This is a genomic window from Streptomyces sp. NPDC001851 (genome assembly GCF_040297165.1).
In the GTDB taxonomy this organism is placed as follows: domain Bacteria; phylum Actinomycetota; class Actinomycetes; order Streptomycetales; family Streptomycetaceae; genus Streptomyces.
The window spans coordinates 113,634-165,281 of the sequence record NZ_JBEOYR010000022.1; the positions used below are offsets into that span (position 1 = coordinate 113,634).

At 70.8% G+C, this 51,648-nt stretch carries 32 protein-coding genes and 1 pseudogene (1 of these 33 cut by a window edge); 14 read left to right on the forward strand and 19 right to left on the reverse strand.

What is annotated here, in order from left to right; genetic code table 11:
• The 7 genes from glyA to ABT171_RS29325 form a co-directional block, all read left to right on the forward strand.
• Positions 1–1,093 carry the 3' portion of a serine hydroxymethyltransferase gene (glyA, locus tag ABT171_RS29295; RefSeq protein ID WP_351248958.1) on the forward strand. 212 nt of this gene lie to the left of the window's left edge, so 1,093 of the gene's 1,305 nt are visible here — the last part of the coding sequence; the start codon falls outside the window, past its left edge; it ends in the stop codon at positions 1,091–1,093.
• Positions 1,090–2,310: a sarcosine oxidase subunit beta family protein gene (locus tag ABT171_RS29300; protein ID WP_351248960.1), complete on the forward strand. Its 1,221-nt coding sequence runs from the start codon at positions 1,090–1,092 to the stop codon at positions 2,308–2,310. Before glyA ends, ABT171_RS29300 begins: the two co-directional genes overlap by 4 nt.
• Positions 2,311–2,320: 10 nt before the next feature.
• Positions 2,321–2,617 carry a sarcosine oxidase subunit delta gene (locus ABT171_RS29305; protein WP_351248962.1) on the forward strand — a complete coding sequence of 99 codons (297 nt, stop codon included), beginning with the start codon at positions 2,321–2,323 and terminating at the stop codon, positions 2,615–2,617.
• Positions 2,614–5,472: a sarcosine oxidase subunit alpha family protein gene (locus ABT171_RS29310; RefSeq protein ID WP_351248964.1), complete on the forward strand. Its 2,859-nt coding sequence runs from the start codon at positions 2,614–2,616 to the stop codon at positions 5,470–5,472. Before ABT171_RS29305 ends, ABT171_RS29310 begins: the two co-directional genes overlap by 4 nt.
• A complete protein-coding gene (locus tag ABT171_RS29315) occupies positions 5,465–6,073 on the forward strand; it encodes a sarcosine oxidase subunit gamma (RefSeq protein ID WP_351248966.1) in 609 nt (202 codons plus the stop codon). Before ABT171_RS29310 ends, ABT171_RS29315 begins: the two co-directional genes overlap by 8 nt.
• Positions 6,074–6,348: 275 nt before the next feature.
• Positions 6,349–6,972, forward strand: a complete 624-nt coding sequence (locus tag ABT171_RS29320; protein WP_351248968.1) for a lasso peptide biosynthesis B2 protein — start codon at positions 6,349–6,351, stop codon at positions 6,970–6,972.
• 1 nt (position 6,973) lies between these two features.
• Complete coding sequence (locus ABT171_RS29325) at positions 6,974–8,797, forward strand: asparagine synthase-related protein (RefSeq protein WP_351248970.1); 1,824 nt, start codon at positions 6,974–6,976, stop codon at positions 8,795–8,797.
• Here ABT171_RS29325 and ABT171_RS29330 read toward each other — a convergent pair.
• The 5 genes and pseudogenes from ABT171_RS29330 to ABT171_RS29350 all read right to left on the reverse strand — a co-directional run bounded on the left by ABT171_RS29330 (position 8,781) and on the right by ABT171_RS29350 (position 14,480).
• On the reverse strand, positions 8,781–10,007 hold the full coding sequence (locus tag ABT171_RS29330) for a hypothetical protein (RefSeq protein WP_351248972.1): 1,227 nt from the start codon (positions 10,005–10,007) through the stop codon (positions 8,781–8,783). The genes ABT171_RS29325 and ABT171_RS29330 overlap by 17 nt on opposite strands.
• A gap of 238 nt (positions 10,008–10,245) precedes the next feature.
• A pseudogene (locus ABT171_RS29335) lies at positions 10,246–10,725 on the reverse strand (formylglycine-generating enzyme family protein); the annotation flags it as partial.
• Positions 10,721–11,254 carry a GNAT family N-acetyltransferase gene (locus tag ABT171_RS29340; RefSeq protein WP_351248974.1) on the reverse strand — a complete coding sequence of 178 codons (534 nt, stop codon included), beginning with the start codon at positions 11,252–11,254 and terminating at the stop codon, positions 10,721–10,723. The gene ABT171_RS29340 and the pseudogene ABT171_RS29335, both read right to left, overlap by 5 nt.
• A gap of 101 nt (positions 11,255–11,355) precedes the next feature.
• Positions 11,356–12,888 carry a long-chain-fatty-acid--CoA ligase gene (locus ABT171_RS29345; RefSeq protein WP_503077112.1) on the reverse strand — a complete coding sequence of 511 codons (1,533 nt, stop codon included), beginning with the start codon at positions 12,886–12,888 and terminating at the stop codon, positions 11,356–11,358.
• An 8-nt stretch (positions 12,889–12,896) separates the two neighbouring features.
• A complete protein-coding gene (locus ABT171_RS29350) occupies positions 12,897–14,480 on the reverse strand; it encodes an ANL family adenylate-forming protein (RefSeq protein ID WP_351248976.1) in 1,584 nt (527 codons plus the stop codon).
• A 246-nt stretch (positions 14,481–14,726) separates the two neighbouring features.
• On the opposite strand from ABT171_RS29350, the gene hemA reads away from it, so the two are divergent.
• Positions 14,727–15,968 carry a 5-aminolevulinate synthase gene (gene hemA / locus ABT171_RS29355; RefSeq protein WP_351248978.1) on the forward strand — a complete coding sequence of 414 codons (1,242 nt, stop codon included), beginning with the start codon at positions 14,727–14,729 and terminating at the stop codon, positions 15,966–15,968.
• A gap of 78 nt (positions 15,969–16,046) precedes the next feature.
• Here hemA and ABT171_RS29360 read toward each other — a convergent pair whose 3' ends face one another.
• Both ABT171_RS29360 and ABT171_RS29365 read right to left on the reverse strand, forming a co-directional pair.
• Positions 16,047–17,228 carry an acyl-CoA dehydrogenase family protein gene (locus tag ABT171_RS29360; RefSeq protein ID WP_351248980.1) on the reverse strand — a complete coding sequence of 394 codons (1,182 nt, stop codon included), beginning with the start codon at positions 17,226–17,228 and terminating at the stop codon, positions 16,047–16,049.
• Positions 17,229–17,430: 202 nt separating this feature from the next.
• Entirely contained in the window at positions 17,431–17,778 is a 348-nt protein-coding gene (locus ABT171_RS29365) for a winged helix-turn-helix transcriptional regulator (RefSeq protein WP_351248982.1), read from the reverse strand.
• 418 nt (positions 17,779–18,196) lie between these two features.
• On the opposite strand from ABT171_RS29365, the gene ABT171_RS29370 reads away from it, so the two are divergent.
• Positions 18,197–19,120 carry an NAD(P)-dependent oxidoreductase gene (locus tag ABT171_RS29370; RefSeq protein WP_503077114.1) on the forward strand — a complete coding sequence of 308 codons (924 nt, stop codon included), beginning with the start codon at positions 18,197–18,199 and terminating at the stop codon, positions 19,118–19,120.
• Between the two features lie 108 nt (positions 19,121–19,228).
• On the opposite strand, the gene ABT171_RS29375 is transcribed toward ABT171_RS29370, so the two are convergent.
• The 6 genes from ABT171_RS29375 to ABT171_RS29400 all read right to left on the reverse strand — a co-directional run bounded on the left by ABT171_RS29375 (position 19,229) and on the right by ABT171_RS29400 (position 26,389).
• Positions 19,229–20,983: an acetyl/propionyl/methylcrotonyl-CoA carboxylase subunit alpha gene (locus ABT171_RS29375; RefSeq protein WP_351248986.1), complete on the reverse strand. Its 1,755-nt coding sequence runs from the start codon at positions 20,981–20,983 to the stop codon at positions 19,229–19,231.
• An 80-nt stretch (positions 20,984–21,063) separates the two neighbouring features.
• Positions 21,064–21,294: an acyl-CoA carboxylase epsilon subunit gene (locus tag ABT171_RS29380; RefSeq protein WP_351248988.1), complete on the reverse strand. Its 231-nt coding sequence runs from the start codon at positions 21,292–21,294 to the stop codon at positions 21,064–21,066.
• Entirely contained in the window at positions 21,291–22,868 is a 1,578-nt protein-coding gene (locus ABT171_RS29385) for an acyl-CoA carboxylase subunit beta (protein ID WP_351248990.1), read from the reverse strand. The genes ABT171_RS29380 and ABT171_RS29385 overlap by 4 nt, the downstream gene beginning before the upstream one ends.
• A 44-nt stretch (positions 22,869–22,912) precedes the next feature.
• The gene (locus tag ABT171_RS29390) at positions 22,913–23,917 is read right to left on the reverse strand and encodes a beta-ketoacyl-ACP synthase III (protein WP_351248992.1); all 1,005 of its coding nucleotides are present in this window, start codon (positions 23,915–23,917) and stop codon (positions 22,913–22,915) included.
• Complete coding sequence (locus ABT171_RS29395) at positions 23,914–25,734, reverse strand: fatty acyl-AMP ligase (RefSeq protein WP_351248994.1); 1,821 nt, start codon at positions 25,732–25,734, stop codon at positions 23,914–23,916. Before ABT171_RS29395 ends, ABT171_RS29390 begins: the two co-directional genes overlap by 4 nt.
• A 256-nt stretch (positions 25,735–25,990) precedes the next feature.
• On the reverse strand, positions 25,991–26,389 hold the full coding sequence (locus ABT171_RS29400) for a YybH family protein (protein ID WP_351248996.1): 399 nt from the start codon (positions 26,387–26,389) through the stop codon (positions 25,991–25,993).
• A 476-nt stretch (positions 26,390–26,865) separates the two neighbouring features.
• Between ABT171_RS29400 and ABT171_RS29405 the strand changes: the two genes are divergently transcribed.
• Complete coding sequence (locus tag ABT171_RS29405; RefSeq protein ID WP_351248998.1) at positions 26,866–29,427, forward strand: ATP-binding protein; 2,562 nt, start codon at positions 26,866–26,868, stop codon at positions 29,425–29,427.
• Positions 29,428–29,516: 89 nt separating this feature from the next.
• Here the strand turns inward: ABT171_RS29405 and ABT171_RS29410 are convergent, their stop codons facing one another.
• On the reverse strand, positions 29,517–30,278 hold the full coding sequence (locus ABT171_RS29410) for a thioesterase II family protein (RefSeq protein ID WP_351249000.1): 762 nt from the start codon (positions 30,276–30,278) through the stop codon (positions 29,517–29,519).
• A gap of 14 nt (positions 30,279–30,292) precedes the next feature.
• Positions 30,293–31,885, reverse strand: coding sequence for an aspartate aminotransferase family protein (locus ABT171_RS29415; protein ID WP_351249002.1), 1,593 nt, complete (start codon positions 31,883–31,885; stop codon positions 30,293–30,295).
• 161 nt (positions 31,886–32,046) lie between these two features.
• Between ABT171_RS29415 and ABT171_RS29420 the strand changes: the two genes are divergently transcribed.
• Positions 32,047–32,541, forward strand: a complete 495-nt coding sequence (locus tag ABT171_RS29420; RefSeq protein ID WP_351249004.1) for a flavin reductase family protein — start codon at positions 32,047–32,049, stop codon at positions 32,539–32,541.
• 155 nt (positions 32,542–32,696) lie between these two features.
• Here the strand turns inward: ABT171_RS29420 and ABT171_RS29425 are convergent, their stop codons facing one another.
• The gene (locus ABT171_RS29425) at positions 32,697–33,641 is read right to left on the reverse strand and encodes an NAD(P)-dependent oxidoreductase (RefSeq protein ID WP_503077115.1); all 945 of its coding nucleotides are present in this window, start codon (positions 33,639–33,641) and stop codon (positions 32,697–32,699) included.
• A gap of 59 nt (positions 33,642–33,700) precedes the next feature.
• Between ABT171_RS29425 and ABT171_RS29430 the strand changes: the two genes are divergently transcribed.
• On the forward strand, positions 33,701–34,162 hold the full coding sequence (locus tag ABT171_RS29430; protein WP_351249008.1) for a MerR family transcriptional regulator: 462 nt from the start codon (positions 33,701–33,703) through the stop codon (positions 34,160–34,162).
• A 137-nt stretch (positions 34,163–34,299) separates the two neighbouring features.
• Complete coding sequence (locus tag ABT171_RS29435) at positions 34,300–35,556, forward strand: cytochrome P450 family protein (protein WP_351249010.1); 1,257 nt, start codon at positions 34,300–34,302, stop codon at positions 35,554–35,556.
• Positions 35,557–35,784: 228 nt separating this feature from the next.
• Here the strand turns inward: ABT171_RS29435 and ABT171_RS29440 are convergent, their stop codons facing one another.
• The 3 genes from ABT171_RS29440 to ABT171_RS29450 form a co-directional block, all read right to left on the reverse strand.
• Positions 35,785–37,263: a flavin monoamine oxidase family protein gene (locus ABT171_RS29440; RefSeq protein ID WP_351249012.1), complete on the reverse strand. Its 1,479-nt coding sequence runs from the start codon at positions 37,261–37,263 to the stop codon at positions 35,785–35,787.
• A 150-nt stretch (positions 37,264–37,413) separates the two neighbouring features.
• Positions 37,414–38,592, reverse strand: a complete 1,179-nt coding sequence (locus tag ABT171_RS29445; protein ID WP_351249014.1) for an acyl-CoA dehydrogenase family protein — start codon at positions 38,590–38,592, stop codon at positions 37,414–37,416.
• A 59-nt stretch (positions 38,593–38,651) separates the two neighbouring features.
• Positions 38,652–39,044 (reverse strand): YybH family protein, encoded by a 393-nt coding sequence (locus ABT171_RS29450; RefSeq protein WP_351249016.1) that lies wholly within the window; start codon positions 39,042–39,044, stop codon positions 38,652–38,654.
• A gap of 258 nt (positions 39,045–39,302) precedes the next feature.
• On the opposite strand from ABT171_RS29450, the gene ABT171_RS29455 reads away from it, so the two are divergent.
• On the forward strand, positions 39,303–51,648 hold a 12,346-nt coding region (locus tag ABT171_RS29455; RefSeq protein ID WP_351249018.1), incomplete at its 3' end, for an SDR family NAD(P)-dependent oxidoreductase.

The window sequence follows — 51,648 nt, forward strand, 5'->3', positions numbered from 1 at the left end:
CCGCCGCTACTACGGCGGATGCGAACACGTCGACACCATCGAGCAGTTGGCCATCGCCCGGGTGAAGGAACTGTTCGGCGCCGAGGCCGCGAACGTACAGCCGCACTCGGGCGCCCAGGCCAACGCGGCCGCGATGTTCGCGCTGCTCCAGCCCGGCGACACGATCCTCGGCCTCGACCTGGCGCACGGCGGCCACCTGACCCACGGCATGCGCGTCAACTACTCCGGCAAGCTGTACCACGTCGTGCCCTACCACGTGCGCGAGTCCGACCTGCGCATCGACATGGACGAGGTCGAGCAGCTCGCGCTCGCCCACCGGCCCAGGATGATCATCGCGGGCTGGTCGGCCTACCCCCGCCGGCTGGACTTCGCCGCGTTCCGGCGCATCGCCGACGCGGTGGGCGCGTACCTGATGGTGGACATGGCGCACTTCGCCGGCCTGGTGGCCGCGGGCCTGCACCCGAGCCCGGTGCCGCACGCCGACGTCGTCACGACCACCACGCACAAGACCCTCGGCGGCCCGCGCGGCGGTGTGATCCTCAGCCGTGCCGACCTGGCCAAGAAGATCAACTCCGCGGTCTTCCCGGGCCAGCAGGGCGGCCCGCTGGAGCACGTCATCGCGGCGAAGGCGGTGGCCTTCAAGGTGGCGGCGGGGGAGGAGTTCAAGGAGCGGCAGCAACGCACCCTGGCCGGCGCCCGCATCCTCGCCGGACGGCTGCTGGCCGACGACGTGGCCGAGGCCGGGATCACGGTGCTGACCGGCGGCACCGAAGTCCACCTCGTCCTCGTCGACCTGCGCGGCTCCGCGCTCGACGGCCGGCAGGCCGAGGACCGGCTGCACCGCATCGGCATCACCGTCAACCGCAACGCGGTGCCCTTCGACCCACGTCCGCCCATGGTGTCGTCGGGACTGCGGATCGGTACCCCCGCCCTGGCCACCCGCGGCTTCGGCGAGCCGGAGTTCCGGGAGGTCGCCGACATCATCGCCGAGGCACTGAAGGGCGGACAGCCCGACGACGAACTGCGCGCCCGGGTCGGGAAGCTCGCCGCCGCCTTCCCCCTCTACCCCCACCTGAACGGAGACGCGGCATGACCGCCGAGCCGCTCCCGGAACACCCGGACTTCCTCTGGCGCAACCCCGAGCCGCGCTCCTCGTACGACGTCGTCATCATCGGCGCGGGCGGCCACGGCCTGGCCACCGCCTACTACCTCGCGAAGAACCACGGCATCACCGACGTCGCCGTCCTGGAGAAGGGCTGGATCGCCGGCGGCAACATGGCCCGCAACACCACCATCATCCGCTCCAACTACCTCTGGGACGAGAGCGCGGCGATCTACGAGCACGCGCTCAAGCTGTGGGAGGGACTCCCGGAGGAGCTGGACTACGACTTCCTGTTCAGCCAGCGCGGTGTCCTCAACCTCGCGCACACCCTCCAGGACGTCCGCGAGGGCGTGCGCCGCGTGGGCGCCAACCGCCTCAACGGAGTCGACGCCGAGTGGCTGGAGCCGGACGAGGTCGCCGAAATCTGCCCCATCCTCAACGTCTCGTCCCGCACCCGGTACCCGGTCCTCGGCGCCACCTTCCAGCCGCGGGCCGGCATCGCCAAGCACGACCACGTCGCCTGGGCGCTGGCCCGCCGGGCCGACGAACTGGGCGTGGACCTGATCCAGGGCTGTGAGGTCACCGGCTTCCTCAAGGACGGCGACCGGGTCGTCGGCGTCACCACCGACCGCGGCCGCATCCTCGCCGGCCGGGTCGGCCTGGCGGCGGCCGGGCACAGCAGCGTGCTGGCCGAGCGCGCCGGCTTCCGCCTGCCGATGCAGTCCCATCCGCTGCAGGCGCTGGTCTCCGAGCTGCACGAGCCGGTCCACCCGACGGTGGTCATGTCCAACCACGTACATGTCTATGTGTCCCAGGCGCACAAGGGCGAACTCGTGATGGGCGCGGGCGTCGACTCGTACAACGGCTACGGTCAGCGTGGTTCCTTCCATGTGATCGAGCAGCAGATGGCCGCCGCCGTGGAGCTGTTCCCCGTCTTCGCGCGGGCGCATGTGCTGCGGACCTGGGGCGGCATCGTCGACGTCACCCCGGACGCCTCCCCGGTCATCGGCACCACTCCCGTCGAGAACCTGTACGTCAACTGCGGCTGGGGCACAGGTGGGTTCAAGGCCACCCCGGCCGCCGGCTGGACCTTCGCGCACACCATCGCCACGGGCGCACCGCACCCGCTGAACGCGCCCTTCGCCCTCGACCGTTTCGCGACGGGCGCCCTGATCGACGAACACGGCGCGGCAGCCGTGGCCCACTGAGGAGGACAACGTGCTGCTGATCAGCTGCCCGTGGTGCGGGCCCCGTGACGAGACCGAGTACCACTACGGGGGACAGGCGCACGTCCCCCACCCCGACAACCCCGCGGACCTCACCGACGAGCAGTGGGCCGAGTACGTCTTCTACCGCGACAACCCCAAGGGCCCCTTCGCGGAGCGCTGGGTGCACAGCACCGGCTGCCGCCGCTGGTTCAACGTCCTGCGCGACACCGCCAGCCACGAGGTGCTCGCCGTCTACCGGCTCGACGAGCCCCGCCCGGAACCGCCCCAGGCCGGAGGAACCCGATGACCCACCAGCAGTACAGGCTCCGGCGAGGAGGCCGCATCGACCGCGGCACGCAGCTGCGCTTCACCGTCGACGGACGGGAGCTGACCGGCCACCCCGGAGACACCGTCGCCTCGGCCATGCTGGCGAACGGCATCATCCACGTGGCCCCGTCGCTCTACCGCGGCCGTCCGCGCGGCATCGTCGCCGGGGGCGTCGAGGAGCCCAACGCCCTGCTGCAGCTCGACGGCCCGTGCTCCGAGGGCATGCTCCCGGCGACGACCGTGGAGCTGTACGACGGCCTGTCCGCCACCACTCTGTCCGGCATGGGCCGGCTCGACCCGGCCCCCGACCCCGCCGTCTACGACAAGAAGTACGCCCACACCGACGTCCTGGTCGTCGGCGCCGGACCGGCCGGTCTCGCGGCCGCCGCGACCGCCGCCGGCTCCGGCGCCCGCGTGATCCTCGTCGACGACCAGTCCGAGCCGGGCGGTTCGCTGCTCTCGGGCACGCGGGCCGACCTCGACCGGGTCGCCGGGTTCCGCGCGGTGCTCGACGCCGCTCCCGAGGCCGTCGTACTGCAACGCACCACGGCCTTCGGGTCGTACGACGACAACTACGTGCTGGCCCTCCAGCGGCGCACCGACCACCTCGGATCCGCTGCCCCCGAGGGCGTCTCACGCCAGCGCCTGTGGCACATGCGCGCCCGCCAGGTCGTCCTGGCGACCGGCGCGCACGAGCGTCCGCTGGTCTTCGCCGGCAACGACCGCCCCGGGGTGATGCTCGCCGCGGCCGTACGCTCCTACCTCAACCGGTACGCCGTCGCGCCCGGTTCGCGGGCCGTGGTCAGCACGACCAACGACAGCGCCTACGACACCGTCGCGGACCTGCACGCCGCGGGCATCGAGATCGCCGCCGTCGTGGACGCCCGCCCCGGGCTGTCCCGCCGCGCCGCCGAGGTCGGCACGGCGACCGGCGTACGGGTGCTGACCGGCAGCGCGGTGGTCGGCACCGCGGGCGACGCCAGGCTCACCGGTGTGGCCGTGCAGGGTCTGGACGCCGACGGTCAACTCACCGGCAGCGCCGAGTCGTTCGACTGCGACCTGCTCGCCGTCTCGGGCGGATGGAGTCCGGTGGTGCACCTGCACAGCCAGCGCCGGGGCCGGCTGCGCTGGGACGAGGACCTGGTCGCCTTCGTCCCCGACGGCGCCGTGCGGCACCAGCACGTCGTCGGTGCGGCCCGCGGGACGTACGACCTCGAAGGCTGCCTCGCCGAAGGGGTGCGGGCCGGTGCGCGGGCGGCGACGGACGCCGGCTTCCCGGTCGCCGTACCGCCACCCGGCGATGCCCGGCCCGCAGGCCCGGTGCGCCCCCTGTGGCTGGTCCCCGCACCGGACGGCGAACCCCGCACCTGGGACACCCACTTCGTCGACCTCCAGCGCGATGTCACCGTCGCCGACGTCCGGCGCTCCACCGGCGCCGGCATGCGCGGCGTCGAACACGTCAAGCGCTACACCTCTCTCGGGACGGCGAACGACCAGGGCAAGACGTCCGGCGTCAACGCGATCGGTGTGATCGCCGAGGCCCTCGGGGGGTCACCGGGAGAGATCGGCACCACGGCCTACCGGGCGCCGTACACACCGGTGGCCTTCGCCGCCCTGGCCGGGCGGGAGCGCGGTGAGCTGTTCGCACCCGAGCGCACCACGTCCGTCCACCGCTGGCACGTCGCGCACGGCGCGGTGTTCGAGGACGTCGGGCAGTGGAAGCGCCCCCGGTACTACCCCCGGCCCGGTGAGGACATGGACACCGCCGTGGCCCGCGAGTGCCGGGCCGCCCGTGAGGGCGTGGCGTTCATGGACGCCTCCACCCTCGGCAAGATCGAGATCTGGGGCACGGGCGCGGGCGAGTTCCTGAACCGCGTCTACACCAACGCCTTCAAGAAGCTCAAGCCCGGCACGGCCCGCTACGGCGTGATGTGCAAGCCCGACGGCATGATCTTCGACGACGGCGTGACCCTCCGCCTCGACGACAACCGCTACTTCATGACCACCACGACCGGCGGCGCCGCCGCGGTCCTGGACTGGCTGGAGGAGTGGCTGCAGACCGAGTGGCCCGAACTCGACGTGCACTGCACCTCGGTGACCGAACAGTGGGCGACGATCGCCGTCGTGGGCCCGCGGTCGCGCCAGGTCGTGGCCCGCCTCGCCCCGGACCTCGACCTGTCGGCGGAGGCCTTCCCCTTCATGGCCTTCCGCGAGACCACCCTGGCCTCCGGCATCCCGGCCCGCGTCTGCCGGATCTCCTTCTCCGGCGAACTCGCCTACGAGATCAACGTCTCGGCGTGGTACGGCCTGGCTGTCTGGACGCAGGTGTACGAGGCCGGTCAGCCGTACGGCATCACCCCCTACGGCACCGAGACCATGCACGTCCTGCGCGCCGAGAAGGGCTACATCATCGTCGGCCAGGACACCGACGGCACCGTCACCCCGCAGGACGCCGGCATGTCCTGGGCGGTCTCGAAGCAGAAGGACTTCATCGGCAAGCGGTCCCACGCCCGCGCCGACACCCGCCGCACCGACCGCAGGCAACTGGTCGGCCTGCTGCCGAGCGACCGCACGACCCGGCTGCCCGAGGGCACCCAACTGGTGGCCCCGGACGTGCCCGTCACCCCCGGGGCCGGGCCGGTGCCGATGCTCGGGCACGTCACCTCCAGCTACCACAGCCAGGCCCTCGGCCGCCCCTTCGCCCTCGCCCTCGTCGCCGACGGACGGGCAAGGATCGGCGAGACCCTGCTCGCTCCGGTGGGGGAGCAGCTCGTGCCCGTCGAGGTGACCGACTCCGTCCTCTACGACCCCGAAGGGACCAGGCGCGATGGCTGAGCCGACGATCGACGCGCGGGTGAGCCCGCTGGCACACCTGGCGCAGCGGATGCGCGCCGCCACCGTCACCGGCGCCCGCGGCGTCGCGCTGACCGAGCGGCCGTTCGTCACCATGGTCAACCTGCGCGTCGACCCCGCCTCCGAAGCGGCCGCCCGCATCGAGAAGACCCTGAACACGCCGCTCCCTCGCCAGTGCGGCCGTACCACCGCATCCGGCCCCCACACGGTCGTCTGGCTCGGCCCCGACGAATGGCTCGTGCTGTCCCGGACGGAAGCCACCGCTGTGACCGCCGGGTTGCGCGAGGCGCTCGCCGAATCCCCGGGCTCGGTGGTGGACGTCTCCGCGAACCGCACCACGCTGGAACTGAGCGGCCCGGCCGCCCGGCAGGTGCTGGAGAAGGGCTGCCCGCTGGACCTGCATCCCCGGGTCTTCGGACCGGGCCGGGCGGTGTCGACCACGGTGGGCCCCGTCGCGGTACTGCTCTGGCAGACCGACGACCGGCCGACGTACCGGCTGTTCCCGCGCTCCTCGTTCGCCGACTACCTGGCACGCTGGCTCATCGACGCGATGGGCGAGTACCGCCGCCCGGAGGTGCCCTGACGGCGCGGAGCGCCTGGACCCGAACAACCCGTGCGCCGGGCCGCTCCACCAGTGGCCCGGTTGCGGGCCATTCGTGGAGGCGTAGCCTGGAGCTGATCGGTCCTGCCCGATTCTGGAGGTAGGCGATGTTTCTCCGATTGCTGCGGCGCCGCATGCCGCGTCAGCTGGTCCTGCTCGGCAACGGCCGCCTGATCCGGGGTTTCAGCGGCGGACTCTACGACGGCCACGGATACCAGTCCTGACACCGTCCGTGGCGGAACCCTGGAGGATGTGCGGTGGCAGAGGACACCGATGCCCTGGAAGCCATGGCCAGGATCCTGTCACCGCACTGCCGTGTCACCCGGATGTCCGACGGGGCACTGATCGCCGACTGGAAGCGGACGCGTTTTCTCGGGATGGCGGCGTCGGACGTCCAGAAGTTCGCTGAGGGAACCCCTCAGGAACGCGCCGAACTCGTCACCGTTCTCGCCCGCGCCCGCTGCGCGCCCGGCCGCCGCAAGAGGCACACGGACGCCGCCGTCGGGCCCTGGCTGCGAGGAGTGCACCTGCTGATCCGGACCGTGGGATTCGGGCGCGTCCTCCGGCTGCTGTCCTTGGCGGCCCCGGGCTACGCCCGCGCCGACCTCCCCTCCGCCAAGGAGGTCCTACGGCTGAAGCGAGCGGTGCAGACCCACAGCCGCCGCAGCTGGTTCGTCAACGGTGACTGCAAGTCCGAGGCCGTGACGGCCTTCGTCCTGCTGCGGCGGCGCGGTCTGCAGGCCGTACTCCACGTCGGAGTGCGCGAACACCCCTTCGCCCTGCACGCCTGGACCGCCTCGGCCGGCCTGTGCGTTCCCGACGCCGATCCGCGCGGGCACGCCTTCACCCCCGTGCTCTCGATCGGCTGCGGGGGACAGTGACATGGATGCCGATGCGCTCCGCCTTGAGTGGGCCGGCGGCGCACCGAGGCTGCGCACCGCCGACGCCATGGCGCGTCAGGGACTCGTGACGACGGTCTCCTCGCCGGTCGGCACCGCGGCCGTCGTCGGCTGGGTCGGCTCGGCCCGCGACCGGGCGGCGGGCGCCCACGGCCTCCTCGACACCTTCGGCCGGCCGGGAGCCATCCCGCCGCTGCCGCCCGGCGACTACGCGGCCGTTCTCGTCTGCCACCACCGCGTCCTCCTGATACGCGACCAGCAGGCACGCATCCCGCTGTTCTTCAGGGCGTCCCACGGCCGCGTGAACGCCGTGAGCACCTCCGCCCGCAGCCTGGGCAGCGCCACAGAGCTGGAACCCCGCTACTTCTGCCGGTACCTCACCGGGAACACGGCCCAACCGCACACGCACCTCACCCCGTTCACCGGGGTACACCGCGTCCTCGGTGGAGAGGTGGTGGAGCTCTCCCCGACCGGGCACCTGCGCAGTCGTACACGCCAACCCGCCCCCCGGGTCACCGCCCCGCCCACGCCGACGGCCGACGGTCCGCACCTCGCCGAGGCCGCGCGGGAGGTGCGCCTGGCACTTGAGAACGCCGTCGGACGCCGTATGGGCACGATGACGGCATGCCACGTCTCGGGCGGCACCGACTCCACCAGCGTCGCGCTGCTCGCCGCACGGCTGCTGGCCGAGGGGCGGGGCGGCCCCGGGGACCTCGTCCTGCTCGCCGGACGCTTTTCGCGCGGAGAGCTGGCCGCGGAGCGGCCGTACCTCGACATCGCGCTGGAGGAGATCCGGCGGCACATACCCGCGGCCCGCCCGGTCGTCGTCGATGCCGACGACGTGGCCGACTTCGACGACTTCCCGCACCACGCGGGCGACGCGGACGAGCCGCACGCGCACGCCTTCCGCGCCCCGTTCTGGAGCAGACTCCACGGCGAGGCCGCGGAGCTGGGCTGCGACACCCTCCTGACCGGCTGCGGAGCCGATCCCCTCGCCGACGCCAACCCGTTCCACCTGCACAGGCTCGCCCGCACGGGGCGGCTGCGGCAGATGACCCAGCAGGCACGTGCCTGGGCCGAGGGGAGCGAGCGGGGCCTGCGGGACGTCGTCTACGCCTACGTGGTCCAGCCGGCCCTTCCCCTCATGTCCGAACGGTTCACCGCACTGCTCCGCGGCGGAACGGTCCTCGGCGGCCTCGGCACCTTCAACCGCCCCCGATGGCTGCGGCCCGGATTCGCGCGGGCTCACGGATACCGGGAAGCCGTCATCGAGGAGAGCCACTTCGTGTTCGGGCGCAGACCGGAACAGTCGCTGTACGACGCCGCCACCTACATGGCCGCGCCCGACCCGCTGTCCTGGCATCGCGCGCGGCAGGACGGGTTCTTCCTCTCGCACCCCTTCCTCGACCCGGAGGTCGTCGCCACGATGAGCCGCCTCCCCGCCGCAGCCGCCTTCCGGCCGGGCCGTCCGAAGGCTGTGCTCCGCGAGGCCATGGCAGACCTGCTCCCCGCCCCGATCCGCGGCCGGTCGGTCAAGGTCCCCTTCAACGACCTCTACGCCCGCGGCCTGCGGACCCACGGCGACGAACTCATCGCCCTGTGCCGCTCCGCCCGGCATCCGCTGATCGCCGAGATGTTCGACGTCGAAACGCTGTGCCGGGCCGTGCGGGAGGCGCAGCTGGGCATAGGGGACTCGTACGCCTGGGACCGGATGAACAGCTCACTCGCGCTGGTGGCCTGGCTGGAGCGACTGGACCGGCACACCGGCGCGCCGGGCGCGGCGCTCCCCGTCAGTGCTGGCTCTTGATGTCCCACAGGTTGCGCACGTAGGGGCCCGTGACGAGGTCGATGAGGCCGTACCGGCTCGCCACCTCACGTTGCTCCGAAGGGCTGGGCACGCGGCTCTCCTCACCCTCGCGCGCGATGGACGACGCCACCGTCACTCCGTGCGGGCCGAACCTCCAGTCGACGGTGACGAAACGCGCATCCCTGGTGTGCTCGTCGACCGCGTTGTTCTCGTGCACCCTGGCACGGTAGACAATGAAGTCGGAGTCCCTGTCCTTCGCCTGTTGTTTCTTCACCCATTCGGGCACCCCTTTCCCGCCCCAGGATTTCGTCAGATAATTGAGGGGTGGCTGCATCACGAGCCGGTCCTTGCGCGCTAGGCTCGCAGTAGCGTAGAGAGTCACCTGATCATATGGAGTTTTGATGGGCAGCTCCACCACCAGTTGCGTGGCGAAGGTGTCGCTCGACTCGATCCACTGTCCATAGGGCATCCATGGTTGTGCCGTCAGCAAATCGCCAGGCTGGTGTACCTCCCTGCGGGAGAGCGGGTTCACTTCCGGGAGTCTGGACCACTGATCGGCGTCGGCTCGCCACTGCTGGCGGAGGCGGTCCTTGGGGCTGAGCGCCACTCTTTGCGCCATCGCGTGGAATTCGGAGCCGAGCACATAGAAACTCCTCTCGCCCAGGTTCTGCAGGGTGATGTCGACCGGTACGGCGAACGCCTTGCGGTCCGTGCTCAGCACCGCCTTCCCCACGGACAACGTGATGATGGGCCTGGTTTCCCGCTCGTACGGCTGATAGAGGCTCTGGTAGCCGAAGTTGGCGACGGCGATGAGCGAGGGAACGATCACCGCGACGGCCACTCGCTTGGGCGCGGGAACCGTGACCGACGTCCGCCACACGGCGAAGACAGCCCATGCCGAACCCGCCGTGAGTGCGCCGAACAGCGCCTTGTAGACCGTGGAATCGCCGTCCTTCCACGTCTCGGTCAAGATCATGGCGTTGGTCAGCAAGGCCGTGAACGTGGCGATCAGTGCGACCAGGCCGGAGTAGGGGAAACAGTGCTGGACCCAGTGGTCCAGGACGGCGACGGCGCCCACCAGCGTGGTGAACGAGACCGCGAGGAGAACGGCACCGGTGACCCGGCCGGGGAACGTCAGCGCATGGAGGAAGTCCTCCCGGCCGAACCGAGCCTGCAGCCACGTGGTGATGAGGAGGACCAGCTCGATCACTCCCAGGGACACCCGTGACCGCCAGTTCCTCAGCGAGGGCCGTACCGCTTTCGGGCGCAAGCCGGAGTGAGGCCTGGGGGGAGTCCGCACCCGATCACCTCCTGAGGCCGCCGGTCGTGCGCTGCACATGCGCAGCGCGGCCGCAGGAGATCTGCTGCCGCGCCGGGGGTACGAGCACCATCGTCCGCGGTGATCCACCGGGCCGCCACCCGGAACCCCCGGACGTGGGACCTCGCGGTCAGCGCGCGATACGAAACCCCACGTCGTCGATCCGGAAGGTCGGGTGGCTGCGCCGCCGCACCGAGGCCCGGCAGCTCCAGTGCTCGTCGGCCCAGCCACCGCCACGGAGCACGCGGTAGGTGCCGTACGCCTCGGCGTCGAGCCGGCCGTGCCGAGGACCGGTGGTACCGGCGCGGCAGGCGTGTTCCCACTCGGCCTCGGTCGGCAGCCGGTAACCATCGGCAGAGGTGTTCCACGCGACCGCCTCTTCGCCGGCAGGGAGACGGTAAGCGGGTGTCAGGCCTTCCTGAGCGGACAACGCATTGCAGAACCGCACCGCGTCCCACCATGAAACGCCCTCGACCGGCAGCCGGTCGCCCTGGGCCGTGCTCGGCCGCTCACCGGTGACCCGTGCGTACAGCGACCGAGTGACCGGCACCGCTGCCATCAGGAACGGCGCGACCTCGACCGTCCAGCTCTTCTGCGTCCGCCGGTCAGTGCCTTACCGCGGCCGCGTTGCCGGTTCTCTTTTCGAGGAGCGTGAACGACTTGGTGGCGCCGTCCGGCTGAGGCTTGGCTTCCGTGCGGCCGACGATCCGGTACCCGGCGTCAAGGTAGTAGGCGGTCAGACGATCGTTGCCTGCCAGGCAGTCGAGGCGGGTCAGGATACGGCCCACCTCGGCCACGCGCCGCTCGGCGGCCCGCAGAAGCAGCCGTCCCGTTCCCGGCGGGGCGGCGGCATGGTCCACCATCAGGCGATGCACATAGCCGGCCGTCGGGGGCTGCGGGCCCCATGCGTCCGTGTCCTCCCACCACAGCTCCCAGGCTCCGACCGTACGGCCGTCGACTTCCGCCGTCCACACCTCTCCGTCCTTCATGACCTGGCGGAAGTGGTCTTCGTCCAGTTCGCCGGGCTGCCACTGGCCGGTGGTGCCACGGGAGTTCATCCAACGGGCGGCATCGTCACGCAGGCGTACGAGGGTGGAGAGGTCGGCGGAGGAAGCCGGACGGAAACGCAGATCATTCACGCACCGATCCTCACACGGCGGTCCGCAGCCGCTCCCCGCGGGTGGCCCTGGGCGCCCCCCGGTCACCATCATCGCCCTGGCCGCCACCGCCCGCCGCGTTGTCAGCGGCCGAACCGTGCCGCCAGCTCGCGTTTGAGGACCTTGCCACTGGGGCCCAGCGGGAAGCCGTCGACGAACTCCACCATCCGCGGATACTTGTACGCGGCCAGTCTCTCCTTGCTCCAGGCCACGATCTCCTCGGCCAGTGCCGCGCCGGGCACCGCCCCCGGCCGCACGGAGACCACCGCGCAGACCTCCTCGCCGAGCCGCTCGTGCGGCACGCCGATGACCGCGACCTGGGCGACTGCCGGATGCCGCATCAGCGCCTCTTCCACCTCGCGCGGGTACACGTTGTACCCGCCGCGGACCACCATGTCCTTCTTGCGGTCGACGAGCGAGAGGTAGCCGTCGACGTCCTTCACGCCGAGGTCACCCGAGCGGAACCAGCCGTCGACCAGTACCTCGGCCGTCGCCTGGGGCCGATTGAGATACCCGGCCATCACGTTGTGGCCGCGGATGACGACCTCGCCCAGCTCACCCGCCGGGAGGAACTCGATCCGGCCCTCCACGTCGGCCCTGGCGATCTCCACCTCCACGCCCCAGATCGGTCGGCCCACCGTGCCGGGCCTGCACGGCCACGCCCTCTGGTTGTACGCCACCACCGGAGACGTCTCGGTGAGGCCGTAGCCCTCGTAGATCGGGCAGCCGAAGGTCTCCTCGAACTCCTGGAGCACCGTCACCGGCAGCGCCGAACCGCCCGAGAACGCGCGGTCCAGACGAGGGCGCCGCCGCGCGTCCCCGACCGCCGCGAGCAGCGCGATGTACATCGTGGGGACGCCCATGAACACCGTGCAGTCGTGCCGCACCATGAGGTCGATCGCCCCCGCGGCGTCGAACCGCTCCATCAGCACCAGCGTCCCGCCCGCCCGGAAGCAGGTGGCCATCCCGCAGATCTGCCCGAACGTGTGGAACAGCGGCAGACAGCCGAGCAGTACGTCGTCAGGGCCCAGGTCGAACGGGGACAGCATGGTGGTGCCGACGTTCATGACCACATTGAGCTGGGTGAGCATCGCCCCCTTGGGCCGGCCCGTCGTACCCGAGGTGTACAGCACGACCGCGAGGTCGTCCGGCATGCGCGGCACCAGGCGGTCCAGCGGCGCGATGTCCCGGGCGAGCGCATCGAGGCGGGTACGACCGCCGCTGTCCGCCTCCTCCATCACCGTCAGCAGCGGCACCCCCGCCGCTTCAGCGCCCTTGGCGCCCTCGTCCAGCAGGGGTTCGGCGCACACCAGCGCCTTCGCCGCGGAGTCACCGAGGACGTAGGAGATCTCGTCGGCCTTCAGCAGGGCGTGCACGGGCACCGCCACCGCACCCAGCGCGAGTACGCCGAAGTACGCCTTCGGGAAGTGCGGCGTGTTGGGGAGCAGCAGCGCGATCCGGTCACCGGGACCGTAGCCCTCGGCGCGCAGCACGGCGGCGTACTGCCTCGCCTCGTGCCACAGCTGCCGGTACCGCAGCTCCTCGCGGCCGAAGACGATCGCCGGGTGGTCCGGCCGGCGTTCGGCGGACTCGGCGAGCACGGACGCCAGCGACATGTTCACGCTCACCTGCGCCCCCAGGCGTCAGCGCGCAGCGCCGCCTTGTCGGGCTTGCCGGTATGCCCGAGCGGAATCTCGTCGCAGTACCTGATCTCCACCGGCGCGTGGTTGGCCGAGAGCTCCCGGCTCACCTGGTCGCGCAGCTCGTCCGCCTCGGTGGCCGCACCCGCCCGCAGCACCACCGCCGCGTGGACATGTTCGACCTGGTCCTCGTCCGCGACGCCGAACACGGCCGCCTGCACCACGTCCGGGTGGGCCAGCAGCGCGTTCTCGACGGCTGCCGGATGCACCTTGATGCCCTTGGTCTTGATCACGTCGGCCAGCCGCCCCTGGAGGTGGAGGTACCCGCGTTCGTCGAGGCAGCCCAGGTCGCCGGTGTGCAGCCAGCCGTCACGGATGGTGCGCGCGTTGAGCTCCGGCGCGCCCCAGTAGCCGAGCATCGCGTACGGCGAGCGGACGCAGACCTCCCCGACCTCGCCGGAGGGCAGGTCGCGGTGGTCGTACGGGTCGCGGATGCGGACCTCCGCCGCCGTCGGGCGTCCGGCTGTGGCGAGCAGGCTCGGGTCGTGGTGGTCGGCCGGGCCCAGCTCGCTGATGGGTCCCACCTCCGTGGTCCCGTAGGTCTGCGTGAGCACGTCACCGAACACCTTCACCGCCTCGGCCAGCCGCGCCGGCGAGGCGGGGCAGCCCGAGTACGTCAGCGTCCTGAGGCTCGACAGGTCGAAGGCGCCGGTGGCCGCCACGTCGAGGAGCATGTACAGCTGCGGGGGAGAGACCGTCATCCGCGACACCCGGTGGGCCTCGACCGATGCCAGGGCCCCGGCCGGGTCGAAGCCCTCGTGCAGGACCACCGTCCCCCCGGAGACCAGTGCCATGTCGGCGACCGCGCCACTGGTGTGGCTCAGCGGCAGCGTGGACAGATAGACCGTGCGCGCGTCCTTGGGCAGCCCCGTGACGGCCGCCTGCCGTACGCCGAAGGAGACCGTGACACCCTTCGGGACGCCGGTGGTGCCGCTGGTGTAGGTCACGGTGGCGGGATCGTCGGCGGCGATCTCGACGTCCGGCGTGTCGCCGGGTCCGCCTCCGCCGTCCGCGTTGAGGTCGAGGATGTCGGTCAGGTCGAGCACGTCGTCGCCGAGAGCCCCGAGAGCGACGAGGTGCGGCGCATCGGCCATCCCGGCGCACAACTCCCGTGCGAGGGGGAGGTGTTCCTCGTCCGTGGCCAGCAGGGTCGTTCCGGTCGCTGCGAGAATCCCGCGGCGGGCGGCGGTGCTGATGCGGTCCAGCGGGTCTACGGCGTTGGCGGTCTGCAGATGCACCACCATCGCGCCGATGAGGTTCGCCGCGTACCGCAGGACCAGGGTGGCGGGCGTGTTGGTGACGGTCAGCAGACCGACCACCGTCCGGCCGTCCTTCCCTGCGCCGACCTCGCTCCGGCGGCGGTCCAGAATCTGCGCGGCGGACGTCACCGAGTAGACGAACTCGCCGGCCGTGACGGGCTTGCCCTGCCACCACAGGGCCACCCGCCCGGGGTTGGCGGACAGCTCTCTCAGAATCTCACGGACGTAATTGCGACCGACGTTCCTCATACTCACCGCGACTCCCGTCAGACTGGCCGTTTACGGAATTCAACTGCAAACGTGGGGGAGTTCGCTCTTCCGCCAGTAACTGAACCCGGTGAACTGCGGGTTACCCGCCGCTGGACGGGACACACGCCGGTGGTCTGCGGGTTACCCGGCGCTTGACGCCACGGAGATAGCTTTCCGGGAAATCGAGAAACCCAGCACAGCAGTCGGCCCGATACCGTTACGGCAAGAAGAGAGTGAGTAGACGTCATGGCTCAGCACTTGGAGATCTTTTCGCGCCAGATGGCCGAACTCGCGGACAGCAAACGGGAGTTCCTGGAGATCGGGCGCCTGGCCGGGCGATTTCCCGCCGCAAGCGCACGGACCAAGAGTGACAGCGACTCCCTCGAAATAAGCATCTGGTGCAGCAACGACTACCTCGGCATGGGGCAGAACCCGCTCGTGCTGGATGCCATGAAGGAAGCCATCGACACATTCGGGGCCGGATCCGGCGGTTCCCGCAACATCGGGGGCACCAACCACTACCACGTGCTCCTCGAAAACGAGCTGGCGGATCTGCACGGCAAGGAGGAGGCGCTGCTGTTCAGCTCCGGGTACACCGCGAACGACGGTGCCCTGACCGTCCTCGCGGGCCGCATGGAGGGCTGTGTCGTCTTCTCCGACGAGCTGAACCACGCCTCCATCATCGACGGGCTCCGGCACAGCGGCGCCGAGAAGCACATCTTCCGCCACAACGACGTCAAGCACCTGGAGGAACTGATCGCGCGGGCGGACCCCACCCGCCCCAAGCTCATCGTCGCGGAGTCCGTCTACTCCATGTCGGGTGACGTCGCACCGCTCGCCGACATCGCCGAGATCGCACAGCGCCACGGAGCGATGACCTTCCTCGACGAGGTGCACGCGGTGGGCATGTACGGCCCCGAGGGCGCCGGTATCGCCGCGCGGCTCGGCATCGCCGACCAGTTCACCGTCATCATGGGCACCCTCGCCAAGGGGTTCGGCACGGCCGGCGGCTACATCGCGGGACCCGCGGCGGTCGTCGACGCCGTCCGCAGCTTCTCGCGGGCCTTCATCTTCACCACCTCGCTGCCGCCGGCGATCGCGGCGGGCGCGCTGGCCGCCGTGCGCCACCTGCGCGGCTCGGAGAAGGAACGCGACCAGCTCTGGAGCAACGCCCAGCTGATGCACGGACTGCTGAGGGAACGGGAGATCCCCTTCATCTCGGACAACTCGCACATCGTGTCCGTGTTCGTGGGTGATGAGAAGAAGTGCAAGCAGGCGTCCGAGCTCCTGCTCAGCCGCCACGGCAGCTATGTCCAGGCGATCAACGCGCCGAGCGTGCGGGCGGGGGAGGAGATCCTCCGCGTCGCTCCCGGGGCGGTGCACACCGCCACAGCGGTACGGGAGTTCGTCGAGGCGCTCGACCAGATCTGGAAGACCGTCGACATTCCGCGCGCGTCCACGTCGCCTTCCTCCCGGGCCGTCGGCTGACGTGTAGCGGCAAGGGGGCGCCCCCGCGCCGGAGGATGACTCCGGCGCGGGGGCGTCTGCCTGGCCGGTGCGGAAGGCTCAGAGCAGCGGGGTGTCGGGGTCCATGCCGAGGATGACACGGCCGTAGACCTCAAGGTTCGCGCTCAGCAGGATCCAGCCGTGCAGCGACAGCCCCTGGATGTCGCGGTGGAACCGCTGGAGCGGAACGTCGCGCTTGATGACCGAGGCGCCGCTCGCGTTGTAGAGGATCTCCACCGCCTCCTTGGCGAGCTGGACCGCGTAGGCGCTGTGGCCACGTACGGCGGCCCGCTCCTGGAGGGACGGTTCCTCACCGGCGTCGGCCCGCTCCTGGAGGGTCCGGTACATCTCGGCCGCGAGGGCCTCCGCCGCGGCGATCTTGCTGGCCGCGGTCCCCACCTGGATCTGGGTGAGGGGGTGTTCCTTCTGTTCGGTCCAGGACGTGTAACTGATGCCGCGTCCCGGCAGCCGTTCGAGGAACAACTCGTACGCCCCGCGCGCGATGCCGATGAAGGTGGAGACCGCCTGCGAGAACAGGAAGCTGTAGAGGCCGTACCCTCGTCCGGCGGGCGGCGGGGGCAGTTCGATCCCGGCCTCGATGGCCGCGGCCGCCTCCGAGGGAATGACCACCCGGTGCGCCGGCACGAAGACGTCCTTGGCGGTTGCCGTCGCGCTGCCGGTGGCGGCCAGCGAGGAAGCGTGCCAGTCGTCCTCGATCGAGAACTCGGAGATCGGGACCATGGCGATGGCGTCGTCCAGGGTCCCGTCCGGACGCTCGACGAAGGCGAGCATCATGTTCCAGTCCGCGCCGTAGCAGCCGGAGTTGAACCCCCACCTGCCGTTGAGCGTGTAGCCGCCCTCGGTGGGGGTGAGCGTGCCGGTCGGGCTGAAGCCGCCGGACACGCGGACGGAGGGCTTCGCGAAGATCTCCTCCTGCAGCTCGCCGGGATAGAGCGTCACCATCCAGGCGCTGGACACCCAGACCATGGCGACCCAGCTGGTCGAGGCGCATCCGCGGGCGATCTCGGCCAGCACCTTGGACTGTTCCTGCAGGGAGAAACCGAGGCCGCCGAACTCACGGGGCGTGGCCATGCGGAACACGCCGGCCTTCTCCAGGAGTTCGAGATTCTCATCGGGCAGCCAACGCCGGTTCTCGGCTTCGAGGCCGTTCTCGCGGAGCTTGGGGACTATGTCCCGCACGGCTTTCAGTACGGATGCGACGTCAGTTTCAGCGGTCACCATTCAGGCTCCTCGGTCGTTTGCCTACACGGGGATTCGCGCGAGCCCGTCCCGATCCTCGCAGAGCACACCGCGACCACGGTCACGGCCGGGTAACCTCGGATCCATTTCGCCGGATGGGGCCTGTGGGTGACCTGCCAATGAGAACGGCGCCGCATATCTGCGACGCCGGGTCTTGAATTCCTGGTACGAAGGGGAGGACGGATCAAATGCTCTCGGGCACCGGTTCCGCCTTCTCGGGCAGGTACTCACGGCCCCACGCGCCCAGTGGCTTGAGAGCCTCGTTGAGGGCGAAGCCCCGCGGCGTCAGCGAATACTCCACGCGCACCGGGGGAGCCTCGTACGTCTCGCGGTGGACCACGCCGTCCGCCTCCAGCTCCCGAAGGTGCTGGAACAGGACTTTCTCGCTCACGCCCGGAATGAGCCGCCGCAACTCCCCGAAGCGCCGGTCCTGTTGGGCAAGCGCCCAGAGGATGACCACTTTCCACTTGCCGCTGATGACTTCGACCGCGGCGTCCAGTCCGCAGTGTGTCGGCCTGACTCTGACGCTCATGCTCCCACTCCGCTAGCTGACAAAAGGCGCTGCATGGCCCGTGCGGACTCCGGTCGCACGAGTAACTCCATGGTAACGCAGGGTCGTTGACCGGAGGGGCTGCGGTTCGGTGTCGGCTGGATCCGACCCTTCGGGCAGGGGGCATGGCCGAGACGGATCGCTCCTCGGCCGCGGGTCCGCCCCCTCGGCCGACTCTATCGGGACCGGTCGGGCAGGGCGACGGAACGCTCTCCATGCCCGGTAATTCTCCGGTAATCAAAGCGCCCGTGAGGCATTTGATTCCTTGCTGATTACCGCGTGGGGTCGCCAAGGCACGTACTTTGCAGTAAGTACTTGAGCGGCCGCAGGTACCGGTATAGCTTTCCAAGGGCGTACTTAACACGGGGCACCATGCCGGCCGTTGCCGAGGCGCACCCGTATGCAAGCCGAGATAAATGCCAGAAGGAGCGTGGTTGTGGTGGCCGATGCGAATCGTGCACCTGTATCAGTATTAGGTCTGGGCATGATGGGAGCCGCGCTGGCCGGTGCGTACCTCAAGGCGGGCCACCGGACAACCGTGTGGAACCGCTCCGCCGGCAAGGCGGACGCACTCGTCGAGCAGGGCGCGGTGCGCGCGGACGACGTCGCCGCAGCCGTGGCCGCCGGCGACATCCTGGTGATCTGTGTCGTCGACTACGACGCCATGTACACGATCCTCGACCCCGTCAAGGACTCGCTGTCCGGCAAGGTCATCGTCAACCTGACCTCCGGTGTCCCCGAGGACGCCCGCAACGCGGCCAAGTGGGCCGACGAGATCGGCGCCGAATACCTCGACGGCTACATCATGACGGTCCCCCCGGCCGTCGGGCTGCCGCAGACGCTGCTCTTCTACGGCGGCTCGCAGGCCACCTTCGAGGCCCACGAGTCGACGCTGAAGGTCCTCGGCGGCAACAGCGTCTTCCTCGGGACCGACGCGGGCATCGCCTCGCTCTACGACCTGGCGCTGCTGGGCATCCTGTGGTCCTCCCTGGCCAGCGCGCTGCACGGATACGCCCTGGTCGGCAGCGAGAAGGTGCCGGCCGCGGCGCTGGCGCCGTACGCCGAGGCGTGGATCACCAATGTGGTGCTGCCCAGCGTCAAGGGCGCGGCCCAGATGGTCGACGCGGGCCAGTACGGCACGGCGTTCTCCACCACCGACCTCAACGCGGTGGGCCTGGTGAAGCTGGTCGAGGCGAGCAAGGCCCAGGGCATCCGGCCCGACCTCATGATCCCGATCAGGGACTTCCTCGCCAAGCGGGTGGCCGACGGCCACGGTGACGAGGCCATCGCCGGAATGATCGAGGTCATCAAGAACCCCGAGTAGGGGACGCAGCCGGCAGCCAGCATCCTCCTGTGGCCCGCCGTTCACGCCTGGCACGGAGAGCCCCGTCCCGTGCCAGGCGTTCTTGTGCGCGGACGGCCTGAGCCGCTCTCACTCCTTGATCTCGCAGATGGTGGCGCCGGAGGAGAGGGAGGCGCCGACTTCGGCGTTGAGGCCCTTGATGGTGCCGGAGCGGTGGGCGTTCAGCGGCTGTTCCATCTTCATCGCCTCCAGGACGACGACGAGGTCGCCTTCCTCGACCTCCTGGCCCTCCTCCACGGCGATCTTGACGATGGTGCCCTGCATGGGGGAGGTGAGTGTGTCACCGGAGGCGGCGGAGGCGGACTTCTTCGCCGCGCGGCGCCTGGGCCTGGATCCAGCGGCCGGACCGGTACGGGCCAGGGTCAGGCCGAGCGAGGAGGGCAGGGAGACCTCCAGGCGCTTGCCGCCGACCTCGACCACGACCGTCTCGCGGCCCGTCTCGTCCTCGGTGTCCTCGGCGGCGGGCGCGGCGAACGGCTTGATGTCGTTGGCGAACTCGGTCTCGATCCAGCGGGTGTGCACCCGGAACGGGCCGGCGGTGAAGGCCGGGTCGGCGACGACCGCGCGGTGGAAGGGGAGGGCGGTGGCCATGCCCTCGACCTGGAACTCGGCCAGCGCACGCGCGGCGCGCTGCAGCGCCTGCTCCCGGTCGGCACCGGTGACGATGAGCTTGGCGAGCAGGGAGTCCCAGGCCGGGCCGATCACGGAGCCGGACTCGACACCGGCGTCCAGGCGGACACCGGGGCCGGTGGGCGGGCTGAAGGCGGTCACGGTGCCGGGGGCGGGCAGGAAGCCGCGGCCGGGGTCCTCGCCGTTGATGCGGAACTCGAAGGAGTGTCCGCGCACCGGCGGGTCGTCGTAGCCGAGGGGTTCGCCGTCGGCGATGCGGAACATCTCCCGGACCAGGTCGATGCCGGTGACCTCTTCGGTGACCGGGTGTTCGACCTGCAGGCGGGTGTTGACCTCAAGGAAGGAGATGGTGCCGTCCCGGCCGACGAGGAACTCCACGGTGCCGGCGCCGACGTAGCCGGCCTCCCTGAGGATGGCCTTGGAGGCGGCGTACAGCTGGGCGTTCTGCTCCGCGGACAGGAACGGCGCCGGGGCCTCCTCCACCAGCTTCTGGTGGCGGCGCTGCAGGGAGCAGTCGCGGGTGGAGACGACCACGACATGGCCGTGGGAGTCGGCCAGGCACTGGGTCTCCACATGGCGGGGCCGGTCGAGGTAGCGCTCGACGAAGCATTCGCCGCGGCCGAAGGCGGCGACCGCCTCGCGGACGGCGGAGTCGTACAGCTCGGGCACTTCCTCCAGGGTGCGGGCGACCTTCAGGCCGCGGCCGCCGCCGCCGAAGGCGGCCTTGATGGCGATGGGCAGGCCGTGCTGCTCGGCGAAGGCGACGACCTCGTCGGCGCCGGACACGGGGTCGGGCGTGCCGGCGACCAGGGGAGCGCCGGCACGTTGGGCGATGTGGCGGGCGGCGACCTTGTCGCCCAGGTCGCGGATGGCCTGGGGCGGGGGGCCGATCCAGGTCAGGCCGGCGTCGATGACCGCCTCGGCGAAGCCGGCGTTCTCCGAGAGGAAGCCGTATCCGGGGTGGACGGCGTCCGCGCCGGAGTCCTTCGCGGCCCGCAGGACCTTGGCGATGTCCAGGTAGCTGGCGGCCGGGGTGTCACCACCCAGGGCGAACGCTTCGTCGGCCGCGCGGACATGCACGGCGTCCCGGTCCGGATCCGCGTAGACGGCCACGCTCGCGATCCGGGCATCCCGGCAGGCGCGGGCAACGCGGACGGCGATTTCGCCACGGTTGGCGATGAGCACCTTGCGCACGACGATTCTCTTCCCTTCGTGTCCTGATGGTCGCGGGCTCCGTGGCTCGCGTGGCTGTGGCTCGACTGCACGGGAGGTGACTACGGCTGCCCCCAGGCGCTCCGGCGCCAGGCCCCGGGGCCGCGCTGCGCCGGCTGGGCCCGCAGCCCGGCCGCGTACCGCCGGCGGCGCACTTCCGGCTCGCCGGGCGAGCGGCCCTGCCCGGCGTGCCGGGCGGCGACCGCGCGCAGGGCCACCAGCGCGGCGGCCAGCTCCTCCGGCGTCGGACGCCCGCGGACCACGTGCACCGCACTGCCGGCGGCCGGGCTCACAGGGGGATGTTCCCGTGCTTGCGGGGCAGCCGGGTGACGCGTTTGTCGCGCAACGCCCACAGGGCGCTCGCCACTTGCTGCCGGGTCTCGTGCGGCATGATCACCACGTCGACATAGCCGCGCTCGGCCGCGACGTACGGATTGCACAGCGCGCTCTCGTACTCCGCGCGCAGCCGCCTTCTCTCCGCCTCCGGGTTCCCGGACTTCTCCAGCGTCCGCCGGTGCAGCACGCTCACCGCGCTCTCGCCGCCCATCACCGCGATCTCGGCCGTGGGCCAGGCGAGGTTGACGTCGGTGCCCAGATGCTTGGAGCCCATGACGCCGTAACCGCCGCCGTACGCCTTCCTGGTGACCACCGTGACCATGGGGACGGTCGCCTCCGCGTAGGCGTAGATCAGCTTGGCGCCACGGCGGATGATGCCGCCCTGCTCCTGTTCGAGACTGGGCATGAACCCCGGAACGTCCACGAACGTCAGGATCGGGATGTGGAAGGCGTCGCACATGCGGATGAAGCGGGCCGCCTTCTCGCTGGCGTCGATGTCGAGCACGCCCGCCATGTAGGTGGGCTGATTGGCGACGATGCCCACACTGCGGCCCTCGACCCGGCCGAACCCGCAGATGATGTTGCGGGCGAACAGGGGCTGGACTTCGAGCAGTTCACCGTCGTCGAGCACGGTGTGCACGAGGCGCAGCATGTCGTACGGCTGATTGCGGTCGTCCGGGATCAGGCCGTCCAGCGCCAGGTCCGCCTCGGTGACGACGTCCTTCTGCCCGCTCTCCGCGTAGACGGGCGGGTCCTCCATGTTGTTCGACGGCAGATAGCCGAGCAGTTGACGTACGTACTCGAACGCGTCCTTCTCGTCGGGCGCGAGGTAGTGGGCGTTGCCGGAAACGGTGTTGTGGCTGCGGGCGCCGCCCAGGGACTCGCGGTCCACGGCCTGGCCCGTGACCGTGCGCAGCACCTCGGGGCCGGTGACGAACATGTGGGAGATGCCGTCGACCATGACCACGAAGTCGGTGATCGCGGGCGCGTAGACGGCGCCTCCGGCACACGGCCCGGTCATCAGGGAGATCTGCGGGACCACCCCCGATGCCTCCACATGGCGCTTGACCAGCTCGGCGTAGAGCGCCAGGGACACCACACCCTCCTGGATGCGGGCGCCGCCCGAGTCGTTGATGCCGATGATCGGGGTGCCCGTACGGATCGCGAAGTCGAGCACCTTGACGATCTTCTGGCCGTACACCTCGCCGAGGGAGCCGCCGAAGACGGTGAAGTCCTGGGCGAAGAGGCAGACCTGGCGGCCGTCGACCGTGCCGTAGCCGGTGATCACGCCGTCGCCGAGGGGACGCTCCCGCTCCATGCCGAAGTTGTGGCTGCGGTGCCGGGCCAGGGCGTCCAGTTCGACGAACGACCCCGGGTCGAGCAGTGCCTCGACGCGCTCGCGTGCGGTCAGCTTCCCCTTGGCGCGCTGGCGCTCGACCGCTCTGGCGTCGTACGGCTCGGCCGCTATGGCCCTGCGCCGCGCCAGTTCGGCGATCCGCTCCTGTGTCGTACCGCCGTCTTCGCCCGGCATCGCCTCTCCTGTACGTACGGTGTGCGCGGATTCTCCGGTGTCGGTCATGGCAGGGTCACCACCTGGGCCGCGTGCACCAGGCCGGCGCCGAAACCGACGAGGAGTGCGTGGCCGCCGGACGGCGCGGCGCCGTGGGACAGCAGGCTGTCCATGGCGAGCGGAATCGAGGCCGCCGACGTGTTGCCGGACTCGACGATGTCCCTGGCCACGGCGGTGTGCGGGCCGAGTCCGAGCGCCTTGGCCGCCGAGTCCACGATCCGCGCGTTGGCCTGGTGGGGGATGAACGCGGCAAGATCGGTGGCGTCGATGCCCGCCGCGTCGAGCGCCTGCCGGGAGACCTCCGGCACGCTGCGGGTCGCCCAGCGGAACACCTCGGGGCCCGCCATGCGCAGCACCGGCCAGGGGGTGGCGCCGTCACGCGTGGCCAGCCAGCTCCGGTCGTGGGCGATGAGCCCGTGCCGCTCGCCGTCGGAGCCCCAGACGACCGGGCCGATACCGGGTGTCTCGGCGGGACCCACGACGACGGCGCCCGCTCCATCGCCGAACAGGAATGCCGTTCCCCGGTCCTCGGGGTCGATGATGTCGCTCATCTTCTCCGCCCCGACCACCAGGACGTGGCCGACGGAGCCCGAGCGTACGAGGGAGTCGGCCAGGGCCAGCGCGTAGCAGAATCCGGCGCAGGCGGCACCGATGTCGGTGGCCGCGGCAGCGCCCGAGCCGATCAGCTGGGCGACCCGGGGCGCGGCGGCGGGCGCCTGCTCCAGATGGGACATCGAGGCCAGCAGCACCATGCCCACGACCGCCGGGTCGACACCCGCGTGGGCCAGGGCCTTGACGGACGCCTCGGCCGCCATGGTGACGACCGTTTCCTCGTCCCCGGCAAAGCGGCGCGTGGCGATCCCGGAGCGCCGGCGTATCCAGGTGTCGGAGGAGTCGATCCGGGCGGACACCTCGTCGTTGTCCACCACCCTGGCCGGCCGGTAGACGCCGACGCCGAGGATGCGGGAGCCGGCCGTGCCGCGCACGGTGCGCAACGCCTTCACGGTCATCGCCGCACCTGCCCGGAGCCGGCCGGGGCCACGGCGAAGGCCGCCAACGAGCCGTCCTCGTACCGCTTTCGGCAGGCCCGGCGCTGCACCTTGCCGCTGGACGTCCTGGACAGCGCGCCCCGGCGCACGACGAGGATGTCGTCGGTGTCCAGCCGGTGGTTCTCGCGGATCGCCTCCCGCACCCGCTCGCGCACCGTCTGCTCGCCCGGCGCCCGGATGACCCTGCCGTCGGCCTCGATGACCACCACGAGCCGTTCTTGTGCGCCGTCGTCGACGGAGAAGGCGACGGCGCAGTTGGGGTGCAGCCCGGGCACCGATGACTCGGCGGACAACTCGATGTCCTGCGGGTAGTGGTTGCGGCCCCGGCGGATGATGACGTCCTTGAGCCGCCCGGTGACATACAGCTCGCCCTGGTGTACGAAGCCCAGGTCACCGGTGCGCAGATAGGTCTCTTCCGCGGTCCGGGCCGAACCGCCCCTGATGCGGGCGCGGAATGTCTCCTGGCTCAGCGCGGGCCTGCCGAGATACCCGTCGGCCACGCACGGCCCGCTGATCCAGATCTCGCCGACCCGGCCGGGCGGGCAGAGCTCCAGGGTGGCCGGATCCACGGCACACACCCGCGTGCCGAGAACGGGGACACCACTGCTGACGACAGGGTTCGCCCCTTCGGTGGCCTCGGGCACGATCTCGACGCGGTCCTCTCCGAGAGCGCGGGCGGACAGCCACAGCGCGGAGGGCTCGCGGTCCTGCGGGCTGCCGGTGGCCTTGAGGGTGTTCTCGGCGAGTCCGTAGCCCGGTGCCATGGCACGGGGGTCGAAGCCGTACGGCGCGAATGCCGTGGTGAAGGCCTGGATGGTCTGCCAGCGGACGGGTTCGGCGCCGTTGGCGGCGACCCGCCAGCTGGAGAGGTCGCCCACGTCCGCGGTCCTGCCCTCCTCGGCGGCCCGGACACAGAGTTCGTAGGCGAAGCTGGGGGCCGCCGCGTGGGTGCCGCGGAACCGGGAGATCGCTTCCAGCCAACGGGCCGGTCGGCGGATGAAGGCGTCGGGCGCCATGAGGTACGACGGCACACCGGCCCAGAGCGGGAGCACCACGCCGAACAGCATCCCCATGTCGTGGAAGAGCGGCAGCCAGGACACGAACGTCCCCCGCGGCTCGCACGGCCACAGCTCGTCCGTCTCCACCGCGTTGCTCAGGAAGTTGGCGTGCGTGACCATCACGCCCTTGGGGTCCCCGGTGGAACCGGAGGTGTACTGGAGCAGCGCGATGCCGTCGGGGTGCGCGGTCGGCAGGGCGTACGAGACGAGGACGTCGGACGAGGGGGGAGCGAGTGCCCCGGTGTCGAGGAGGGCCAGCCCGGCCAGTTCCGGCAGATCGCCGAACCGCTCTTCGAGGTCGCGTTTGACCTCCGCCGTGGTGAGCACCGTGGAGGTCCCGGCGTCGTCGGCGATGCGGCGCAGCCGCTCGACGTCCTGGCGGCGCCGGGGCACCTGGACGGGAGCGCCGGCGACTCCCGCGTACATGCAGCCGAGGAGGGCGCGGATGAATTCCAGCCCCGAGGGGTAGAGCAGCACCGCGCTCTTTCCGGTCAGCCCGGCCGACTCCAGCGCCGCGGCCCGGACACGTGCGTCGTCGTCGAGTTCCCGGTAGGTGAGGGACTCTTCCGGTTCCTCGCCATTGCGCAGAAACACATACGCCGTCTCGTCGGGCTGCTTCAGGCTGCGTAGCCGCAGTGCGTCGGGAAGGGTGCGAATCTCAGCCATGTGGCTGTCGGGTGCGGCCGTGCTCGCCAGCACGGCCTCGGATATGTGATCCATGGGCACGCCCTTTCCGTGGAATATACGGTGCAACAGCAATGCGGTGCTGGATCTCAAGCTGCCGGAGCGACCTTACCCGCAGATTCGTATTCACTCTCCAAAATGTACTCATGGCGTGGTAACCGCGTGTTCTGGAGGGATCGACAGGAAGCCCCTGTACCGGCGGGAATTACTTCGCCGGTACAGGGGCGGAGGGGGACGGAACTCGCCGTAGCGGAACTCGCCGTACGGCGGGTGGGTGCGGTGGGCGACGGCGTTATGCCGCGTGAGCGTCCGCCACGGGACGGTCGATCGCGAGGCGCCACTCGCCGTTCTCGTCCCGGGTCAGAACGTCGGTGCACGTCCCGCGGACGTGGGTGACCTCGCCGTCCGGGCCGGGGACGTCGAGGCTGTAGTCCACGATGAGCAGCGAGGTGTCGCCGGTCGTGTAGGTCTGCAGCACCTTGGAGTTGATCTTCGGGCCCATGGCCAGGAAGTCCTTGAAGAACTGCGTACGGGCGGCGCCCGTGAGCGGGCTGCCGGAGATGTTGGAGATCGCGTCGCTGGTGTACATCGAGTCGTACAACGCCCCGTCGCCCTCATTGAAGATGCGGACGAAGAGTTCGTTCTGCTTGTGGGGGTCTTCGGGAATGTCGAAACCGAGGCTGCCACTCATGCGGTAACTGCTCCCAACTCTCCGGTGAACCGTGCAAAGGCTGCCGCAAAGCATCGCAGAAGCTCTTCGTGTCTCGGTCACGGACCGGTAACCTGGCATTCTGCGGAGCAATGGTGAGTCAAGGGTTACCTGGGGGTGGGTGCGGCCCACCCCTCGGCGCCCCCGGCGAGTTTCAGCCATGCCAATTGCTTTCCTCAAAGTCAGTACTTACCCTGAAGTTGGCCCATGTCCGAGGGCCGGTCGGGAATGTCGTCGAGGCGTGGGGCGGCTGGAGAGATCGTGGGGGGAGCGGATGCGAGGGGGTCTCGTTCGTCCTTCGCAGACTGATCACATCTCTCTTTACGGCGCCCTTATTTGCCGCATGTCCGGCATTCCCCTCAGTTCTGTGCAATTCGCGCAAAATGGTCCAAACGTTATGGTTGCATGATTCTGTACCGCACTAGGGGGAAGCTGTGCAATTTCAGATCTTGGGGCCTATGGAAGTATTCGACGACCGCTGCTCCCTGGCGCTAGGCGGGACCAAGCAGAGAGCGACTCTCGGCTATCTGCTGCTGCAGGCGAATCGCGTGGTGGCGACCAGTCAACTGCTGAACGCCCTGTGGTCCGTCGACGATGCCCCCATCTCCGCGCGGAAGATACTGCAGAACGCCGTCTGGGGGCTGCGGCGAGTCCTGACCAGGGGGGAATCAACGGATACCGCTCTGGTGACCCAGGCGCCCGGCTACAAGCTGAGCGTTGACGCCAACGACATCGATCTGTTCCGCTTCCAGCGCCAGGTGGACGCCGGGCGGGACGAACTCGCGGCCGGTGAGCCGGAACAGGCCGCACGGATCCTCAAGGGCGCCCTCTCCCTGTGGCGCGGCCCGGTCCTCGCCGACCTGGTCGAGGCGGGCATCAACTGGCCCGAGCTGTCCGCCGCGCAGAACGCGCAATGGGACGCCATGGAGGACTACTTCGAGGCGGAGCTGGCCTGCGGACGCCATCTCGCGGTGCTCGGCGAGCTGGAGGCCATGGTCGAGAGCATGGCCCTGCGGGAGCGGTCCTCCGGCCAGCTGATGCTCGCGCTCTACCGCAGCGGACGGCAGGCGGACGCGCTCAGCGTCTACAGCCGGGTGCGTACCGCACTGGTGGAGGAACTCGGCCTCGAACCCGGCCGGGATCTCCAGCTGCTGCAGCAGGCGATCCTCGCGCACGACCCGTCCCTGATCCCGCCCAGGGTGCCGGGGCACGGGGAGACGGTCGTCGTACGGGACAGCGCACCCCGCGCACCTGAGGCACCACCCACCGACCGGACTCCCGCCGTGGTGGGCACGCACCTCGCGACGGCCTCCACGTCCCGGACGCGGGCCTCCGCCGAGGCGCACCCGGCCGCCAGGCCCGAACGGCCGGCCGGCGTACGGGGAAGCGGGCTCAGGAGCGGACAGGCCGGCGCCGCCCCTGTGTACGACTCGGGTGACCTGGCTCACGCTATCGCCGAGCAGCACGAGGCGACAGCACGCTCCCATGAACCGTTACCGCACCGTGAGTTCGCGGGGGCACCCCGATCCGTCACCGGCAACGGACGGCGCAAGTCCGTCAGCGCCCTGCTGGTGCGCACCCAGCTCGGCCCGGAGGCGGCCGACATCGACCCCCTCCGTATCGACGAGACGCTTGAGGACGTCGCCCACCGGATCCGGGAGAACATCGAGCACTTCGGAGGGACCGTCAGCGCGAGCATCGGATCCGTGTCGATGGCGCTGTTCGGAGCCCACGGGGAGTGCGAGGAGGCCGCCGAGCGCGCGGTGCTGGCGGCCGTGACCATCCGCGAGGAACTCCGCGCGGGCTCCGGAGCCGTCGTCCGCACGCCGTCCCTGGCCAAGGGCCTCTCCTTCCACGCCGCCATCGTCACCGGAGAGGCGCTGGTGCGCTACCAGCCCGACGGCGACAGCCCGCTGTCCATCACCGGGACGCTGTTCGACCGGGGCCACGCGCTGCTCTCGCACGCCGGCGCGGGCGAGATACGGTCCTGTGACGTCACCCGCAGGGCCACCGAGCCCTCGGTCGCCTACGGCCGCAGCGACGATCTCGGCGAGTGGACCGTCCAGGGTGTCAGCAAGGAGAGCATGGGACAGGACTCCATGCCCACCGTGGAGCGGGAGTTCGAACTGGAGCTGCTGCGCGGCCTGGTGGAACGGACCCGGCACCGGTCCACCACCCACCTGGTGACCGTCCTCGGTGACGCGGGTACGGGCAAGACGCGCTTCCTCACCGAGTTCGAGCGCCAGAACAGCGACCGGTCGTATCTGGCCCGGTTCCGCGAGCTCTCCGGGGGCGTCCAGGTGTCGTCCACCGCCGTGACCGACCTGAGCCCCGTGCACGCGGTGCAGCGTGAGCTGGTCAGCGCCATCTGCTCGATCCAGCCGGGTGATTCGACCCGGGCCGCGATGGAAAAGCTCGTCGGCACACTGCGGCGGCTCGTCGACGACGAGGCACGGGTGGGCCGGCTGCTGGAGTGCCTCGCCCCGTACATCGACCCCGAGGCGGGAGAACTGGCCCTGTACGACCCGGAACTGGAGCTGATCGCCTGGCAGCAGTTCCTGGACCGCAACACGCTCGACAAGCCGCTCGTCCTCGTCATCGACGATCTGCACCAGGCCGACGACAGCCTGCTGGACTTCGTCTCGGGCTTCGCCGACATGTCACGGGTGCCGGTGTTCGTGGTGGCCTCGGCCCGGCCGGAGCTGCTGGAGCGCCGGCCCGAGTGGGGCGGCGGCAAGCGCCATGTCACCACGATCACTCTGGAAGCGCTCTCGGACGCCGCGGTGGACGAGCTGATCGACTTCATGCTGTCGCCCGCACCCAGCGAACAGAAGGGACTGACCCACTGGTTCCGCAAGCGGCTGTACGCCACGGCGGGCGACCGGCCCGACGAGCGCCGCACGTACGTCCGCAATCTGCTGAGCATGAGCGCACCGGGGCGGTTCTTCGCCGCGAACCACAGCCCCCGCTGTGTGACCTCCGCCGCACCGCTGGTCTCTTCCGGCACCGGGCGGATCTAGCAAGTCCGTAGCAGCAGTCGAGGCAAACGTTGTCACCTGGTCCGAGTCCGTCCCCCGGGGGACCACTCGGACCAGGTCTTTCCGGCCTGTCAGGCCGCCGATCCGCCGCGCGCGCCGGCGTCCAGGCGGGACACGATCACCTCGGCGACGTCCTGCGTACGGTCGTCGAGATAGAAGTGGCCGCCGGTGAAGACGCGTACCGCGGTCGGAGCCGTGGACAGCTCCCGCCAGGCGGCCGCCTCCTCGACGGTGACGACGGGATCCGCGTCACCGACGAGCACGGTCAGCGGACAGTCCAACGGCCGCCCCGGCTCCCAGGCGTAGCCCGCGAGCGCCCGGTAGTCGGCACGCAGCACCGGCATGATCATCTCCATCAGCTCCGGATCGTCGAGCACCCGGCTGCCCGTGCCGCCGAGCCTGCGGATCTCGGCGCGCAGCTGGGCGTCCCCCAGCAGCCGGTCACTGCGATGCGGACCGGTGGACGGTGCGCGGCGCCCCGACACGAAGAGATGCACGGGGCCGGAACCCGCCTGCCGATCCAGCCGACGCGCCGTCTCGTACGCGACGATCGCGCCCATGCTGTGGCCGAAGAAGGCGTACGGCCGCCCACCGGCCTCCCGCCGCACCTGCTCCGCGAGCAGATCGGCCAGCACACCGAGGTCCTCGACCCCCGGCTCCAGCCGACGGTCCTGCCGCCCGGGGTACTGCGTGGACAGCACCTCCACCGCCGGTGACAGCGCCTGTGACAGGCGGAGGTACGCGCTCGCCGCACCGCCCGCGTGCGGGAAGCAGAACAGCCGCCGCGCCCCGGCGCCGGCCGTGCCGAACCGCCGGAACCATGCGCCAGGCATGACCCGCCCCCCTGTCACGAACCGGAGAACCGCTGCTCGTCCTGGTCCCGCAGGATCTCGCAGAGCTCCCGCAGGGCCACGGCGAGCCGGTCCACCTCGGGCTCGGTCAGCAGCACCGACGGTTCGAACCGCAGGGTGTTCACGGCGCTGGCGGTCGGGAACGTCCGGATCCGGTGGGCGCGGAACAGATAGCCGGCGACGACATAGCCGAAGGTGTCGGTTGCGGCTGCCTCCCGGATTGCCGCCACGCTCGATCCGGACTGGTCATGGAATTCCAGTCCCAGCATCAGCCCCTTCCCCCGCACGTCCTTGACGACCTCGGGGAACTCCTCGCGCAGCGCCCGGAACAGGGCGGTCAGCCGCTCGCCCCATTCCCGCGCCAGCCGGTATGCCCGGCCGTCCTCGGCCTCCAGGAGCTCCAGCACCTTGAGGGCCAGCGTGGAGGAGAAGGTGTCCTTGGCGAACGTCGAGCTGTGCACCAGGTCGAATTCGGGGCGGAACCGGCTGCCGCGTACGAGGGTCACGGCCGTCTTGGCGATGCCACCGCCCAGGCTCTTGGCGAGCGTGTAGTAGTCCGCCCGCAGCCCGATGAGGGAGCTGGCGAAGAAGGCACCGGTGCGGCCCATGCCGCTCTGGATCTCGTCGATCACGATCGGGCAGTCGGCCGTCGCGCAGGCCCGCTCGATCGCGGCGGCGAGTTCCCGGTCGACCACCTTGATGCCGCCCTCGCCCTGGATCACCTCGAAGACGAACGCGCCGAACACCGGGAAGTCCCGCTTCACGACCTTGATCTCGCCGGCTTCCACGACCATGTCGTAGACGGCGCCCCGCTCCTCCTCGAAGACCTTGGCGAGGGCTTCGGGCTGGTCGAAGGGGATGAACCGGGCCTGCGGGGCCATCGCCGTGAACGGTGTGCGGAACGAGGCGTTGTGGGTCAGCTGGACGCTTCCGACCAGCTTGCCGTGGAAGGAGCCCTCCAGCGTGAGGAACAGCGGGGGCCTGGCCGTGCGCTGAGCGTTCTCCCGCAGGAGGCCGGCGGTCAGCCGCTCGAAGCCACGGACATCGTTCGAGCGGTCGGCCGCGGCGATCCCCAGGACGACGTACGCCGACTCCGCGATCTTCGCGGTGCCGTCCTGGAGAGCGGTGCGCGCGGCGTCGACGTGCGCGGAGATCTCCTGGCCGAGCGCCTGGATCTTCAGTATCCGGTCGAACTCGGCGTGCTTGAGGGCCACTTCGACGGATTCGGCGCCGCTGTTCGAGAACACCGCGAAGTAGGGCTCGTCGACGCCGAATTCACGGTGCAGGATGGTGTTGAGAGTCCGGGCGACATTGCTCGCCGCGGGCTGCCGGGACGCCTGCGCCAGCACCGGTGTCCGGGCGTCCAGGAATTCCTTGGCAGTCGCGACGATTTCCGGGTGGTTGTGTCCGAGAATGAGCGCGCCATAGCCTCCCGCGTAGTCGAGAACGGATATCCGCTCGCCCTTGTCGTCGATGTAGTGGAGCGTGTTTCCCTCGCCCTGCACGTACTCGACGTCGACGCCGAGCATGGACAGCCACTGCAGCATCATCGGATCGGCGAGTTCGAGCTCAGAAGTCTGTGAGGCCATGGGCCGACCATACGGGTGCGCCTGAATTCGGCTGCCAGTGTGCGGTCATGGAGCGGTAAGCGAGAAGAGGGCGGGCCGGTTCGGTTAGCGATGCGTGACCTTGCGATGGACAGTCCGTCCCGGGGCGTGGATACGTTGGCCGCATGTCCAGCAACGGGCGAATGACGCCAACTCTTGCGCCCGCCTCGATGCGCGAGGTGATGTCCCGGTTCGCGACCGGTGTCATCGTGCTCACCGTCGGCGGTGAGCACATCCATGGCATGACGGCCAACGCGTTCACTTCGGTATCCCTGGAGCCGCCACTGCTGCTTTGCTGTGTGTCCCGCAGTGCGGTGATGCACAAGTCCGTCTCGGCCGAGCGGCGTTTCGCCGTGTCGATCATGGGGGCCGACCAGGAGCCACTGGCGCGGTACTTCGCGGACAAGGAACGGCCGCTGGGGCCGGCCCAGTTCGACACCGTCGACTGGCGCCCGGGTCCCCGCACGGGAGCTCCGCTCCTGCACGGTGCGCTGGCCTGGCTGGAGTGCGAGCTCACCGAGTCGCACGACTCCGGAGACCACTCGATCTTCATCGGGACAGTGCTGAGCTCGTCCCGGGGCACCGGTGAGGACGGGCTGCTGTTCTTCGACGGAAAGTACCGGCGAACCGCTTCCTGACGCCGCTGGACAACCGATGACGTTCCGAACCACGGGAACGGCCCTCGTACCGGGTGGAATTCCACTCGCTACCAGGGCCGTTTTTCATGTCTGCCGATGACCGGACGATGACCGCCGGGTGTGCGCCGCGAACCTTGAAGTAAGTACTTGAGTGGTCAGGGCACCTGGGATAATTTCCCAGGACGTCCGACCGGGAGGTCATTCGTGTCATTCATGAGCAGTTCCGAAATCCGGGAGAACCCCTCACCCCCGTGGCCCGCCTCCACCGCACGGAGCGCGACGTCCCAGGCGGCGCCGAGCACGCCGGTGTCGATCCCGTGCGCTCGGGCGGTGCGTACGACATGCTCCATCCCCGCCGACGCGGACAGGATGCTCGACCGGTCGCCGGGGTGTTCGCCGGCCGTGATCCGCTCCGCGTAGCCGCCGACAATGCCCGGCAGTGCCCCCATTCCGGCCTGGGCGAGCGGGGCCAGAGCGGTGGGCTCGATGCCCTCCGCCCGTGCCAGGGCGAAGGCGTGGACCACACCGCTCATGGACGTCCAGAAGATGTCCAGCAGTGCCACGTCGAACGCCGCCGCCCGGCCGGGATCCGTCCCGAGGTGCAGACCCGTGCCGCCGAGCGCGTCCAGCGTCGTGCGATGGCGCGCGTACACGTCCTCGGGACCGCTGTAGAGGATCGTGGCGCCCGGCCCGCCGATGGTGTCGGTCGGTGTGATGATGGCGCCGTCGAGGTAGTCGATGCCGCGCGGGGCGGCCCAGGCGGCCATGGCCCGGGCCTGGCCGGGGGAGTCGGCGGTCAGATTCACCAGCGTACGGTCCCGCAGGGCGCCGGCGGCGGGGTCGACGATCGCGTGCACCGCCTCGTAGTCGAGCACACACACCACTGTCAGCGGTGCCGCCGCGACCGCCTCGGCGGCCGAACGCGCGGCTACCGCGCCCCGTGCGGCGAGGGAGTCCGCCTTGGACGGCGTGCGGTTCCACACGGTCGTGGGATGGCCGTGGTCCAGAAACGCTCCGGCGAGCGCCTGCCCCATCGGGCCGAGCCCCAGCACGGTCACAGGTAAAGGACGGCTGTCACAAGGAAGTTGATGATTGACCATGTTTGAGAAGCTAGACCCTCACGTCGACGCGAGAGTCAAGCCCGTGTGGCGGAGGTCACATGCGCATCGGTGAGCTGTCGCGGCGGACCGGCATCAGCCATCGGGCGCTGCGCTACTACGAGGAGCAAGGACTGCTGCGTCCGTCGCGCCGGCCGAGCGGGTACCGCGAGTACTGCGAGGCCGATGTGCTGACCGTGCGCCGCATCCGCGTGCTGCTCGCCGCCGGGCTCGGCACCGCCACGATCGCCGACGTGCTGCCCTGGCTCGTCGGGGAGCACGCGGACCACACCGTCCACGGGCCCGAGCTGCGTGCCATTCTGGACGAGGAGCGCACCCGCATCAGCGGCGAGATCAGCGAGTTGGGCTCGGCGCTCGCCATGCTCGACTCCGTGATCGAAACGCCGTTGCGGCTGCAGTCGCCGGAGCGCTCGCCGGTGGGCCAGCCGGTGTCCGGGCGGGTTCTGGGAGCACTGCAGAATCGTCACTGTCGTGCTCGGGACACACAACTCGCCGTGACATGACCGCGCTCGGCCGGGCGAGGCGCCGCGCCGCAGCCGCAGAGCGGCTGGTGAGTCGGCGATTACAGGTGCGTCCCTACGCTGGACACGCCCCGGCGCCTTCCGGGGAATCCAGGTCGCTCATCCCGTGGGAGTCAGCAATGACCAGTCAATCCTGCCCGTACACCATGGACCCCGCCGGCCGCGACATTCAGGGGGAAGCGGCTCTGCTCAGGGAGAGGGGACCCGCGACGCAGGTGGAACTGCCGGGCGGCGTCGTCGTCTGGGCGGTCACCGACACCGCCCTGATCAAGCGGCTGCTGACCGATCCCCGAGTGTCCCGGGACGCCTACCGCCACTGGCCCGCCTGGGAGAACGGTGAGGGGGAACTGGCCAAGAACTGGTCGATGGCCATGTGGATGGCCGACCGGAACATGATCACGGCCTACGGCGACGAACACCGGCGGCTGCGCAAGCTGGTCGCCAAGGCCTTCACCGCCCGCCGGACCCAGGCCCTGCGCCCGCGGATCGAGGCCATCACGGCGGCCCTGCTGGACGAGATCGAGGCGAAGGGCCAGGGACAGCCCGTCGATCTGCGCAGGGAACTGGCCTATGCCCTGCCCACTCAGGTGATCTCCGAACTCCTCGGCGTCCCCGACCGGATACGCGATGAGCTGCTGGGCGTCATCGGTGCCTGGATGACCAGCCAGGACTCGCCGGAGGACGCGGCCCGCTACGCGATGCGCGGATACGAGCTGCTGGTCGAGCTGATCGCCCTCAAGCGCGCCGAGCCCGCGGACGACCTCGTCAGCGCCCTGATCTCGGCCCGTGACGACGAGGCGGGCGCCGGACTGTCCGAGCAGGAGCTGGTCGACACCGTCCTGCTGATGTTCACCGCTGGGCACGAGACCACCGCCAACCTGCTCGATCAGGCCGTCTACACCCTGCTCTGCCACCCCGGGCAACTGGAGCTGGTCAGGAGCGGCGCGGCAACGTGGGAGGACGTGATCGACGAGACGCTGCGGCTTGAGGCCCCGTTCGCCAATCTGCCCATGCGCTATGCGGTGGAGGACATCGAGATCGCCGACGGCGTGACCATCCCGAAGGGCGACGCAATGATCATTTCCTTTGCCGCCTCCGGCCGGGACCCGCTCGTGCACGGTGCGGACGCCGACCGCTTCGACGTCACGCGCGCCACCCGTCGTGACCACATCGGCTTCGGCCACGGCGTGCACCACTGCGTCGGCGCGCCCCTCGCGCGCCTGGAGGCGGAGATCGCCCTGCCCGCGCTGTTCGCGCGGTTCCCGGGCCTCACCCTGGCCAAGCCGGCCGACGAACTGCTGCCCCTGGAGTCGTTCATCTCCAACGGCCACCAGGAGCTGCCGGTCCACCTCGGGCTCACGGCCGCGCGCAGCTGACCCGGCTGCTTCCCGCACACAGGGGCGCCCCCCGGAACCGTCCGGCGGGCGCCCCTCTGCGTTGACGTGGAACATGCGAACACGACCGGCCGGACGACGTAACCGTCCCCGGGCTCGGTGGGCGGCACCTCGCCCGCCCGCAACGCGGCGCCGGCCCCCACGACATGAGCGACCGGCCGCCGACCACGTCGGCGACCGGTCGCTCGGTGACGGTGGGAACGCCGGCGGCTAGCGGGCCGCTGCCGCGGTCGTGCCCGCGGCGATGGCCACCGCCTGCTTCGCCGCTGTGAAGCCCGACTCGACCGCCCCGTCGATGTAGCCGCTCCAGCCGTTGGCGATGTCACTGCCGGCGAACACGATCCTGCCCTGCGGCTGCTGGATCGCGCGGAACGGACCGGTCAGCTCCCCGGGATGCCTGCACGCCCAGCCGCCCTGGGAGAACGGATCGGCGGCCCAGCTCTGCGCCTTGGCGGCCACGACCTCGACCTCCGGCACGATCTTCCGCAGCTCGCTCTGGACCACGGCGGGGTCCGAGCAGTCGAGCGTGGGGTCGTACGCGAAGCCGAACATCAGCGTTCCGCCGTCGGGGAGCGTCGCGTGCGGACGGACCGCGCCGAGCCTGGTGCCCTCCGCCGGGTTCGTCGCGAACAGGCCGGTGTCGCCCTTGACGTGCAGCCAGAGCTTCTGCACGTTGGGAACGCCCATGCCCGCCTTGGACGCGCTCTGGTACTCGCTGGGCAGCGCCGGGCTGAACGAGATGGTCTTCCAGATGTTGACCGGCACGGCCAGCACGGCGACCGGTGCCGTGAAGACCTGACCACTGCGGATGGTGACGCGCACCCGGCCGTTGCTCTGCTCGATCCTGGTGACCGGCGACGCGAGGCGCAGATCGGCCGCCGCGTCCTTCAGCATGTTCTGGAGCAGCTGACCGGTACCCAGCTTCGGGTGGTACGTGTTGATACTCAGGTAGCCCTCGAAGGTGTACCCGGACAGGGCCCACGACTGCGCGAGCATCGTGAACGCCCCACGCGTGCTGGAGCCGCCCGACAGCCCGCCCGTGGCGCCGTTGATCCAGCTCTCGTCCTCGGGGGAGAGCCGGAGCTGGTTGAGGCGGTCACGCATCGACAGCTTGTCGAGGTCCTGCAGCAGGTCCGCCCGGTACAGCGGCTCGTACGGGCGCGGGAAGTAGTCCTTCGATCCGTCGAACATCGGGCTGAACAGGCTCTTCAGCCGCGGAATGACATCTGCGGTCGGAACGGGAGCGAACCCGCCGTCCTTGGGGAAGTAGTAGCGGTCCGCCCCCACGCCCGTCGCCAGTTCGGTGCTGTACCGCTTGACCTCGTTCCAGACGTACGGCTGCTTCTCGTCGACGGCCTCGCCGCCCATCTCGACGGTGACCCCGTTGAAGTCGGCCGTCCAGGTGCGCCCGCCGATCCTGTTGCGCGCCTCCAGGATCAGCGGCCTCAGACCCTTGGCCCGCAGCTCACGGGCGGCCGTCACGCCGGCGAAACCGGCACCGATGACGATCGCGTCGTACGAGCCCTTCCCGGCGGAGTCGTCCGAGGAGCTGCTTGCGGACGCGAGGTTCGCGCCGACCACCCCCGCCGACGCGGCGAGCGCGGTCGTCCCCGCGACCTTCAGAACCCTGCGCCGGGGCAGTGCGTGTGCCGGTGCACTACGAGCGGGCCGGTTGGTGCTGTTGTTCACAATTCCCCCATCAGGGTTCCGGTGTGGCGATGTGTGCGAGCGGACGGCTCCCAGGGCGGTCGCCCTGTGAAGCCGTCCGCGGATGGTGTCGATCGAGTACGTGCAGGGATGACCTGCCGCCGCACGGGTGCGGCGGCGGAACCGGGGACGTCAGAGGAAGAGCGTGTCCGGGTCGAGCCCGAGCAGGAAACGTCCGTGCAGTTCGAGGTTGGTGTAGGGCGTCATCATCCCGTGGCGCGAGAGGCCCTCCATGTCCCGGTAGAAGCGCTGGAAGGGCTCCTTGCGGGCGAGCGCGGAGGCGCCGGTGACATCGTGGAGCTCCTCGACGGCCTCCTTCGCCAGCTGGATCGCGAAGCCGGACCGGCCGCGCACCGTGACGCTGTCCTCCACCGACGGGTGTTCCCCGGCGTCGGCACGCTGCTGCAGGAGCTGGACACAGCCGTCGACGAGCGCCCTGGCCGCGGTGATCCGGTTGGCCGCGGAGGCCACCTTGACCTGGGTGAGCGGGTGCTGGGCCTGGTCCGTCCAGTTCGTGTACGTGATGCCCCGCCCCGGAACACGCGCGACGAACGACTCGTACGCGCCCTGCGCGATGCCGAGGTACACGGCGAGCGACACGGCCGAGACATAGGTGATGAGCCCGTAGTTACGGCCCGTGGCACCGGCGTTGGAACGTCCGCCGGTGGTGCCGGTGACCAGTTCGGCCGCGCCGGCGACACGGCGCGCCGGGACGAACACGTTCGTGGCCGTCGTGGTGAAGCTCCCGGTGCCGATGGCCGCGGACACATGCCAGTCGTCGGCGATGTCCAGCTCGTCCATCGGCACGAGCGCGTACACCGGCTCCGGTGTCCCGTCCGGGTGTTCCACGATCGCGGCCACGAAGTTCCACCGCGCGCCACGGCAGCCGGTGTTGAAGTTCCAGCTCCCGTTGAGGACGTAGCCCCCGTCGGCAGGGGTCGCGCTCGCGGTGGGCGCGAGCCCTCCGGAGATACGGACATCGCCGTCCGCGAAGATCTCCTCCTGCACCTCGTCCGGGTAGAGCGAGGCCACCCAGGCGCCCTGCACCCAGGCCCCGGCCACCCACCCCGTCGAGCCGCAGCCCCGGGAGATCTCCTCGACGACCGCGATCTGGTCGGCGAGCGAGGCCTCGTACCCGCCGAACCTGCGGGGCACCGCCAGCCGGAACACACCGGCCTTCTCCAGCAGTTCGATGTTCTCGTCGGGTATCCAGCGCCGGTCCTCGGCCTCGGTGCCGTTCTCCCGGAGCTTCGGAACGACCGCCTTCACCGCGTCCAGTACGGACGCCACTTCGACGTCGGGCGTCGTCATCGTCTCTCCTCTTTCCGGTGGTTGGTCATTGAGCGGCAATCGCCCGGCCTGTGGGGGCACTAGCCCTCGCCGAAGGGGTTGTCCACGGCGAAGCGCCACTTGCCGTCCCGGCCGCGCCGCAGCACGTCCAGGCCGGTGCCCGACAGGTGCTGCTCGCCCTCCGGGTCGGTCACGTCGATCGTCCAGTCGACGACCAGCAGCGCCGTGTCACCGGTGACGTGCGACTCGCGCAGGCTGGCGGTCATTTTCGGCTTCAGCGCGATGAACTCCCGCAGTGCGTCCTTGCGTGCCTGCCCGGACAGCGGATTTCCCGGCTCCCAGACGGAGATCGCGTCATCGGTGTACATACGGTCGAGCGTCTCGATGTCACCGGAATTGAAAGCCTGCACATACAGCTTTCCGTGCTCTTCCGGGTCGCTGGCGAGGTCGGTGTTTTCGAGAGTGTTTGCCATGTCGAGGCTGCTCCCACTTTCGCTGTAGAGGCCGGCGGTTGGGCGTGGCGGTTGAACGTGGCCCGAAGGTAACCGAACGCTCTTCACCGGGGGCTCATCGCCAGGCAATGGGCAGCTCACCGCGATGCTGGTCAGAGGGGAGTTACCGGCACATTACTGCCCACTGGGGCCCGCATAGTCAGACTGTCGATCACATTCCCGAAATTACTTGGGCTGTGGTTGTCGACTTGAGTCGGCGAAGAAGGGAACCGCTCGGCCATGAAGGAAATCGCTGTTGTCGGGTTGTCCTGCCGACTGCCGAAGGTCTCGGGGCCCCGGGCGTTCTGGGAGCTGCTGCGCGCGGGCGGGAGCGCCGTCACCGAGGGGCCGGACGGCCGTCGCGGCGGATTCCTGGACTCGGTCGGTGAATTCGACGCCGCGTTCTTCGGGGTATCGCCGCGAGAGGCTGCCGCGATGGACCCGCAGCAGCGGCTCGTCCTCGAACTCGCCTGGGAGGCGCTGGAGGACGCGGGCATCGTGCCCACCACGCTCGCCGGCAGCCGTACCGCCGTGTACGTCGGAACCCTGCGCGACGACTACACCAGCCTGCTCTACCAGCACGGCGCCGCGGCGATCACCCAGCACACCATGACCGGCCTCAACCGCGGAGTCATCGCCAACCGGGTCTCGTACCACCTCGACCTGCGCGGACCCAGCCTCACCGTGGACACCGCGCAGTCCTCGTCGCTCGTCGCCGTCCACCTCGCCTGCGAGAGCCTGCGGTCCGGCGAGGCCGAGACGGCGATCGCCGCCGGAGTCAACCTCAACATCCTCGCCGAACACACCGTCACCGAGGAGCGGTTCGGCGGCCTGTCCCCGGACGGCGAGAGCTACGCCTTCGACGCCCGGGCGAACGGCTTCGTGCCCGGCGAGGGCGGCGGCGCGGTGATCCTCAAGCCGCTGGACCGCGCTCTCGCCGACGGCGACCGCGTCTACGGAGTCATCCGCGGCAGCGCGGTCAACAGCGACGGAGCCACGCCCGGGCTGACCGTACCCAGCCAGGACGCGCAGGAGAGCGTGCTCCGGCAGGCGTACGAGCAGGCCGGCATCGACCCCCACACCGTCCAGTACGTCGAGGCGCACGGCACCGGAACACCGGTCGGCGACCCGATCGAGGCGGCGGCGCTCGGCGCGGCACTGGGCGCGGGACGACCCGACGGGGACCGGCTGCTGATCGGCTCGGCCAAGACCAACGTCGGCCATCTGGAAGGCGCGGCGGGCATCGTGGGCCTGCTCAAGGCGCTCCTCAGCCTGCACCACCGCGAGCTGCCGCCCAGCCGCAACTTCGAACGGCCCAACCCCGCCATCCCCTTCGACGCGCTCGGCCTGGCGGTACAGCGCGCGGTCACACCGTGGCCGCGCCCGGACCGACCGCTGCTCGCAGGCGTGAGCTCCTTCGGCATGGGCGGCACGAACTGCCATGTCGTCGTCGGCGAAGGACCCTCGGCCGGCCCCGGACCGGGAGAGCGGGCCGACCTCCCCGCCGTACTGCCGTGGATCGTCTCCGGGCGCGGTGCCGACGCCCTCAGCGCCCAGGCGGCACGGCTGGGTGACGCCGTACGAGAGACGGAACCCGCCCAGGACCCGGTCGACGTGGGCTGGTCGCTCGCCGCGACCCGAGCGGTCTTCGACCACCGGGCCGTCGTACTCACCCCAGGCGCCGGCACATCGCGCCACACGACGGCCGCAACCGGCGGTCCGGATGAAGCCACCGCGAGCGGAGGCCCCCGGGAAGACACCCGGAGCCGTGACGCCGTGCGTGAAGCACTGCTCCGCGGCCTCGACGCGCTGGCCACCGGCCGCCCCGCCCCCGACGTCGTCTCCGGCAGCGCCGGGCCCGGACGCCTCGCCGTCCTGTTCACCGGCCAGGGAAGCCAACGCGTCGCCATGGGCCGCGAGTTGTACGCCGCCTACCCCGCGTTCGCCACCGCCTTCGACGACGTCTGCGCCCAGCTGGACCCGCTCCTCGGACGGCACGTCGCCCACATCATCGCCTCCGGCGCCGGACTCGACGACACCGCCTGCACACAGCCCGCCCTGTTCGCCGTCGAGGTCGCGCTGTTCCGCCTCGTCGAGTCCTGGGGCGTACGCCCCGACCTCCTCGCCGGGCATTCGATCGGCGAGATAGCCGCCGCGCACGTGGCCGGGGTCCTCTCCCTGGCGGACGCCTGCGCGCTCGTGGCCGCCCGCGGCCGGCTGATGCAGGCACTGCCCGCCGGCGGTGCCATGATCGCCGTCGCGGCGGCCGAGGACCGGGTACTGCCGCTGCTGGCCGGTCGCGAGCAGGAGGTCGCGGTCGCCGCCGTCAACGGCCCCCGAGCCGTGGTGATCTCCGGCGAGGAGGAGGCCACCGCCGACGTCGCCGCCCGGCTCGCCGCGTCGGGGCACCGGACCAAGCGGCTCACCGTCTCCCACGCCTTCCACTCGCCGCTCATGGAGCCGATGCTGGAGGACTTCAGGGCGGTCGTGGAGACGCTGGACTTCCGCCCGCCGCACCTCGGCATCGTCTCCACCGTCACCGGCCGCTCGGCCGGCGCCGAGCAGCTGTGCTCCCCGGAGTACTGGGTGGACCAGGTGCGACGCCCGGTGCGCTTCCTGGACGCGGTACGGACGCTGGAGGCCGAGGGCGTCACCACCTACCTCGAACTCGGCCCGGACGGCGTATGCGCGGCCATGGTCGCCGATGCGGTCCTCGACCCCGGCCCGGCCGCCGCCGTCGCCGCCCTGCGGGCGGGCCGGTCCGAGCCCGCCACGCTGGTCGGCGCGCTGGCGACCGTCTTCGTACGGGGCGGACACGTCGACTGGACCGCCGCGTACCAGGGCACCGGTGCGCGCCGCGCCGAGCTGCCCACGTACGCCTTCCAGCGCGAGCGGCACTGGTTCGACACGAACACGCGAAGGGCCCTACCGGCGGGCTCCGACGCACCCGGCGCCGCGCCCGACGCCACCCCGGACTCCGGCACACGACCGGACGGGGGCAGGGACCGGGGGCGGGACGCCGTACGGGACGAGCGTGCCGTCGCGGACCTGGTGACCGCCCATATCGCGGCGGCCCTCGGACACGCCGACCACCACCGCGTCGAGCATCACCTCACCTTCAGGGAGCTCGGATTCGACTCCCTGCTGGCCGTCGAGCTGCGCTCCACGCTCGCCGCCGCCACCGGTCTGCGACTGCCCACCGGACTGCTCTTCGACCAGCCGACGCCCGCCGCGCTCATCGCCCACCTCGTGACCCGACTGCTGGGCACGGACACGACGGACGCGGTCCCCGCCGCACCCGGCCCCGCCGACGACGGCGAACCGATCGCCGTCATCGGCATGGCGTGCCGGTACCCCGGCGGGGTCGCCACCCCCGAGGACCTGTGGCGACTCGTCGCCGACGGAGTGGACGCCGTCTCCTCCTTCCCCACCGACCGCGGCTGGGACGAGGACCTCTACGACCCCGACCCCGACCGGACCGGCCGCAGCACCGTCGACCAGGGCGGATTCCTCCACGACGCCGGCCGGTTCGACGCCGCCTTCTTCGGCATCTCACCGCGTGAAGCCCTCGGCATGGACCCCCAGCAGCGACTGCTCCTGGAAACCGCCTGGGAGACGGTCGAACGTGCGGGGCTCGACCCCCGCACGCTCAGCGGCAGCCGCACCGGCGTCTTCGTCGGCGCCACGGCCCTCGACTACGGCCCCCGCATGCACGACGCGGACAGCGCCGTCGAAGGCCATGTCCTCACCGGCACCACCGCAAGCGTCATGTCGGGCCGCATCGCCTACCAGTTGGGCCTCCTCGGACCCGCCGTCACCGTCGACACGGCCTGCTCCTCGTCGCTGGTCGCACTGCACATGGCTGTGCGCTCGCTGCGCTCGGGCGAGTCGTCGATGGCGCTGGCCGGCGGTGTCACGGTCATGTCGTCGCCCGGCATGTTCGTCGAGTTCTCCCGGCAGCGCGGGCTCGCCGCCGACGGCCGCAGCAAGTCGTTCTCCGCCGACGCGGACGGCACCTCCTGGGCCGAAGGCGTGGGGCTGCTGCTCGTCGAGCGGCTCTCCGAGGCGCGCCGCAACGGCCACCCGGTGCTCGCCGTGATCCGCGGCACCGCCGTCAACCAGGACGGCGCGTCCAACGGACTGACCGCACCCAACGGCCCCTCCCAGGAACGGGTGATCCGCCAGGCCCTGGCGGACGCGGGCCTGACGGCCGCGGACGTCGACGCGGTCGAGGCGCACGGCACCGGGACCCGGCTCGGCGACCCGATCGAGGCCGAGGCGCTCCTGGCCACATACGGTCATGACCGCGCCGGCCGGGAACCGGTGTACTTCGGGTCACTGAAGTCGAACATCGGCCACGCCCAGGCGGCCGCGGGCGTCGGCGGCGTCATCAAGATGATCCAGGCGATGCGGCACGGCATACTGCCGCGCACGCTGCACGTCACCGAACCGACCCCGCACGTCGACTGGTCCGGCGGATCGGCCGAGCTTCTCACCGAACAACGGGACTGGCCGGTGACCCGCCGTCCGCGGCGCAGCGCCGTGTCCTCGTTCGGGATCAGCGGCACCAACGCCCATGTGATCATCGAGGAGCCCGAGCCCGAGCCCGAGCCCGAGCCCCTGCCCGCCCCCGCCGCGACGGGGGACAGCCCGACCCGGACCGTCCCCTGGGCGATCTCCGGCCGGTCGGACACCGCCCTGCGTGCCCAGGCAGGACGGCTGCGCGACCATCTGCTCCGCAACCCGCAGCCGAGCCCTTCGTCCGTGGGACGCGCCCTGGCCACCACGCGTACCGCCTTCGAAGAGCGAGCCGTCGTCACCGGCACCGGCATCGACGACCTCCTCGCCGGCCTCGACGCACTCGTTCGTGGCGAGGACACCCCCCGCGTCGTGCGCGGCAGCGCGGCCCGCACCGGCCGCACCGCATTCCTCTTCACCGGCCAGGGGGCCCAACGCCTCGGCATGGGACGGGAGTTGTACGAGACCTACCCGGTCTTCGCCGAGGCATTCGACGCCGTGTGCGCCGAGCTCGACGCCCACCTGGACCGCCCGCTGCGCACCGTGATGTCCGCGGACCGGGACGTGGACGAGAGCGTGGACGAGAGCGGAGCCGGTGTGCCGGACGGCGCGGAGCTCCTGCACCGGACCACGTACACCCAACCCGCGCTGTTCGCGGTCGAGGTCGCGCTGACCCGCCTGCTGGAGCACCACGGACTCACCCCGGACCTCGTCGCCGGTCACTCGATCGGCGAGCTGACAGCCGCGCACATCGCGGGGGTGTGGTCCCTCGCCGACGCGGCCCGCCTGGTCGCCGCGCGCGGCCGCCTCATGGAAGCGGCCCGCGAAGGCGGCGCCATGATCGCCGTCCAGGCCGGCGAGGACGAGATCCGCGAGACGCTCGCGGGCCACGAGCAAGCCCTGGCCATCGCCGCCGTCAACGGCCCCGAAGCGGTCGTGATCTCGGGCGACGCGCCCGCGGCCCTCGCCGTCGCGGAGACCTGGCAGGCCCGTGGCCGCCGCACCCGCAGGCTCCGGGTGAGCCATGCCTTCCACTCACCGCACATGGACGAGGTGCTGGAGGACTTCCGGGCCGTCGCCGCCGAGCTCACCTACCACGCGCCCCGGATCCCGGTCGTCTCCACCGTCACCGGCGAGCCGGCCCACGCCGACGAACTGCGCTCCCCGGACTACTGGGTACGCCAGATCCGCGAACCCGTCCGCTTCCTCGACGCCGCACGCACGCTGGAGACCCAGGGTGCCACCGTCCTCGTCGAGGTCGGCCCCGACGCCGTCCTCGCCGCCATGGCGGCCGACTCGCTCACCACCGGGGCGGCCACCGCGATCGCGCTCCAGCGCGCGGGCCGCGCAGAGCCCGAGGCCTTCGTCGCCGGACTCGCCCGGGCCCACACGGCGGGCGCCGCCGTCGACATGGCGTCCTTCTTCCCCGGCGCCCGGCCCGTCGAGCTGCCCACATACGCCTTCCAACGCGAGCACTACTGGCTCCTGCCCGAGGCACGCGGCGACGCCCGCCGTCTCGGCCTCGACCCGACGCACCACCCGCTGCTCAGCACCGCGGTCGAACTGGCCGGCCGCGACGAGACCGTCCTCACCAGCCGTCTCTCGCTCTCCAGCCACCCCTGGCTGGCCGACCACAGCATCGAGGGCACGGTCCTCGTCCCCGCCACCGCCTTCCTCGAACTGGCCGTGGCGGCGGGCGACCGCACCCCCGCCCGCCATGTCGCCGAACTGACCCTGGAAGCGCCGCTCGTGCTGCCCCGACGCCAGGCCGTGCGCGTCCAGGTCGCGGTCGCCGCACCGGACGCCGCCGGCAACCGGCCCTTCACGGTGCACGCGAGCCCCGACGCCGGTGACGACGAGTCACGCATCTGGACCCGGCACGCCTCCGGCCTGCTGAGCGCCGCCGCTCCGCCCGCGCGGGACCTGCGCGAGTGGCCGCCCCCGGGCGCCACGCCGGAACCGATCGCCGACGCCTACGAGCGGCTCGCCGCCCTCGGGTACGGCTACGGCCCGGCCTTCCAGGGACTGCGGGCACTGTGGCGCGCGGGCGACGACCTCTACGCCGAGCTGCGGCTGCCCGAGGACCAGCGCGCGACGGCAGAGCGGTACGCCCTGCACCCCGCCCTCCTCGACGCCGTACTCCACCCGCTCGTCCTGAGCACCGCCGAGACCGGTCGGCCCGACCTCATCCGGCTGCCGTTCGCGTGGGGCGCCGTCGCCGTGCACGCCACGGGAGCGACGGAGCTGCGCGCGCACATCGCCCCGACCGGCCCGGACACCGTCACCCTCACCCTCGCGGACGGCACCGGCGCGCCGGTCGCCACCGTCGGGTCGCTGGCCCTGCGGCCGATGCCGAAGGAGGCGCTACGACAGACGACGGGCGAGGTGCGGGACGCGCTGTTCGCCGTGGAGTGGCAGCGGATCGCGGTGCCACGGGCCGTCGGCGGAGAGACGGATGGCACGGACGTCGTCGTACGGATTTCGGGGGACGGGGCTGCGGAGCGTGCCCTGGATGTGGTCCAGCAGTTCCTCGGTGATGCGGCGGTGGAGGACGGTTCGCGTCTTGTGGTGGTGACGTCGGGCGCGGTTGCGGCCGGTGAGGGTGAGGACGTCACGGATCTGGGTGCGGCGCCGGTGTGGGGTCTGGTGCGGGCGGCGCAGTCGGAGCATCGGGGCCGGTTCGTGCTGGTCGATGTGGACGGTGGTGGGGAGGAGCTGGTGGCTGCGGCTGTGGCGTCGGGTGAGCCGCAGGTCGCGGTGCGGGGTGGGGAGCTGTGTGTTCCCCGGCTGACCCGTAGTTCCCCGTCCGCGGCTGACCGGCCCGTGCTCCTCGATCCCGACGGCACGGTCCTGATCACCGGCGGCACGGGCGGCCTGGGCGCCGTACTGGCCCGGCATCTGGTGACCGGGCATGGCGCACGGCGTCTGCTGCTGCTGAGCCGACGCGGCGAACAGGCCCCAGGCGCGCCCGAACTGCGCGACTCACTCGAAGAGCTGGGCGCGCAGGTGACTGTCGTGGCCTGTGACGCAGCCGACCGGGACGCCCTTTCCGAGGTCCTCGCCGGCATACCCGCCGACCATCCGCTGACAGCCGTCGTGCACACCGCAGGTGTCCTCGACGACGCCACGATCGAGTCACTGAACCAGGACCGGCTGGCGGCCGTGCTGCGCCCCAAGACCGATGCCGCACGCAACCTCCATGAACTGACGCAGGATCAGCACCTCAGCGCCTTCGTGCTGTACTCGTCCGTCTCCGGCCTCCTCGGCACCGCGGGACAGGCCAACTACGCGGCCGGGAACACCTACCTCGACGGCCTCGCCGCGCACCGACGCGCACACGGACTGACGGGACTCTCCCTCGCCTGGGGCCTGTGGAGCGGCGAGCACGGCATGGGCGGCTCCCTCAGTGAGCCCGACCGCGCCCGATGGGCCCGCTCCGGCATCCTGCCGCTTCCGCCCGAGCAGGGCCTCGCGCTCTTCGACGCCGCGCTGGCGGCGGACACGGCCCTCGCCGTGCCCGTACTGCTCAACCCCGGCGCGCTGAACGCGGCCGACGAACTGCCGTCCCCGTTGCTGCGCGGACTCGTCCGCGCGCGCCCCGCCCGCCCCGCCGCCAAGACCGCCGGTGGCGCGACACCAACCGATGCCGTCTGGGCGCGGCGCATCGCCGAACTGCCCGAGGAGGAGCGACTCGACGCCGTACTCGACGAGGTGCGCGCCGTCGTCGCGTCCGTGCTGGGCCACCGGGACCCGAACGGCATCGATCCCGAACGCGCCTTCAAGGAGATCGGCTTCGACTCACTCGCCGGTGTCGAACTGCGCAACCGGCTCGGCACGGTCACCGGACTGCGCCTGCCCCCCACCGCCGTCTTCGACCACCCCTCACCCAAGGCACTCGCACGCCATCTGCACAGCATGGTGGCCGGGACCGCAAGCACGACAACGCCACGCGCGACCGCCGTGGCTGCCGCAGACGAGCCCATCGCCATTGTGGGCATGGCCTGCCGCTTCCCGGGCGGTGTGAACTCGCCCGAGGACTTGTGGCGGCTGGTGGCGGACGGCGTGGACGCGGTGGGCGAGTTCCCGGTCAACCGCGGCTGGAACCTGGACGAGCTGTACGACCCGGATCCGGCGCAGCCGGGCACGTCCTACACCCGGCATGGTGGATTCCTCCACGACGCCGACGAGTTCGACCCGGAGTTCTTCGGGATGTCACCGCGCGAGGCGGTGGCAACCGATCCCCAGCAGCGACTGCTGCTCCAGGCGGCGTGGGAGACGTTCGAGAGCGCGGGCATCGACCCGGCCACCGTACGGGGCACCAACACCGGCGTCTACGCGGGTGCCATGTACGACGACTACGCCTCACGCCTGGCCAAGAGCCCCGAGGAATTCGAGGGCTTTCTGCTGGCGGGCAACCTCTCCAGCGTGGTCTCCGGGCGGCTGGCCTACACGTACGGTCTGGAGGGCCCGGCGGTCACGGTGGACACGGCGTGCTCGTCCTCCCTGGTAGCGCTGCACCTGGCGGCCAACGCGCTGCGCCAGGGGGAGTGCGACCTGGCGCTGGCCGGCGGCGTCACCGTCATGTCGGGACCGAACACCTTCATCGAGTTCTCCCGTCAGCGTGGGCTCTCCGAGGACGGCCGGTGCAAGTCGTTCTCGGCGGCTGCGGATGGTACGGGTTGGTCGGAGGGTGTGGGGTTGTTGTTGGTGGAGCGGCTGTCGGATGCCCGGCGCAATGGGCATCGGGTGTTGGCGGTGGTGCGGGGGAGTGCGGTGAATCAGGATGGTGCGTCCAATGGTCTGACGGCGCCGAATGGTCCTGCGCAGGAGCGGGTGATCCGGCAGGCGTTGGCGAATGCGGGTGTGTCGGCTGCGGATGTGGATGTGGTCGAGGCGCATGGGACGGGAACGAGGCTGGGTGATCCGATCGAGGCGCAGGCGTTGCTTGCCACGTATGGGCAGGGTCGGCGGGATGGCCGGCCGTTGTGGTTGGGGTCGTTGAAGTCGAACATCGGGCATGCGCAGGCTGCTGCGGGTGTCGGTGGTGTGATCAAGATGGTGCAGGCGATGCGGCATGGTGTTCTGCCCAGGACGCTGCATGTCGATGAGCCGTCTCCGCATGTGGACTGGGAGGCGGGAGCGGTGTCGTTGCTCACCGAGGCCCGGGAGTGGCCGGTGACGGACACACCCCGCAGGGCCGGGATCTCCTCCTTCGGGATCAGCGGTACCAACGCGCACATCATCATCGAGCAGCCGATCGAAGCCGAGACGGAGGCCAGTGCTTCCGCCGGCCCGGCCGGCGCGACCCCCCTGTTCCTCTCCGCGCGGAACGAGGCCGGACTGCGCGGACAGGCCGAGCGGCTGCACGCCCATCTGACGGCCCACCCCGAACTGCCTCTGGTGGACGTCGGGTTCTCGCTGGCGACGACCAGGGCCACCCTGGAACGGCGTGCCGCGGTCGTGGGCGAGGACCGTGCCGAGATCCTGCGCGGCCTCGACATCCTGGCACAAGGGGAGAAAGCCGCCGGTGTCGTACGCGACGACAGCGCCGTCTCCCGCGGGAAGACCGCGTTCCTGTTCACGGGGCAGGGCAGCCAGCGCCACGGCATGGGCCGCGAACTCCACGCAGCGGAACCCGTGTTCGCACGTGCGTTGGACGAGGTGTGCGCGTACCTGGACGACCGACTCGGACGGCCGCTGAAGGACGTTCTGTTCGCTCCCGCCGACTCCGCGGACTCGGCGCTGCTCGAACAGACGGCCTTCACCCAGGCCGCGCTCTTCGCCCTGGAGGTCGCCCTGTACCGCCTGGCCACGAGCCGCGGGGCCGCTCCCGACTATCTTCTCGGCCACTCCGTCGGCGAGATCACCGCGGCGCATGTGTCCGGCGTGCTCTCTCTCCAGGACGCCTGCGCGCTCGTCGCGGCCCGCGGCAGGCTCATGCAGGCAGCCCGCGAGTGCGGTGCGATGGCCGCCCTGCAGGCCACCGAGGACGAGGTGCGCGTCACCCTCGCCGAGTACGGCGACGCGATCGCCGTAGCCGCCGTCAACGGCCCCCGAGCCGTCGTCGTCTCCGGCGACGAACCCGCGGTAGACAAGATCACGGCACTGTGGCGGGCCAAGGGCCGCAAGAGCAAACGGCTCCCGGTCAGCCACGCCTTCCACTCACCCCATATGGACGAGGTGCTGGACGAATTCCGTGCCGTGGCCGCACAGCTCACCTTCCACGAGCCGCGCATTCCCGTCGTCTCCAACGTGACCGGTGAACTCGCCACCGGCGAACAGCTGCGGTCGCCCGACTACTGGGCACAGCACATTCGCCAAGCCGTCCGTTTCCACGACTGCGTACGGTTCCTCGAAGCGCAGGGCGTCACCGACTACCTGGAGCTCGGCCCCGACGGAGTGCTGACCGCGATGGTGCAGGACTGCCTGTCGGAGGAGGCCGGCGCCATCACGCCGATGCTGCGGGCCGGGCGACCGGAAAGCGTCACCCATACGACGGCCCTGGCCCTGCTGCACCTGCGGGGCGGCGCCCTCGACCCGGCGGCGACCTACCCCGGCGGCCGCCGCGTCGACCTGCCTACGTACGCCTTCCGCCGCGACCGTTACTGGCTCACGTCATCGACGGCTCCGCTGGACGTGGCGGGACTCGGTCTGCACGCGACGGACCATCCACTGCTCGGCGGGGCCGTAAGCATCGCCGACCGGGACGCCCACCTCTTCACCGGCAGGGTCTCCCTTTCCACCCACCCGTGGCTCGCCGACCACCGGGTCCAGGGCTCGGTGTTGCTGCCGGGCACCGCGTTCCTCGAACTCGCACTGCGCGCCGGCGAACAGGTCGGGTGCGAGCGCGTCGAGGAGCTGATGCTGACGGCTCCGCTGGTGATCCCCGAACGCGGTGGTGTCCAGCTTCAGATGGTCGTTGCGGAACCGGATGATTCCGGTGGCCGGCGGATTGATGTGTTCGGGTGTGTGGAGGGTGATGGGGGTGGGTGGACCGGGCATGCCAGTGGTCGGTTGGTGGCTGGTGTGGGTTCGGGTGAGGGGTTGGGTGTGTGGCCGCCGGTGGGTGGTGTGGAGGTGGATGTTGAGGGTGTGTATGGGCGGTTGGCTGAGGCTGGTTTTGGTTATGGTCCGGGGTTTGCCGGTCTTCGGCGGGTGTGGCGGGGTGAGGGTGAGGTGTTTGCGGAGGTGGTGTTGGGTGAGGAGTGGCGGGTGGATGCGGGGCGGTTTGTGGTGCATCCGGCGTTGTTGGATGCGGCGTTGCATCCGTTGTTGCCTGGTGTGGTGGAGGGGGATGTTCCGGCGCGGCTTCCGTTTGCGTGGGGTGGGGCTGAGGTTCATGCGGTGGGGGCTTCCATGCTGCGGGTTCGGCTGAGGAGCACGGGTGCGGACACGGTCGCACTGACCGTGGCCGACCCCACCGGAGCGCTGGTCGCGTCTGTCGACGAGTTGGCTCTACGGCCGGTGGCCGTGCAGGCGACCGTCCGCAGCGATGGTTTGTTCCGGGTGGAGTGGCGGCGGGTCGCGGTGCCGGAGGTTGCTGGGGGTGGGGCGGATGTGGTGGTGCGGCTCGCGGGTGAGGAGGCGCCGCGTCGGGCGTTGGCGCTGGTGCAGGAGTTCCTCGGTGATGAGGCGGTGGAGGAGGGTTCGCGTCTTGTGGTGGTGACGTCGGGTGCGGTTGCGGCCGGTGAGGGCGGGGACGTCACGGATCTGGGTGCGGCGCCGGTGTGGGGTCTGGTGCGGGCGGCGCAGTCGGAGCATCCGGGCCGGTTCGTGCTGGTCGATGTGGACGGTGGTGGGGAGGAGCTGCTGGCTGCGGCTGTGGCGTCGGGTGAGCCGCAGGTCGCGGTGCGGGGTGGGGAGCTGTGTGTTCCCCGGCTGACCCGGGCGACCACGGCAGGAGACGGTGAGGGATTGCGGTTCGATTCCGACGGGACCGTGTTGATCACGGGGGCGACGGGTGCGCTTGGTGGCGTACTGGCCCGGCATCTGGTGACCGGGCATGGCGCACGGCGTCTGCTGTTGCTGAGCCGGCGTGGCGAGCAGGCTCCTGGGGCGGCTGAACTTC

Bases quoted from the DNA above. Each gene is read 5' to 3' on its own strand.
- ABT171_RS29300 (WP_351248960.1), top strand. From the start codon at position 1,090: ATGACCGCCGAGCCGCTCCCGGAACACCCGGACTTCCTCTGGCGCAAC.
- ABT171_RS29310 (WP_351248964.1), top strand. From the start codon at position 2,614: ATGACCCACCAGCAGTACAGGCTCCGGCGAGGAGGCCGCATCGACCGC.
- ABT171_RS29315 (WP_351248966.1), top strand. From the start codon at position 5,465: ATGGCTGAGCCGACGATCGACGCGCGGGTGAGCCCGCTGGCACACCTG.
- ABT171_RS29325 (WP_351248970.1), top strand. From the start codon at position 6,974: ATGGATGCCGATGCGCTCCGCCTTGAGTGGGCCGGCGGCGCACCGAGG.
- ABT171_RS29345 (WP_503077112.1), bottom strand. From the start codon at position 12,888: ATGTCGCTGGCGTCCGTGCTCGCCGAGTCCGCCGAACGCCGGCCGGAC.
- ABT171_RS29350 (WP_351248976.1), bottom strand. From the start codon at position 14,480: ATGAGGAACGTCGGTCGCAATTACGTCCGTGAGATTCTGAGAGAGCTG.
- hemA (WP_351248978.1), top strand. From the start codon at position 14,727: ATGGCTCAGCACTTGGAGATCTTTTCGCGCCAGATGGCCGAACTCGCG.
- ABT171_RS29360 (WP_351248980.1), bottom strand. From the start codon at position 17,228: ATGGTGACCGCTGAAACTGACGTCGCATCCGTACTGAAAGCCGTGCGG.
- ABT171_RS29365 (WP_351248982.1), bottom strand. From the start codon at position 17,778: ATGAGCGTCAGAGTCAGGCCGACACACTGCGGACTGGACGCCGCGGTC.
- ABT171_RS29370 (WP_503077114.1), top strand. From the start codon at position 18,197: ATGCAAGCCGAGATAAATGCCAGAAGGAGCGTGGTTGTGGTGGCCGAT.
- ABT171_RS29385 (WP_351248990.1), bottom strand. From the start codon at position 22,868: ATGCCGGGCGAAGACGGCGGTACGACACAGGAGCGGATCGCCGAACTG.
- ABT171_RS29390 (WP_351248992.1), bottom strand. From the start codon at position 23,917: ATGACCGTGAAGGCGTTGCGCACCGTGCGCGGCACGGCCGGCTCCCGC.
- ABT171_RS29395 (WP_351248994.1), bottom strand. From the start codon at position 25,734: ATGGATCACATATCCGAGGCCGTGCTGGCGAGCACGGCCGCACCCGAC.
- ABT171_RS29400 (WP_351248996.1), bottom strand. From the start codon at position 26,389: ATGAGTGGCAGCCTCGGTTTCGACATTCCCGAAGACCCCCACAAGCAG.
- ABT171_RS29405 (WP_351248998.1), top strand. From the start codon at position 26,866: ATGGAAGTATTCGACGACCGCTGCTCCCTGGCGCTAGGCGGGACCAAG.
- ABT171_RS29410 (WP_351249000.1), bottom strand. From the start codon at position 30,278: ATGCCTGGCGCATGGTTCCGGCGGTTCGGCACGGCCGGCGCCGGGGCG.
- ABT171_RS29415 (WP_351249002.1), bottom strand. From the start codon at position 31,885: ATGGCCTCACAGACTTCTGAGCTCGAACTCGCCGATCCGATGATGCTG.
- ABT171_RS29420 (WP_351249004.1), top strand. From the start codon at position 32,047: ATGACGCCAACTCTTGCGCCCGCCTCGATGCGCGAGGTGATGTCCCGG.
- ABT171_RS29425 (WP_503077115.1), bottom strand. From the start codon at position 33,641: ATGGTCAATCATCAACTTCCTTGTGACAGCCGTCCTTTACCTGTGACC.
- ABT171_RS29430 (WP_351249008.1), top strand. From the start codon at position 33,701: ATGCGCATCGGTGAGCTGTCGCGGCGGACCGGCATCAGCCATCGGGCG.
- ABT171_RS29435 (WP_351249010.1), top strand. From the start codon at position 34,300: ATGACCAGTCAATCCTGCCCGTACACCATGGACCCCGCCGGCCGCGAC.
- ABT171_RS29445 (WP_351249014.1), bottom strand. From the start codon at position 38,592: ATGACGACGCCCGACGTCGAAGTGGCGTCCGTACTGGACGCGGTGAAG.
- ABT171_RS29450 (WP_351249016.1), bottom strand. From the start codon at position 39,044: ATGGCAAACACTCTCGAAAACACCGACCTCGCCAGCGACCCGGAAGAG.